Source organism: Cupriavidus sp. Agwp_2 (assembly GCF_040784895.1).
In the GTDB taxonomy this organism is placed as follows: Bacteria; Pseudomonadota; Gammaproteobacteria; order Burkholderiales; family Burkholderiaceae; genus Cupriavidus.
In genome coordinates this window covers 573,053-630,505 of sequence record NZ_CP088085.1, presented here as the reverse complement: position 1 = coordinate 630,505, position 57,453 = coordinate 573,053, and the positions used below count along the sequence as shown (strand labels likewise).

At 61.8% G+C, this 57,453-nt stretch carries 47 protein-coding genes, 1 tRNA gene and 1 pseudogene (2 of these 49 only partly in view); 21 read left to right on the top strand and 28 right to left on the bottom strand.

Features of this window, described 5'->3' with window-relative positions; all coding sequences use genetic code 11:
• Both LPA45_RS33155 and LPA45_RS33150 read left to right on the top strand, forming a co-directional pair.
• On the top strand, positions 1-200 hold the 3' portion of the coding sequence (locus tag LPA45_RS33155; protein WP_367395146.1) for a non-canonical purine NTP pyrophosphatase. 361 nt of this gene lie to the left of the window's left edge; only the last 200 of its 561 coding nucleotides appear in the window; the start codon falls outside the window, past its left edge; it ends in the stop codon at positions 198-200.
• Positions 197-991 (top strand): SIR2 family protein, encoded by a 795-nt coding sequence (locus tag LPA45_RS33150; protein ID WP_367395145.1) that lies wholly within the window; start codon positions 197-199, stop codon positions 989-991. The genes LPA45_RS33155 and LPA45_RS33150 overlap by 4 nt, the downstream gene beginning before the upstream one ends.
• A gap of 687 nt (positions 992-1,678) precedes the next feature.
• Here LPA45_RS33150 and LPA45_RS33145 read toward each other — a convergent pair.
• Positions 1,679-2,668 carry an HNH endonuclease gene (locus LPA45_RS33145; RefSeq protein WP_367395144.1) on the bottom strand — a complete coding sequence of 330 codons (990 nt, stop codon included), beginning with the start codon at positions 2,666-2,668 and terminating at the stop codon, positions 1,679-1,681.
• 574 nt (positions 2,669-3,242) lie between these two features.
• Complete coding sequence (locus LPA45_RS33140; protein WP_367395143.1) at positions 3,243-4,826, bottom strand: competence protein CoiA family protein; 1,584 nt, start codon at positions 4,824-4,826, stop codon at positions 3,243-3,245.
• Positions 4,827-5,044: 218 nt separating this feature from the next.
• Here LPA45_RS33140 and LPA45_RS33135 point away from each other — a divergent pair.
• Positions 5,045-5,134: pseudogene (locus LPA45_RS33135) on the top strand (IS4 family transposase); the annotation flags it as partial.
• A 1,020-nt stretch (positions 5,135-6,154) separates the two neighbouring features.
• Here the strand turns inward: LPA45_RS33135 and LPA45_RS33130 are convergent.
• The 3 genes from LPA45_RS33130 to LPA45_RS33120 all read right to left on the bottom strand — a co-directional run bounded on the left by LPA45_RS33130 (position 6,155) and on the right by LPA45_RS33120 (position 8,212).
• A complete protein-coding gene (locus LPA45_RS33130; protein ID WP_367395142.1) occupies positions 6,155-6,547 on the bottom strand; it encodes a hypothetical protein in 393 nt (130 codons plus the stop codon).
• Between the two features lie 41 nt (positions 6,548-6,588).
• Positions 6,589-7,713 (bottom strand): amidohydrolase family protein, encoded by a 1,125-nt coding sequence (locus tag LPA45_RS33125; protein WP_367395141.1) that lies wholly within the window; start codon positions 7,711-7,713, stop codon positions 6,589-6,591.
• 124 nt (positions 7,714-7,837) lie between these two features.
• Complete coding sequence (locus LPA45_RS33120; protein WP_367395140.1) at positions 7,838-8,212, bottom strand: DUF4124 domain-containing protein; 375 nt, start codon at positions 8,210-8,212, stop codon at positions 7,838-7,840.
• A 919-nt stretch (positions 8,213-9,131) separates the two neighbouring features.
• Between LPA45_RS33120 and LPA45_RS33115 the strand changes: the two genes are divergently transcribed.
• The 4 genes from LPA45_RS33115 to LPA45_RS33100 all read left to right on the top strand — a co-directional run bounded on the left by LPA45_RS33115 (position 9,132) and on the right by LPA45_RS33100 (position 12,987).
• Positions 9,132-9,208, top strand: a tRNA-Ile gene (locus LPA45_RS33115).
• Positions 9,209-9,382: 174 nt separating this feature from the next.
• Entirely contained in the window at positions 9,383-11,161 is a 1,779-nt protein-coding gene (locus LPA45_RS33110) for a reverse transcriptase domain-containing protein (protein WP_367395139.1), read from the top strand.
• A gap of 1,141 nt (positions 11,162-12,302) precedes the next feature.
• Positions 12,303-12,614 carry an H-NS family nucleoid-associated regulatory protein gene (locus tag LPA45_RS33105; RefSeq protein WP_367395138.1) on the top strand — a complete coding sequence of 104 codons (312 nt, stop codon included), beginning with the start codon at positions 12,303-12,305 and terminating at the stop codon, positions 12,612-12,614.
• 79 nt (positions 12,615-12,693) lie between these two features.
• Positions 12,694-12,987: a hypothetical protein gene (locus LPA45_RS33100; protein WP_367395137.1), complete on the top strand. Its 294-nt coding sequence runs from the start codon at positions 12,694-12,696 to the stop codon at positions 12,985-12,987.
• Positions 12,988-13,304: 317 nt separating this feature from the next.
• Here LPA45_RS33100 and LPA45_RS33095 read toward each other — a convergent pair whose 3' ends face one another.
• Positions 13,305-13,505 carry a hypothetical protein gene (locus LPA45_RS33095; protein WP_195432088.1) on the bottom strand — a complete coding sequence of 67 codons (201 nt, stop codon included), beginning with the start codon at positions 13,503-13,505 and terminating at the stop codon, positions 13,305-13,307.
• Positions 13,506-13,834: 329 nt separating this feature from the next.
• Between LPA45_RS33095 and LPA45_RS33090 the strand changes: the two genes are divergently transcribed.
• Entirely contained in the window at positions 13,835-14,293 is a 459-nt protein-coding gene (locus tag LPA45_RS33090) for a fumarate hydratase (RefSeq protein ID WP_367395136.1), read from the top strand.
• A gap of 578 nt (positions 14,294-14,871) precedes the next feature.
• On the opposite strand, the gene LPA45_RS33085 is transcribed toward LPA45_RS33090, so the two are convergent.
• Both LPA45_RS33085 and LPA45_RS33080 read right to left on the bottom strand, forming a co-directional pair.
• A complete protein-coding gene (locus LPA45_RS33085; protein WP_367395135.1) occupies positions 14,872-15,750 on the bottom strand; it encodes a hypothetical protein in 879 nt (292 codons plus the stop codon).
• Between the two features lie 226 nt (positions 15,751-15,976).
• Positions 15,977-16,351: a PHA-granule associated protein 4 gene (locus LPA45_RS33080; protein ID WP_367395134.1), complete on the bottom strand. Its 375-nt coding sequence runs from the start codon at positions 16,349-16,351 to the stop codon at positions 15,977-15,979.
• A gap of 420 nt (positions 16,352-16,771) precedes the next feature.
• Here LPA45_RS33080 and LPA45_RS33075 point away from each other — a divergent pair, with 420 nt between their 5' ends.
• Both LPA45_RS33075 and LPA45_RS33070 read left to right on the top strand, forming a co-directional pair.
• Positions 16,772-17,452, top strand: a complete 681-nt coding sequence (locus LPA45_RS33075; RefSeq protein WP_367395133.1) for a metallophosphoesterase — start codon at positions 16,772-16,774, stop codon at positions 17,450-17,452.
• Positions 17,453-18,332: 880 nt separating this feature from the next.
• The gene (locus LPA45_RS33070; protein WP_367395132.1) at positions 18,333-20,318 is read left to right on the top strand and encodes a GSU2403 family nucleotidyltransferase fold protein; all 1,986 of its coding nucleotides are present in this window, start codon (positions 18,333-18,335) and stop codon (positions 20,316-20,318) included.
• A 231-nt stretch (positions 20,319-20,549) separates the two neighbouring features.
• On the opposite strand, the gene LPA45_RS33065 is transcribed toward LPA45_RS33070, so the two are convergent.
• Positions 20,550-20,834, bottom strand: a complete 285-nt coding sequence (locus LPA45_RS33065; protein ID WP_195430972.1) for a type II toxin-antitoxin system RelE/ParE family toxin — start codon at positions 20,832-20,834, stop codon at positions 20,550-20,552.
• Positions 20,821-21,117 (bottom strand): type II toxin-antitoxin system RelB/DinJ family antitoxin, encoded by a 297-nt coding sequence (locus tag LPA45_RS33060; protein ID WP_022540171.1) that lies wholly within the window; start codon positions 21,115-21,117, stop codon positions 20,821-20,823. Before LPA45_RS33060 ends, LPA45_RS33065 begins: the two co-directional genes overlap by 14 nt.
• A gap of 390 nt (positions 21,118-21,507) precedes the next feature.
• Here LPA45_RS33060 and LPA45_RS33055 point away from each other — a divergent pair, with 390 nt between their 5' ends.
• Both LPA45_RS33055 and LPA45_RS33050 read left to right on the top strand, forming a co-directional pair.
• On the top strand, positions 21,508-21,741 hold the full coding sequence (locus LPA45_RS33055; RefSeq protein WP_367395131.1) for a hypothetical protein: 234 nt from the start codon (positions 21,508-21,510) through the stop codon (positions 21,739-21,741).
• Entirely contained in the window at positions 21,738-22,973 is a 1,236-nt protein-coding gene (locus tag LPA45_RS33050) for a type II toxin-antitoxin system HipA family toxin (protein ID WP_367395130.1), read from the top strand. Before LPA45_RS33055 ends, LPA45_RS33050 begins: the two co-directional genes overlap by 4 nt.
• A 947-nt stretch (positions 22,974-23,920) precedes the next feature.
• On the opposite strand, the gene LPA45_RS33045 is transcribed toward LPA45_RS33050, so the two are convergent.
• Positions 23,921-26,848 carry a Tn3 family transposase gene (locus tag LPA45_RS33045; RefSeq protein ID WP_367395129.1) on the bottom strand — a complete coding sequence of 976 codons (2,928 nt, stop codon included), beginning with the start codon at positions 26,846-26,848 and terminating at the stop codon, positions 23,921-23,923.
• A gap of 152 nt (positions 26,849-27,000) precedes the next feature.
• The gene (locus tag LPA45_RS33040; RefSeq protein WP_367395128.1) at positions 27,001-27,618 is read right to left on the bottom strand and encodes a class I SAM-dependent methyltransferase; all 618 of its coding nucleotides are present in this window, start codon (positions 27,616-27,618) and stop codon (positions 27,001-27,003) included.
• Positions 27,619-28,311: 693 nt separating this feature from the next.
• On the opposite strand from LPA45_RS33040, the gene LPA45_RS33035 reads away from it, so the two are divergent.
• Positions 28,312-29,370, top strand: coding sequence for a YhcG family protein (locus tag LPA45_RS33035; protein WP_317923334.1), 1,059 nt, complete (start codon positions 28,312-28,314; stop codon positions 29,368-29,370).
• Between the two features lie 140 nt (positions 29,371-29,510).
• Here LPA45_RS33035 and LPA45_RS33030 read toward each other — a convergent pair whose 3' ends face one another.
• Positions 29,511-30,059 (bottom strand): cold shock and DUF1294 domain-containing protein, encoded by a 549-nt coding sequence (locus LPA45_RS33030; protein WP_317923332.1) that lies wholly within the window; start codon positions 30,057-30,059, stop codon positions 29,511-29,513.
• A gap of 288 nt (positions 30,060-30,347) precedes the next feature.
• Between LPA45_RS33030 and LPA45_RS33025 the strand changes: the two genes are divergently transcribed.
• Both LPA45_RS33025 and LPA45_RS33020 read left to right on the top strand, forming a co-directional pair.
• Positions 30,348-31,106: a restriction endonuclease gene (locus tag LPA45_RS33025; RefSeq protein ID WP_317923341.1), complete on the top strand. Its 759-nt coding sequence runs from the start codon at positions 30,348-30,350 to the stop codon at positions 31,104-31,106.
• A 56-nt stretch (positions 31,107-31,162) separates the two neighbouring features.
• On the top strand, positions 31,163-31,249 hold the full coding sequence (locus LPA45_RS33020) for a topoisomerase DNA-binding C4 zinc finger domain-containing protein (RefSeq protein WP_367395349.1): 87 nt from the start codon (positions 31,163-31,165) through the stop codon (positions 31,247-31,249).
• A gap of 908 nt (positions 31,250-32,157) precedes the next feature.
• Here LPA45_RS33020 and LPA45_RS33015 read toward each other — a convergent pair.
• The 6 genes from LPA45_RS33015 to LPA45_RS32990 are packed head-to-tail and all read right to left on the bottom strand — an operon-like array spanning position 32,158 to position 39,346.
• Positions 32,158-33,813 (bottom strand): acyl-CoA synthetase, encoded by a 1,656-nt coding sequence (locus LPA45_RS33015; protein ID WP_317923331.1) that lies wholly within the window; start codon positions 33,811-33,813, stop codon positions 32,158-32,160.
• Between the two features lie 28 nt (positions 33,814-33,841).
• Positions 33,842-34,984: an acyl-CoA dehydrogenase family protein gene (locus LPA45_RS33010; RefSeq protein WP_317923330.1), complete on the bottom strand. Its 1,143-nt coding sequence runs from the start codon at positions 34,982-34,984 to the stop codon at positions 33,842-33,844.
• Positions 34,985-34,995: 11 nt separating this feature from the next.
• Positions 34,996-36,126 carry an iron-containing alcohol dehydrogenase gene (locus tag LPA45_RS33005; protein ID WP_116322993.1) on the bottom strand — a complete coding sequence of 377 codons (1,131 nt, stop codon included), beginning with the start codon at positions 36,124-36,126 and terminating at the stop codon, positions 34,996-34,998.
• A gap of 26 nt (positions 36,127-36,152) precedes the next feature.
• Positions 36,153-37,721, bottom strand: a complete 1,569-nt coding sequence (locus LPA45_RS33000) for an acyl CoA:acetate/3-ketoacid CoA transferase (RefSeq protein ID WP_317923328.1) — start codon at positions 37,719-37,721, stop codon at positions 36,153-36,155.
• A 35-nt stretch (positions 37,722-37,756) separates the two neighbouring features.
• Entirely contained in the window at positions 37,757-38,197 is a 441-nt protein-coding gene (locus tag LPA45_RS32995) for a MaoC/PaaZ C-terminal domain-containing protein (RefSeq protein ID WP_317923327.1), read from the bottom strand.
• A 27-nt stretch (positions 38,198-38,224) separates the two neighbouring features.
• Positions 38,225-39,346 carry a glycosyl hydrolase gene (locus LPA45_RS32990; protein WP_317923325.1) on the bottom strand — a complete coding sequence of 374 codons (1,122 nt, stop codon included), beginning with the start codon at positions 39,344-39,346 and terminating at the stop codon, positions 38,225-38,227.
• A gap of 159 nt (positions 39,347-39,505) precedes the next feature.
• On the opposite strand from LPA45_RS32990, the gene LPA45_RS32985 reads away from it, so the two are divergent.
• Positions 39,506-40,384, top strand: a complete 879-nt coding sequence (locus LPA45_RS32985) for a LysR family transcriptional regulator (RefSeq protein ID WP_317923323.1) — start codon at positions 39,506-39,508, stop codon at positions 40,382-40,384.
• A gap of 62 nt (positions 40,385-40,446) precedes the next feature.
• On the opposite strand, the gene LPA45_RS32980 is transcribed toward LPA45_RS32985, so the two are convergent.
• The 7 genes from LPA45_RS32980 to LPA45_RS32950 form a co-directional block, all read right to left on the bottom strand.
• Positions 40,447-40,680 carry a hypothetical protein gene (locus LPA45_RS32980; RefSeq protein WP_317923321.1) on the bottom strand — a complete coding sequence of 78 codons (234 nt, stop codon included), beginning with the start codon at positions 40,678-40,680 and terminating at the stop codon, positions 40,447-40,449.
• Positions 40,677-41,897, bottom strand: coding sequence for an ABC transporter substrate-binding protein (locus LPA45_RS32975; RefSeq protein WP_317923320.1), 1,221 nt, complete (start codon positions 41,895-41,897; stop codon positions 40,677-40,679). The genes LPA45_RS32980 and LPA45_RS32975 overlap by 4 nt, the downstream gene beginning before the upstream one ends.
• A gap of 56 nt (positions 41,898-41,953) precedes the next feature.
• On the bottom strand, positions 41,954-42,982 hold the full coding sequence (locus LPA45_RS32970; RefSeq protein WP_317923339.1) for a branched-chain amino acid ABC transporter permease: 1,029 nt from the start codon (positions 42,980-42,982) through the stop codon (positions 41,954-41,956).
• A gap of 14 nt (positions 42,983-42,996) precedes the next feature.
• Positions 42,997-43,884 carry a branched-chain amino acid ABC transporter permease gene (locus tag LPA45_RS32965; protein ID WP_317923319.1) on the bottom strand — a complete coding sequence of 296 codons (888 nt, stop codon included), beginning with the start codon at positions 43,882-43,884 and terminating at the stop codon, positions 42,997-42,999.
• A gap of 21 nt (positions 43,885-43,905) precedes the next feature.
• Complete coding sequence (locus LPA45_RS32960) at positions 43,906-44,610, bottom strand: ABC transporter ATP-binding protein (RefSeq protein WP_029043246.1); 705 nt, start codon at positions 44,608-44,610, stop codon at positions 43,906-43,908.
• Positions 44,611-44,612: 2 nt separating this feature from the next.
• Positions 44,613-45,392: an ABC transporter ATP-binding protein gene (locus LPA45_RS32955; RefSeq protein WP_376790698.1), complete on the bottom strand. Its 780-nt coding sequence runs from the start codon at positions 45,390-45,392 to the stop codon at positions 44,613-44,615.
• 788 nt (positions 45,393-46,180) lie between these two features.
• A complete protein-coding gene (locus LPA45_RS32950; protein WP_317923314.1) occupies positions 46,181-47,353 on the bottom strand; it encodes a porin in 1,173 nt (390 codons plus the stop codon).
• 517 nt (positions 47,354-47,870) lie between these two features.
• Here LPA45_RS32950 and LPA45_RS32945 point away from each other — a divergent pair.
• Positions 47,871-48,959 carry an MBL fold metallo-hydrolase gene (locus LPA45_RS32945; RefSeq protein ID WP_317923312.1) on the top strand — a complete coding sequence of 363 codons (1,089 nt, stop codon included), beginning with the start codon at positions 47,871-47,873 and terminating at the stop codon, positions 48,957-48,959.
• Positions 48,960-49,200: 241 nt separating this feature from the next.
• Entirely contained in the window at positions 49,201-50,346 is a 1,146-nt protein-coding gene (locus LPA45_RS32940) for an acyl-CoA dehydrogenase family protein (RefSeq protein WP_317923311.1), read from the top strand.
• Between the two features lie 280 nt (positions 50,347-50,626).
• Here LPA45_RS32940 and LPA45_RS32935 read toward each other — a convergent pair whose 3' ends face one another.
• A complete protein-coding gene (locus LPA45_RS32935) occupies positions 50,627-52,204 on the bottom strand; it encodes an AMP-binding protein (RefSeq protein WP_317923310.1) in 1,578 nt (525 codons plus the stop codon).
• 294 nt (positions 52,205-52,498) lie between these two features.
• On the opposite strand from LPA45_RS32935, the gene LPA45_RS32930 reads away from it, so the two are divergent.
• From LPA45_RS32930 to LPA45_RS32920, 3 genes are read left to right on the top strand one after another with little or no spacing between them, the layout of a single operon-like run.
• Positions 52,499-53,647, top strand: a complete 1,149-nt coding sequence (locus LPA45_RS32930) for an acyl-CoA dehydrogenase family protein (protein ID WP_317923309.1) — start codon at positions 52,499-52,501, stop codon at positions 53,645-53,647.
• A 41-nt stretch (positions 53,648-53,688) separates the two neighbouring features.
• A complete protein-coding gene (locus tag LPA45_RS32925) occupies positions 53,689-54,144 on the top strand; it encodes a MaoC family dehydratase (protein ID WP_317923308.1) in 456 nt (151 codons plus the stop codon).
• A gap of 34 nt (positions 54,145-54,178) precedes the next feature.
• The gene (locus tag LPA45_RS32920; protein ID WP_367395127.1) at positions 54,179-55,333 is read left to right on the top strand and encodes an acyl-CoA dehydrogenase family protein; all 1,155 of its coding nucleotides are present in this window, start codon (positions 54,179-54,181) and stop codon (positions 55,331-55,333) included.
• 58 nt (positions 55,334-55,391) lie between these two features.
• On the opposite strand, the gene LPA45_RS32915 is transcribed toward LPA45_RS32920, so the two are convergent.
• Positions 55,392-57,453 carry the 3' portion of a LuxR C-terminal-related transcriptional regulator gene (locus LPA45_RS32915; RefSeq protein WP_317923306.1) on the bottom strand. It continues 659 nt past the right edge of the window, so 2,062 of the gene's 2,721 nt are visible here — the last part of the coding sequence; the start codon falls outside the window, past its right edge; its stop codon occupies positions 55,392-55,394.

Sequence of the window (57,453 nt, the reverse complement as noted above, 5' to 3'; positions counted from 1 at the left end):
TGTTCGAGGGGGCCATCGAGGGAACAGTGCCGCGCGTACCGGCCGGTCCAGTGGATTTTCAGTGGGATTGCGTCTTCGTTCCCAACGGCCACACCGAAACCTTCGCAGAGATGGGAACCAGGAAGGACGACATTTCGATGCGCCGCAAAGCCCTTGATCAGTTTGCGGCGTACCTCCAATCCGTCAGGGGCAATCGATGAACATGGAACTGTTAAATGCACACCAGGCCGGCAAGCTGATGCTTTTCGCCGGAGCTGGAGTGTCTGCGAACCTCGGCTTGCCGACTTGGAGTGAATTGACGGCGCAGATGGCTTTGGAACTGGGCTTTGATCCCAAAATCTTTTCAACCTATGGATCGCCGCTGGCGCTGGCGGAGTACTACAAGAAGAAGAAAGGCAACCTTGGACCGTTGCGCAGTTGGATGGACCGCGAATGGCACAAGCCCAGCACGGACGTTACCACGTCCGAGGTCCACCGCCTGATCACTCTCGGAAAATTCTCGCGGATCTACACGACAAATTACGACCGGTGGCTGGAAATCGCTCACGACAAGTTCGGCGTTCCGTACGACAAGATCGCAAGTGTAGCTGACCTCGTGTCGGTCACCGAAGGTCGTCGTCAGATCGTCAAGCTTCACGGCGACTTCGCCGACGATGAATCGCTCGTTCTCGACGAGACCAGCTATTTTCAGAGATTGAATTTCGATACCCCGCTGGGCATCAAGCTTAGAAACGACGTACTGGGCAATTCGGTGCTGTTCATCGGATACAGCCTAAGCGACATCAACATTCGGCTCTTGTTCTACAGGCTGACGGAAATGTGGGGCCGCGCGGTCCTGTCATCCGCCAGGCCCAAATCATACCTCTTTATGAGCCGTCCGAATCCAGTAGCGCAGGAGGTGCTCCGCCATTGGGGTATTGAGATGATCGTCTCGGAGGAAGATGATCCCAAGCAAGCACTCACCAACTTCTTGAGGGAATTGGTGAGCTGAAGTTGGGATGTCGTGCCTGATGGCCTGGCTATAATCAGGCGCTGACGTCAGCTTTGGAGCTCACAGCCTCGGACCTATTGCGCAATGCAATGAAGGATCGTGGTGCTGGACTGAACCGCTCGGGGATTTGTGTAGGCTTGTCGGGCTAGTCAGCGACTGCCGCTTCGGCTAGGTACTGTGAGGCGCTTACAGGAGCTGCCGCTAACTCGCTTGGAACCGCTGGCCATTCTCTTTGCCTGTGAGGGCGCTGCTCAATGGCAGGTTTTGGAGGTGCGGCTGCCGTTTGGTCCAAGAACATGCGAAAGACCGGTGCTTGCCGCAGCGGTCTTTGAGCCACCAAAACGGAGCGGCTGCAGCCTGAAACGGTCAGCCGGGAAAAAAAATCAAGAGGCGGCTCTTGGCCGGTCTCGGCCGTCCGCCTATCCGCGAACGGGCTTCCTGGCGCCAACGACAAATACCGGTCCTTCTCGGTTAATCGAAGCTGCGTGAGGTCGAACGGCCCCATCGGTCAGAGAATCGAATGCTAAAACCAATATCCCTATGTCGCGGGCAGGCCTTCAGTGGTCGTACCAACGGGCCATTCCTTCTCACCATCTCACAACCACCTGCATTGAAGTGCTGGCCCTCGGCGTGATCGGATGCGTCGAGCCCAACAGGTGAAAGTCTGTGATGCCCTTGATGGGGTGTCTACGTTTGCGATCGCAGCGTCAGCTGCCTTACCGCTCGCAGTTCGCTGGCAATCTGCGCGTGACACTCCAGATGCTCGGGATGCGGTCGCGATGCGGTATCTGTCGGCAAACGCAGCCCCTTCCCACGCAGCTTTCCATACTCGGTCCGCCGCAATGCATTCGCGACTTCGACCTTCATGTCTCGGTTGACCCACAAGAGACCCAGATCGAAGAGAGTGTGAATATCTGCGCGCAACAATAGTCCGTTGTCGCACCGGTTCGTGTCGTCGCCCTTATACGGGATAATGTGGGCCGCCTCAAGTACATCTTCCATGGCGCAGCCCGTGACGGCACACCGCTTTTCATAGGCCTTGAGCAAGGCCTTTCTGAAAGCCCCTTGCCCGCGACGCAGAAATACCGCGCGCAGTTCGCGCTCGCGAGCATCGCTCTCGAATGTGATCGGCTCGGCAAGCTCATGGGCAGCCGCCTCTTGGGCGCGGTCGATTGCCTCTTGGGTTGTACGATTGCCTAAGCTCATGGGTGCTTTGTGCGGCCTGCGCCCGGCGGGGCCGCGTGACGCGGCTGCAGTCATGTCTCGCGAAAAGGTTGCCGTAGTGCGCAAAAATGTTTCCAATTCATCAAGAGTAGTGTCTGCCGCCACTAAGAAATCCAGCGCGGAATAGGCGTTTCCATGTGCGTCTTTTAGCGTTTTGCTGATTCCAGGGCCTTTTCTCGTGCGCTTCGCGAACCCAGTGAAGCGAACAACGACGTGTTTTTGTCGGGCGAAGAGCAGGACATGCTGGAAGTGATGTTCCTCCTCGATCGGATCAAACCGGTACTCCACGAAGTTTGTGTCCCGGTTGATATAGCCTTGGTAGCTGCCTTCATAGCGGCCATCCATGAATTTGATGATTCGCCTGAGGTTGCGGGCCGCATCCTGGTGCTTTCGCAACCATCGGTCGGCGTTCGGGCAGGCCTTCACGTTTTTGTTTCTTTTTGGTTTCGCCATTGCTTTTCCGCGATGCTCCATCTGCCGTCCGGCGGCTCGATACCGTCGCCGTCAATCCGGCCCTTAGGTGACGCACGACCTAGGCCGCCCCAATGTTGTATATAGACTGTTGCTGCGACGTCGATTCTCGGCATCGAGTTATCGCATGCGAAGTGGAGCAGCCATTTTAATATGTCCGAGCGCCATCCAATGAAGGTCTCTTCATGGCCGGCTTTCGCTTCCGCCGTCTGTGACGAGTCCAAGAGTAGCCGCGGCGCGCCAGTCAGTGAGGCGCTGACATTTCTGGGACGCGGCAATAAGGCACGATAACGGGACCTTATCGCGTAGTCCCCACGCGAGCAGGCTTGGTGATCGGGGTATTCGTACTTTGCGTGCGAAATTTGGTGGTCAAGCTGCAAAATCTGTTCTGAATCAAGTGGTTGGAAAGCTGCTGACTCAAAGTATCCTTCATGTTAGAAAAGCCTTACTGCAAGCCGAATCTGGAGCGGCCACCGCCAGATTACGCACGCAAAGTACGATGACCCCAGATGGCGCGCGTTGGCCCGAGAGGACTGATTTGTCGATGCGCCCTTTTTCAGGGCACATCAAACCCGAGCCGCCGCAGGACGTCGCCTGTCTTCACGTTCCCCGGATGGAAGAGTCGGCAGATATGATTGGCCGTTGCTGGGCGCAGGGCGGACGCTACCGCAAAGAAGCTCGCCTCGACAGGAGGGAACTCGAGTTGGCGATTGCGGTCGTTGTACTGGCCGCGAAACCGTTTAAATACCTCAGTGATACGATTTTGAAGTTCGTCGTTGGGATGGGGGGGTACCACGCGCAGGGTTAGGGACATGTTGTCCAGCGCAATCGTTGCGAATTGATCGCCGTAGCGATAGATTACGCAGTACGGAGCTACAGCGGAGCGCCGTGCAGGATGCGGACCGATATTTGACCCCGTATGGGAGGGTGCCAAAAGGAATCCGATCGCTTGCGCCGAGGCACGAGCATCCATGCCTTCCGGCAGACTGAACCTCTCTACGAGCGCGCCTTCCGCCTTCACCGCTCCTACAATTTGGAAGAATACGGACTCGCCGGGCGGAAACTCCCAAAAGCCCCCCTTGTATTGTCGTCCCGAGAAGGCCTGGCCAATTTTCCATACCCCCAGAGTGCCACTACTGGTCGGCGGGTCAGACGAAAGATTTACGGTCGACTGGTTCCAGCGTACGTAGAAGCTGTCGCGCTCGCGGCGCAAAACCACCTCAGCGAGCAGGCCGTAGATTGCCTCCTGGAGAGCTTCCTCCCGGAGCACGGCCTTCTGCTTCCTGACTTCAGCGGCTTGTTGCCTAGCGCGCATCTCCTCTTGCTGCTGCGCACGCATCCTTTCAGCTTCGCGCTGCCGGCGCTCCTCATCCCTTCGGCGACGCTCCGCATCCCTTTGGCGACGCTCAACTCTCGCTGCCTGGCGCGCTTGGTAGTCGGCCTCCGCCCTTTGTTCCGCCAGTGGATTGAATCGCCAGAACTTGCCGTCGGGGGAGTGCAATATCTTCCGAAGCGCTTCCCAGTCAGGATCAATTGACGGTGGTAATACGATCTCGAGAGTGGGTACTGCCAGGTCCCGGATTTTGGCTAGCTTCTCATTGTCAATGAAGTGAGTAACGGCGACTTCAAGGTTAATTCGGCGTTCACCGACAATCCCAACCAGGTCCGGCCGGATGCTGCCGTGGGCGCGCTCCACCTCCACCCGGTCGAACCGAACCATCTTGCCCGGCAGCTCGGCGATCCCTCGATGATGGACGGACGCGAGATCGCGCGCCCATACCTGTTCACTCTCGCCAGTCACATATTCAAAAACGCCTGACCAGGTCGAATCCTTACTTCCTCGCGTCCGAGATCCCTCGGTCTCGTGCCGTACGACAAAGCAGGTGGGAAGCGCGATCTGCGGGTCAGCCTCGAGGAGAGCCTTGACTGCCAGGTGCAAGGCCGACTCGTAACCCGCCTGGCAGTTCTCAGCGCGATAGTGGGAGAAGTGCCATACCTGCTCGGAGCCTTGCTTGGCGATAAGCCGAGCGCCACAGCCCGGGCAGGTGCAATTGCACGCGAGTCCATTGGGCACGTCCTGTACGGACACGATTTTCCCACTGGGGTCGAGTGCGTAGGGTAGCTTGGCGGATTTGATCATCACAGCGCTAGTGCACAAGGCGCACGGTGCCGGGTTTGGTCGGTTCACTTCTATGCTATGGCAGCACAGTATGCTACGCGAGCTGACCGAGACGGGATTCATTGGGATACGCGATCCGGCCGGCGTGGTGCCAAAGAGGGCGGACTGCTGCTGCGCGTCGCTGGGGCGGACCCTGCTTTCATGGGAGTTCCCGAAACTGAGCTCACTTGTGTGGTGCGCCGCCCGAGACGCCGCCAAGCCTCTATGAAGTGGTTCGTCTGGTTGCCAGGCTCGGCGGCTTCCTCGCTCGCAACGGCGATGGCGAACCACGTAGCGCCAGCTACCAACCGCGCTCGCCGGGGCTCAGCCTCGGGTCAATCTAACTCTCTCCGGTCGCGCACGAACAGGCTGCGCGTTCGGCAAACACCCGAGTTGGCTCGCGGCCCGGCGTGCGAGAATACGCCGCGACCGGAAGCTGACTTGCTGCGGTCGCCAAAACACAACGCGGAGACGATATTGGCCAAGAATCTGCTGTACGGCCTGGTAACGATGGTACTTGCAACATCGGCGTTTGCCGGCGAGCGCTACATAGAAGTATGGAACCCGCCGGAGGCGCGCAGTTCCGCCACGAAACACCTGAAGCCATCGGCACGCAAACCGAAGAATAGTCGTGTGGGTCCTCCTGCAACAAGCAGCCGGACGCGTCGAGTGGCGAAAATATCACCGTTACGGCCGGCTACAAAGGCAAGGCCGGGCAGGCTGACATACAACGACATTCCGCGGCAGGTTACGCCAGAGGGTAACGTGCTTCGGGTGGTAGGCGGCCAGTCTCGGGCTGACGTTGAGCGCTGATGCAGTCCGAGCGCTACAAGGGGGATCGTACCTTTCATCTGAAATCTGGCGGTCTGGCCCCCAAAGTCATTACGAATCAAGGGGTTGCAATATCGCTGCTCGTGCGAAAGGCGGGAAGGAGCAAAGCCATGCTGCAGGCGGCTCTCCGGCTGATTACCGCCACTTTTTGCACAAAAGGTACGATGACCCCTACAGGGAGGGGAGTAAGGTCAGACTGGTCGTAGTGAACACAAGCGAAACCCAACACGTCCAGGATGGTCGAGACGCCAGTAAGATCCAAAAGAGTTTCAACCCTCGGGAAGATCTAGTTGGCGTGGTTGCGGAAATCGATGGCGATCGGTACCGTCCGCCTGCAACCACGGGCGGCCGAATTACCGGATCGGGCAGGGATGCGTTAAGTACTTTAGGCTTGGCCAGAGTCCTGTCCGCATCCGCCCGACTTCAGGCTACCCTCGAGGGTAGGCGCTGGGAAGCGTGGAATGGGGCTTGTCTAAGGTTCAGGCCATGAACGCCTTCTTTGCGTAGTCAGGCATGTTCACACTGGCTCGCATTGCGCTCAGGAAGTCTGGATCGTCAACTGCCGCCATCGGAGCAAGCCGCATGGACTGAGCTGGTAGGGTATCGCCCCGCAACAGGATTGACGACATGCTTTCCTGGGCCATTTCGTCTTCCAGGCTTAGTTCGTTGTCATCAGTGACGCCGTTTGCTAGCAAAAGAGTCTTCTGACCGTCCTCGAAGGCTGGCAGGTGCTCAAGGCCGTATCGAAGCTTTTCCAAAGCCTCTGCCAAGGTCATGCCTCCGAGTCCATCGTCTCCCTCCTCGACCAGATCCAGCACATAGGCTTTACCTCCGATGGAAACCGGCTCGCTTGAGAGCGGGTCCGCAATCACGAGACCGTTGTCCTCGCCGAGCCGAACTCGCCCGTCGATGACTACCGCGCGGACTGATGTCTCCTTGGCCTCAACCAATCGCGCGTAGTGGTCGCCTCCAGTACCTGCCAGCACGAGAAGGTGGCCCACTTGCCAGGTTCAAGACTGCCGAGGAACTTGTCCCAGCCCACCATCGCCGCGGGGACAATAGTTACTGCAGCCACCAGTTCAGCGTCGGTTAAGACGCCGCCCTTGTACCGGCTGACCTCCCGTGCGACCTTGAGTTCACCGAGCAAGTTCTTGCAACCGCTTGGGGCCCAGTCCGCCCCAATAGCAATAGGGATCCCGCGGCTTTTCGCCTCTTCGATCTTGCAAGTCTCTCCATATAGCAGCAGGTTACTAGTCGGCGACCACACGATGCCCGGCACAACCCTAAGCGCCTCCCACCCATCCGTAGGGATGCCAACACAGTGAATGCAGATCAAGTGGGGATTCAACCCGTCCGGAACCTGCTGAAGTTCCCGAAATACACGTTCACCATAGGCACCGACGCCTTCACTGAGGTGGTAGATGTATGGCTGCCCTTGCTTTGTCCATTCAAGCATTTCGGCAAGCTTTTCCGGATTGAAGTCAGGTGTATTCGACTTGACAGTGGGAAGCTCGGGAGCTAGCGGCTGTTCGATGTTACGCATCAGGCCTGAGTACATGGCACCACTCTTCAATGGCATACCGTGTCCAGTGGTTACACCTCCAAACAACCCTCGACATTCGGCATGTCGGACTATCGCCCGAGGGTAGGATTTGTCTTTGTTCTGGTTGAGCAACGTGAACGGCGCCGTCACCGCTGGGTAATACTCTTTGACGGTCTGCCACTCGCGACGGTTATCAAACCTACGGTCGACCTCCCACAAAGGAATCATGTTGTATGGCAGATGATTGTGGAGATCGAACAGCCCCGGATAGATGGTGCCACCTGTTTCGACGACCGGCGCATTTGCGAAAGCGGTTGGCAACGTCTCGTCAGCACGAACCACCTCGACGATATGACGGCCCTCCAAACACAATCGGCCACCGACCAAGACGTCGCGATTCTTGTTCATTGTCACAATGTCGCCGACTACCACGACGCGCTTGTCAACGAGCTGCGCCATGGTCTTGCTACTGCCGACTGCTGAAAATTGAATCATGCTGTTCTCTCCCGATTGTAAGTATTCAAATCAGCAACCGAGATCGGTTGCCACGGCGGCCAGAAAAGGGGGTGGCGAATCTACACGTCGCTACTTACCGTGCATTGGCAACCCGAAGGCCTGGCTATTCACAGCGATATTTCGATATTTGGACGCCGATGGCACGTACGGCTTCTGATGCTCGCTGTACTTCAGCAACGTCCTTTCGCAGCATGGCACGCTCCGACCATGCCAAATTGTTGTGATACTGCTGCCGCAACGAAGGGCAAACGATCCCACTAGCAAGTCGCTCGGCCGACTTTGGATCTCCAATGACAATTGGCTGAGCCCGATATTCCGCGTTCAGTTGACCGATGGTCTTCCGAGACGATTCCGTCTTTGTGCCGTCGGGACACGGCTGATCCTGGAGCGTCACTCTACCGTCCATCCCGCGACATTGGTATACGGTCTGCCCCACTGCACTCGTTGTGAAAAGCCCCAGTAGCAGAATTCTCAACATGGTTTCCTCCCCAGCGAATTTTCCTTGAGGAATCGAGCTGGGTACTCCCCACAGTTGGGGGGCTGTGTCGATGGATATCTACCTCTGCAGCATCGACACATCGACATGGCGGATCGGCTATCGCCCAAAGCCAGAATCTGCTGGCGCCGGATCCATGATCGGAAGTCAGCCGGCAAACTAGCCCTCCGCAGTAACCACTGAGCTACGTGAGGCAGAGTATTAAGTTCGTCGTCCGATGACCCAAGCCTGCTATCATTCGCGCGTCGCGGGGAATCGAGACGTAAGCTCCTTCCCTTTCAGACTTATCGGGACCAGTTGTGGTACCTGTGTAGTGAAACAGTGGGCCTGTAGCTCAGGGGTCAGTAGCAGAGAACTCATAAGTGCGCCATGGATAGGGCGCACTCTCGTTGTGGTAGTAGTCTACCCCACTGAAGCATCGTGGGTAAAACAGCGGCTTACCGCGGTGGAAACACCGCGGGATACCTAAGGGGGAAACCTCGAGGGGACAGCAGCATGCCGCGAAAAGGCAGGTGAGAGCTAATATGCAAGCTCGATAGGTCTGTCAGTTAGGCCAGTCATGGTGAAGGCTGTATTGCCAGAAGCCAAATCCGATCGGAGTACCATGCTCAACTGGTGGACACGCATGTTTTACGTCCACTTCGGCGAATGAGGGGTAGCGATTATGAATACTCCTCAAGCTTCTTCGGCCGACCGACGCCCAAGTAGGGACGAAAAGGATGAGTTGGACACCTAAAACTGGAGCGCGAGAGTGTGTTAACCATGGGATTGCCTAAGGGGAGCAATCCCTAGAAGCGTGGGTTGAGACATGCAACCTACGCAGGAATGACGAAGCTGTGGCAACATGGTGAACCATTCCGGCAACGGACTATTCGGTAGTACCCGTTGTGGCAGAAATGTTGGGCCTTTAGCTCAGTCGGTAAGAGCAGAGAACTCATAATTCTTTGGTCGCAGGTTCGAGCCCTGCAAGGCCCACCAAAAATATGCCCTATACAGCCTCGGTAACGCGGGACAAGGGGAAGCGAAGATGCAAGGACGTGCTTTAGAAGTAAAAGGTTTACTCGGATGAGTAGTTCTGACCTAGAACGACTAGAGACACTACGTAGATTAAACGCTAAACCTGGTTGGGTCAACGGTGACCTCTATAGGCTAATGTACAAACGCGACCTTTTTGTCGTGGCGTACGAAAAGCTGAAAAGCGTTCCCGGAAACATGACACCAGGGGCCGACGGAACCACGCTAGATGAGTTCTCCTTGAGGACCATTGAGAAGATCGTCGCACAAATGAGGGACGAATCGTTCCAATTTTCCCGCGCACGACGTGTCCACATCCCGAAGGCCAACGGAAAAACTCGTCCCCTAGGAATCGCTCCACCACGAGACAAAATCGTACAAGAGGTCATGAGAATGATCCTCGAAGCAATTTACGACAGCCCTCATGGAAGCAGTTTCAGTGACGACAGTCATGGCTTCAGGCCCAATCGCGGCTGCCACACAGCGCTAAAGTCTATCCGCAACACTTGGAGCGGAGTAACGTGGATCATAGAAGGCGACGTCAAAGCCGCTTTCGATTGTATTGACCATGACATTCTGATCAGCATCCTCCGTCGTCGCATCAAGGACGAGAGATTTCTTAATTTGATCAGAAAAGCACTGACGGCCGGCTACTACGAGTTCAAAAGACCCGTGGAAAGCTACGTCGGTACACCTCAGGGGTCCATAGTCTCCCCTATCCTGTGCAATATCTTCTTGCATGAACTCGATGAGTTTGTCGCAGGTTTGACTGCAATACACGAAAAGGGAGATAAGAAGCGGACCACGACCGAGTACAACTACCGTCGGAAGCAAATTGTGAAGGTGCGTTCGAAACTAAATGCTCCGACATATAATGCCGAAGAGCGGAAGAAATTGCTCAGTGAATTGAAGGCGCTACTCATTGCTCAGAAGCGGTCAAGCCAAACACGGGATGACGGCTCGTTTATTCGAGTAAAGTATGTGCGGTACGCCGACGATTGGTGTGTGGGAATCAATGGTCCTAAACATCTCGCCGTGCAAATTCGTGATGAGGTTAAATCCTTCATGACGAAAGAGCTCGAGCTAACTCTTAGTATGGAGAAAACCCACATCAGGCATGCCAAGGATGAAGAAGCATTTTTCTTGGGAACCCGATTTAAAGTGGGAGCTGATTCTCAGAAAGTAGTTCGCATAACCGACAAGAACGGCCGCTACTACCAAAAGAGAGTCACCGGATGGTTACCCCAGATGTTTGCCCCATGCGACACGCTGGTGGCGAGACTAAACTCCAGAGGATTCTGCGACAAGAACGGTAGCCCAATCGCCAAAAGCGCATGGATTTCCCTCGACGACGACCAAATCGTCGCAATGGCAGGAGCGGTGCTGAGAGGACTGGTTAATTACTACAGTTTCGTGGACAACTACTCTGATCTGCGCAGGATTCAGTACATCCTGAAATACTCGGCAGCGAAGACCCTGGCTGGGAAGCATAGGACTTCGATTAGACGAATCTTCCTCAAGCATGGGGATCAGTTGGCGATCGAGAAAACTCACTATGGGAAGACGGCATTCTTAGCCTTCCCTACCGTCTTCGATTGGACTCGCAACCCCACCAGATTCAAGGTGGGCGAGCTGCCCACGCCGGATCACGTGTTTCAACGAAATCAAAGACTGAGAACCCGTAGCAAGCTTGGGGTGAACTGCGTTATTTGTGGTTCCGACGAGAATGTGGTAATGCACCACATTCGCCATGTTCGGAAAATGGGTGAGAAAGTTTGGGGCTTCAGCCGGCTCATGGCAACTCTGAACAGAAAACAGATTCCAGCATGCACTCCCTGTCACATAAAGGTTCATAAGGGAGTCTATGATGGCCTTAAGTTATCAGATCTGTATGATCCCATCACAGCGGCGAGGTAGCTTGAGATACGTAGGGCGCGCAAGCGCACCTTGCTGGAGAGCGTAATGCTTGGAAACTTGCACGTTGCGTTCGGAGGAAGGTAGTTGGTTTCCTGCAAAGAGCGGTTTTGCCTTCCCACCGCTCTTTGAAAGGGACTGGCTACCGATCCTACTTCTTTGGTCGCAGGTTCAAATCCTGCCAGGCCCACCAAGTACCTACATGCGACCTCGGTAATGCGGGGTGAAAGGGAAGCATTCCGACGACCGGACTGGCCGGTGTCTGCCTTGCGCTCCCGCCACGATTCGACGGCGACGGTGAGTTGCAGCGTGCGAGGCCAGGGCGAGCGCCAGAGTTGCCGCGGCACAGCGACAAAGCGCGATGGCGAAGCGTAGCCGGAAGCCAGAACTGCAGCCGATGATAGTGAGCCGCGGTGGCGACGGCTAAGGTGCAATGAGTTGGGCCGCAAAAGGCGACTTGCGTCGATAATGGGTCGTCGATGCCAGCCTGCAAGCTCCCTCTGCTGAAGTCACAAGGTCTTTTGGGGGCCAAAATTACGTCTTGCGGCCCAATCTGTTACACCATCAGGTCATTCCTACAAAGCTGGCTTGCCTTGCCGCATGATGGGAGGTCCAATCGTCTCTCCAGCGCCTGGCTGGTGGCCAGGTTCCGGCTCAGTTCTGTGATCTCCAGAAAGCTAAGCGAGTCATGGGCTCAGCCGAGCTGTCCTCGCCTTGTTCCAGGATGATCGAAGTGCGGAGATGGCGAAACAAGTCCGGCCGGCGACCCCGAGGCTGCGCTTGCGGACCTGTCCGGCGAGCGTGGGGAGAGGCATGCGGGGACGTCGGCGGACGCGGCACGACGGTCTTAGCGTCCGTGTCGAGCACCACGTGGAGAGCTGATCCGGCCAGCGAGCTAGCCAAGGCTGCGTTTGGCTTCCGCCATAGTGGATCTCTTGATGACCCGAACACGCCGGCGCAGTAACCTAGCATGTTCTGTCGGTCGTTGTCCCACATTGACTCCTGGCCCTATTTTCATTGAATTCAGATGGCATTACCCCAGTGTTTTTCCACACACATAATCACAGAGTGAAAGTGTTTTGCGCTAAAGCTTGGTTAGCCTTAAACTATCTTCTCTCATCCCTCGACTGGAAAGGAAAATCGAATGGCATCCTATAAGGAACTCATGTCCCAGAAGCAGGCCCTCGAAGCCCAACTGGAAGAGGTACGCGCTAATGAAGTAGCGGGCGTCATCGAGAAGATTCAGAACCTGATGGCGGAGTATGGCTTGACGGTCGAAGACATTGCCAAACGCCGTCGCGGCCGTCCAGCAGGCAGCCGTACAAGCAAGCCGAAGTCGGAACTGCCCCCTAAGTACCGCGACCCCAAGACCGGGAACACTTGGTCCGGCCGTGGTCGCCAACCGGCCTGGCTCGGTAAGAACCCGAAGAGATTCCTGATTGCAGAAGAAGCCTAAAAACCTCCGCTACTGCACCCCAGAATAAAATTTGCCCCTGCCCGCAAAGCAGGGGTTTCGTTTTTTTGAGAGCAGCACCATGTCCTTTGAAGCGATTCACGCCGAGATCATGCTTGCCCGGCCATACCTGATTTCTCGCGAACGCACGGACAAAGGGATAAGGAATGGGTACTCGTATTGGCTGCAGGTTCCGCCCAGCAAAGAACTGAGAGTCATCCGTCTTTCGGAGGAGGGTGGTACCTATGAGCTCGTGCGTTCGGCCAGCGAGCGCAAGGCACGAGAGAAAGTACGGCAGCGTTTCACCGGTTCAGTAGCCGATCTCCTGGTCATCATCGACGAGCAGGTGGAAATCATCCGGAAAGACGAACGCTAGACACTTTCCCCGCCTGATCCAAAACGGTCAGGGACTGGATGCAATGATTCGCATCAAGCCGCCGGCCGTCGAACCCATGTACATGTGTGCCAGTACTGCGGGGATACTGAGGCGTTGGGTAGTAAGTCTTTGGCTCAATCTCAACGCGCAGTCGGCGATAACCGACATGGCCAAGAAGGCAGTCTTTTCCACCGACTCGTCACTGTAGCGGTATGGCTTTGACTTTGCCCGATGCAATCGGATCAGCGGCATTCGTCGCCAAGGACTCTTCGCGACAAACAGAGCAAAACGTGAAGGGCGCTCAATATCGGGCGGCGTTACGCAATACGGCGCACGGCTTCAAGCATGGAATACCCTTGACTCGTCAAGCGAGGGTGGGCATTTGGGCTGCCGTGGCCATGCTCCATCGTCACCAGTTTGTGGACCAGCAAGCCGTCTAACTGTTCCGGTTCGAGATCGTCGATGTCTTGCGCATCGCCAAGCAGTAGCAGCGCGGCAATTTCATGCGGACTGAGCATGTCAGGCTCCTTTGTCGGGGGAACGGAAAAGGAACTACGACTGCTGGTCCGTGGACGGAGTTCCACGGAGGATCACAGGAACAACACTGAGTGAACTCGGTGCGAGGACGCGCTGAGTATGCGCACACCGAGCATTGACACTAAACGCTCTTGTCCCCGGAATCAAGCGCTAAGTGTGCTGCAATGCAGCGGAGCGAAGCTGAAACACATCGGATCGTTGGTTGATATTTCACCCGTTTGGCAACCCCATGCTGAGCCCACGGATCACTGTAGATCGCGACAAGGTTATACTCCGCGCTCCAACGAATAACTGATAACGGATAATCAACATGGTCGCAGCAACCAAAGCAACGACGCCGTCGAGCGCGGTTACCAAAAGGAAGCCTGTCGCAAAGAAGTTGACGGCACCGACGAAGAAGGCGAGCGTGCTCGCACGTGAAGCCCAGGCAGCGAAAAAGCGCTTGCTGAAACTGCGCGCCGACACGAAGAAGGCCATTGAAGCTGCAAAGCGTGAGGTCGTGAAAGCCACTGAAGCCGCAAAGTCCGCAGCGCGTTTTGAGAAACAAGCCGCAAAGGACAAGCTCGCGGCGAAGAAAGCGAAGGCTGTAGGCGTCAAGAAGGCTCCCGGCAAAGCTGCCGCCACGAAGGTCGCCTCGAAAAAGGCTGCTGGTAGCAAAGCCGCCGCGACTGTTGTGCCGAAGAAGGCTGCGGTGAAGTCCGCAACGAAGAAGCGAGCCCCGGCGAAAAAGGTGGCACAGACCGTCGTGACACCCGAAGCTTCGGCGTGATCTTTCGCCTCAACTGAGTTGGCCTTCGGCAACCGGTCGATTGAGGCAGGATGGGCGCTAACCGGCGCCCCGTTTTGATCGCCCCGGCCAGGCCGCATAGAGCGCGCCGTGGCAAGCAGCAACGTGCCGCGCCATGAGGTCAACTCCGCATGCCGAGCGCTAGACCCATGCCCATGACATCGGTCTGCGACTGTGCGTACCCATTTCTGCGAACAGTGAAGAGGGGCGTCTCCTGATGTGGGCCTTCGTGCCGCTGCGCGACGCGTGGAGCAGGCCATGCATCAGTTCAGAGATTCTCTATTCCTTTTTGCGTTGCGAGGCTTGGCAAGCGACCCAAGCACTGTCTCGTTGAGCAAGAATGACCGACCGGTCGGTTGGCGCGCCAACATGATTACTGGTGGCGGGAGCAACATCAGCGTAATCATGTGACAACACGTGTGGGCTGCGCAGGCGCTTGAAATTGCCGATCACCGCCGCCCCCAGGACACGGATGTCAACGCCGCGCGCGCTCTCTTCCGCGAGGTGGAGAGCATTTTTTGTGCCCTGCGAGTGCGTGCAAACGCGAAAAGCCCGAGACGTTACCGCGTACGGATGTAGGCCTCGAAGAGGCCCGCGTGCAGGCCGCGTAAGTCCTTTCGCCGTTCCAGCAAGTCATGCTGGCGACCCTGGCGCTCAAGGGTCAACAGATCCAGCATGATCCGCAATCCCTTTTCGGGTAATGTGCCCGTCGAGGGTTCGGACGCGCGTAAGAGGGCAGCAAGTCCGGGTTTTTCCGCCAAGGACCAGGCGGGAAACCAGCAAAGATCCTCGGTCGTGCCGTCCCCGTCGAAATTCGCATCGAACCGCCGGCGCAGCGCCAGCAATGACGAATCCCCGAGCGTTTGTATGAGCGCGCCGAGCTTCTTCGGGGATAGCCAGGCAAGCTCGGCCAAGAGTGGCCATGCCGGGTCTAGCCCCTGGAGCCGGTAGACCGTCTCGGCCATCCAGGCGAGGGGAGTTGGAATTCGTCGCCATGACCCGATTCGCTTGATGCTGTCGCATGCCGCAGTCCATTCCGCAGCGCGCATCCATAGGGGTGCCGAATGCCATTCTGGCATCTCCCGTTGAAACGGCAATTGAGAGGCGGCCCGGGCGACGGCACGCCACAGCGGTAGGCACCAAGCCATGCCCGGTGCGTCGCCGAACGCTCGGCGCGCTGCCAGCATGCTCGGCAAACACCACGCTTCGCAGGTGTCGCGCCGTGCCGTGTGAGTCGCGAAGTGTTCGTGGACAGGAGCCTCCAGCACACAGACAAGTGTCTCCAGGGTCGGCACAAGCGCGTCGTCTGGATATTCCACGACCAGGCGCTGCAGTGCTTCACGCCCGGCGGCGGCATTGCGTTGTTCAAGCGCCGTGAGCACGTCGTTGCGAAGCATGACATCGCGGCTATCTTCAAAAAGATCGAGCTGATTCGTCACGGCGTTCCCGTTGGTAGTCAGATTGCGCCCCTGCAGTACCGGCCCGACATCGCCGGGCACAACAAGTCTTCAGGGATGGTAGCGGCTGCCACGACGACGGGCAATCCGCAACCGGCCAACCAGATCTCTGCGAGATAAGCGCTACCCGAGCGCGGCCAAGCAAATCAAGGCGCGACGCGCGGCGCTGATTCTGTTTTGGACTTCAGGATGGCTGCATGGCAATGCGTTATTCCGTCCATACAGCATCGACATCCCTCGTGAGATGTCCAGCGAGGATGTAGTCTCCGAGCTTCTCCGCTTTTCCCTCCAGGCGCTCCAAGTCAGCCACTGGTAGCATGCCGAGCTCAAATTGGCAGTAAAGATTGCGCTGACGGAACGTCAACTTTGGACGATTCAGTCCGGCAACGAGTGCAGCGGGCGAGATGACGGCAATACTCACATGGCCGCGATACTGGACACGTATGCCAAGCTTTTCGCCCAGCCTGGCCAGCTCAATCGCATCCTGCCATCCTGATTCGTAGTCCAAATCCACGACCGTGACGCCCTCTGTTTCCAGGAGCTTTAGTGCTTCGCCTTTGGTCGCAGCCAGAGCTGTCGCCATTGCCGCCTCCCCTGCTCGTAGGACCTGTGGCGATTCGCGCGCTTCTACGGCCCAATTCATATTGCATAGCAACATTGTAAGCGGGGAACGGTCTACTTCGTTAGGTCCTGTCGTCCCGCGTACCGCTTTGACTTAAGAACCCGTACTGGTGGATGAAGTAGCCTTGCGCGGGCGCAGTCGCGGTTACGCATTCGACAGACTGGTGATCAGGTAGATTGGTGATCATTCAGAGATAATCGGGTGACAGCGGACTGCCACTTTGCAAACGGAGCGCGCCCGATAGGCCATGCACAGGTGCACGAGGTCATACGGGGCGCGTTTACCCAGACCGTGGCCGAGACGCATGGCGGGCCTACACCCGCCGGCCGTTCAGGTTCACCGCCGTCGATTCCATCGAACCAAGTCACCTATCCGAGACCGATGTCTGAAGGCCACGTATTCATTTGCGGCGACCCCCATGGCGAGTTCGCCCCGCTGATTGAAAGCGTCCACCGTCACCGCCCCGAGGCAGTGGTGCTCGCGGGCGACATCCAGGCCAGGCGCCCACTGGATGAAGAGCTCGCCAGCATCCTTCCCCTGACGCAAGTTTGGTGGATTCCTGGCAATCACGACACCGACAGCGATGCCGACTACGACAACCTGTTCGGCTCGGGCCTGGCCGACCGGAACCTGGATGGGCGGGTGGTCACGATTGCAGGCCTTCGGATTGCCGGGTTGGGAGGGATTTTTCGCGGCCAGGTCTGGATGCCGCCCGAACCATCGCGCGTAGAGAGCGCCACTGACTATCTGGCCAAATGTGGGAAGGGGAATTACTGGCGGGGTGGTCTGCCGCGGCGCCATCGCAGCACGATCTTCCCGCAGACGTACAACGCGCTACTAAGTCAGCATGCGGATGTCCTGGTCAGCCACGAGGCTCCGGCTTGCCACCTACACGGGTTCGAGGCGATTGACACGCTCATCGAAGCGATGGGCGTGCAACGCGCTTTCCACGGCCATCACCACGAGTCCACGGCTTATCCGAACACAGGACCGTGCCGCATCTTCGGTCTCGGTGCGTGCGCGGTAGCCACGATCGAGGGAGAGTTCTTGCCAGCGTCCTAACTTGTCCGGATCAAGACGAAGGAGGACCGGGGGTAGCAATTCACTGGCAATTCTATTAAGCGCCAGCGGGCAGGGCAAACGACTGGTGATCTTTCGGATTGTGCAACCAGGTCAGACCGCCCGCAGGTCGACATGACACCGCCAGGTCCGGTGCTCGACCGCGCAGCGGCGGCTGCCGTCGGCAAGTTGGACGCGCCGCTTGCCAAATAGTGAGCGCGACCAAAAAAACAGCCCTCGCTCCGATGGAGGAGAGCCGCAGAACGTCCAAGAAGAAATCGGGTAACACCTTGCGGCGCCACCAGCGTTGAGTATCCGCCAGGTTGCCATTGACGGCAACCCAGCCTGCGCCGCGCAGTCCAGCTGTTCGCGAAAAAAGAACCCGCGCTCATCAGGGGACGGGCGCGGGTGGTAGCAGGACCTACCGGAGCAGGATACGGCGATATAAACATCGCGCAACACAGGATTAGGAGCCATTTTTCCCGGCAGTTCTTTTGCCAGCGAAAAAATTGTCATGCAGCGAGCAGACAATTGAACGAGGGATGGAGCCGCCTCGACCTTGCAGGGCCGCCGCGCTTCGAGGCTGTTTGAGTGCTCGGCGCTGCGCCTTGAGTCGGATGCACTGCCTCGCCGGGGAATTCGCAAGCGCAGCGGTTGTTGAACGCGAGGGTAGGGCGTTGAAAGCGGGTCGCAAGAGGCGAACTAATCATGCACATCCGCGTAGTTGAACCTCGATCCGTTATGTGGCGCAATCGCTACATAACTACTTGTGCGTCCGCCCTGATGGATCGGTAGTAGTATCTTTTTGCTATTTCCGCCGTCTGATTGCCGATGCGCAGTCCCGGCCCTCAGACCATGGGTGAGGTGAATCTGAATAGCCGAGATGATTAACTATTACAACACTCTCGGCGTTTCGCCTGGTGCAACCGAGGCGGAGATCCGAGCCGCCTACAGACGGCTCGCGATGAAATTTCATCCCGACCGACAGCATGGCAAGTCTGAACGGGAAAAGAAGCAAGCCGAGGAGAAATTCAAGGAAATTGAGGAGGCTAACCGCATCCTTGGCGACGCCCAGAAGCGCGCGCAGTACGACCCTAACCAGAGCAATGGCTCGACTCGCAGCGGGAACCCCTGGTGGTCCGGGGCGGACGAAGACGACTCTAACTTCGAAGACTTCTTTCGCCAGCAATTTCACCAGAGCCGCCATCGGCGCCGCCAATCCAAGCCGGCGCCTGTAAGAGGCGAGGACATCCGCTGCAAGGCGACAATCGACGCTGACACGGCGCTCCGTGGTGGCAAGGCAACCGTCGAGGTCAAAGTTGAAGACACGTGCCCGTCTTGCCGGGGCTCCGGTGAAGCGTACGCTCCCGAAGCGTGTGAGAAATGCGACGGCGACGGGTGGCATCCTTCAGCGGATGGTTGGCGGCGGCGTACTTGTAGCAAATGCAAGGGGTCGGGGGTCGATTGGCGCTGCAGAGCGTGCAAAGGGAAGGGTGCATTCAAACAGACCAAGCGCTTCAATATCCAAGTGCCGGCGAATACCCCGGCCGGTCGCGTGCTTCGTGCAGTCGGTGGCGGCATGCCAGGGGAGTTCGGTGGCGCGGCCGGGGACCTACTCTGCGAAATCCGGGTGGCGAAGTCCGGGTCTACGTACCTGAAGGGTCTCGACGTCCACTGCGAGGTCAAGATCGATTGCATCACGGCGTGGCTCGGAGGCAAGACCACCATCGAGATCGTGGGGCGAACCTTCGAGGTAGAGGTCCCGCCGAATACGGGCAGCGGCAAGTCTTTGCGTTTTGCCGGCAAAGGCCTACGTGACGCCAAGACTGGCCAGGTGGGAGACGCCATCGCGAAAGTGATCTTGACCTTGCCGAAGGGGCCGTTCGCGGAAGAGCAACTCGACCACCTACGCCGGTTTGCCGGACGCGAACCAGCAATCAAGCCGCGGCCGGCCGCGCCTGCAAAGCAGGCGGCAACACAAGAGCGTCCTGCGGAGCCCGATCGCTCACCTGAACGGACCCGCGAAGCGGCTCACGACTTTGCGAGTGCGAAGAAGGCCCCAGAGCCAGCGACCTCCGCATATGGGCCTAGCAAGTTCCAATGCGGCGGCTTCGAAGTTCGCCATCTGGAAAGCCTGGAGTTGGAGCAGTATGGCGTTGCACGTAAGCGCTTTGCAGAATGGGAGGCCGCCTGCCGCGCTGCGGCGTCGGGGGAAACCCGCCCAGGCAGCGTCGCGGCCAAGCGGTTGGCTTCCGTATCCGCGCCGGGGAATGCCCCACAGATGCTGGTTCAGTTGTTGGAGGCGTTTCGCGGCGCGGGCTTCGCGGAGACGATCTCGGTCATCGGGAACTATGCGATCCTTGCCTATGCGTCAGCCGCGGGCTGCAGCATCGAGGATGCCGTCAGACTCGGGCTCTACAACAAGCGCGTGCAGTTCGTCACGGCGAAGCCCATCGGAGAGGAGGGCATCCTGCGCGCCCTCCAGGCCGTGGATCCGACCTTCATACTCGCCCCCAGGATGGGTGCCTGCGTGCGAGGGCGAAACGAAGTCGGATTCGTGGTCGACATCATCGGTGCAGTGAAAGCGAGCACGTCGGAAGCGACGCTGTCGACCACGATTGCGGATGACAGCGGGGCGGCCATGTCCTATGGGATAGCCAAGCTACTGCGTGGCGATCGGGTAAGCACGATCATTTCCACCAAAACGAGCGTCATGGAGCGTCTCACCGCGATTTCCCCAGAGTCGTTCTGCGCGTTCAAGGGATGGATTGCCGCCCAGCCAGGGGGGCCAGAGGAAAAGCGGAAGTTCTGCCAGAACTTGTCGACTTTGGCGGCCAAGCTCGGCGACGGCCTCGGGCTTATCCCCTGAGTTCGGCAGTCACATATAACGCGCGGCAACAATCTCAAAAAGGCAGCCGACGAGCTGCCGCGACGACCAGCGTCGAAGCCGGCGCGTCGTGTTTGCGCGTCCAGGACGACGACGCCAGGCAGCGCTAGTGCTTGGAGGTCTCAGGCGGTCTGTCACGCAAGGCTGGTGTGATCGCCGAAGGCGCGTCGCGGCAGGGCGGCGCACCCATTTTTTGGTCAGTCCTCGCCGGACTCAACCGGGCGACGGCCATTGCTGCGCGGCATGGAGTACCCGCAGGATCCGGATGGTGGTGGCATCCACGGCGTACACGACCAGGTAGTTGGCCGCCACGACCATCTCGCGCGTGCCCGCGACGCGGCCGGATCGGTAGAGCTCGGGGTGTTCCGGCAGCCGTGCCGCTTTCGCTTCGAGGTCGTCCTTCAGGCTCTGGGCCGCATCCGGATTCTCATCCGAGATGTAGTCAACGATGGCGAGAAGATCGGCCCTGGCCCACCGCGTCCATTCAACCGCGCGCACGGCGTTTCCGGTCGATCAGCGCCTGAACGTCGTCCATGACCTGGTCATGTGGGAGCGGCGGGGCCGGGTCGGTCAGCGCTTGCTGGACCTTGGCGCGGAACCAAGCATCATAGGTCTCGGGATCCGTCGTCAGACCGGGCGGCAGCCCGCCCTCCTTGGCGATCCGTGTCAACAGGATGCGAACTGCGTCGGACACGGTTAGCCCGACGCTGGCGAGGTTTTGCGTGGCCCGGGCTTTAAGGTCGTCGTCCACGCGGATGTGCAGCATTGAAGTATGCGCCATGGAAATCTCCTATGCTTTGACCTACATTATGCATCTCAATTGAGATACAACCAAGGGGGTAAGCGCAGGACCGTGGTACCCGCATGCGCCACTCCACGTTCAGCGAGTCGTTGTCCGGGTCGCCAACGGGTAGTCGACGTACAATGCCTGAATGTGACTTACACTTAACATAATGCTTATTATGCGAAAGTGGCGTATGCGCCTCTAAATGCAGTTTGCATCCTGCGAAAAAGCAAATAATACGTTCTGTTTTTTTCTGTTTGGGCTATTATTATTTGTATCATGCCTAGGAAAGTCAGCGCAGTTTCAACCCTACCTGGTCCGGTCAGCCGGTCGCTGATCCAGCTCGGTCTCAATCTGCAAGTTGCCCGAAAGCGGCGCAAAGAGACAATGGCGGCCTTCGCCGAGCGGATGCAGGTTTCAGTTCCGACGCTCCGGAAGATGGAGCAAGGCGATCCGACGGTGTCAGTAGCCGTCTATGCAATGGCGCTCTGGCTTGTTGGGCGCCTCAAATGGCTTCCAGAGATTGCGAATCCTGCCGCGGATGAGGTCGCGCTGGATCTGGAGATCTCCCGCATTCAACGGCCTGCCGCCAAGTCGCAGTCCCAGTGGAAGAAACCATGAACGATCACCTGTACGTTTGGTTTTACCGTCCTCACAGCCATGAACCTGTGCTCTGCGGCCGCCTGGATCTAATCGGTGGTCGGCAGTGCCTGTTCTCTTACGTGCCTGATTATCTGCAGCGTAAGGACTCCATCGCTCTCTCCCCAGACTTGCCGCTCCGTGATGGCAAGTATTCAGCGCCGTCCGGCCTAGAGCTACACCCTGTCTTCGAAGACGCTGGACCGGACCGCTGGGGCCGGCGCGTTATCGATCGGGCCTTCAATCCACGCAGGCGCGCGGCTATTGACTACCTGGCCTTGGCGGGCGAGGACCGGATCGGCGCGCTCGGCTTCGCTGGGGTGGCGGATCGGTATGAGGTCAATCATCCTCCCGTGTTCCATCGCGGGGACCTGCCAGGATTGCTCGAGGCCGCGCGCGCCGTCGAACTGCAGCTGCCAATCGACGATCGTCTTCGCCAGTTGCTGCGACCGGGCGGCACCGCCGGCGGCGCCCGTCCCAAGGCGATTGTCGATGATGAAGGAAGCTCCTGGATCGCCAAGTTCCCAGCAGAGGGCGACGAGGTGGATTTCTGCGCGATCGAGCATGCCTCACTCGTGCTGGCGCAAGGGTGCGGCATCGAGGCGCCCGAGTCCAGGCTCGTCCAGTTGGGCAGGAAAAACACGCTACTGGTCAAGCGGTTTGACCGGGAACCTGGCGGCGACCGCATCCACTTCGCGAGCGCTCGCACGCTACTGCTTGCCGATGGCATCCCTGAGGAACAAATGTCCTATGCGGACATCGCGGAGGTGGCTCGCCGCTACTCACCCTCGCCTCTCGACAACTGTCTCCAAATGTTCCGACGCATGGTCCTGAACATCCTCATCGAAAACACGGACGACCATGCCAAGAATCACGCCTTCCTGCATCAAGGTGGCGAAAATTGGCGGCTATCGCCGGTCTATGACGTCCAGCCGCAATTGCAAGGCATTCCCTACCAGCAACTGATTGTCGGCGATCACGGCACGGACCCTACGCTGGAAAACGCCCTGTCCCAGGCCACCCGCTTCATGCTAACGCCCGCGGAGGCACATGCTGAAGTCGAGCAGATTCTGGACATCGTTTCTGGATGGAGGAACACCTTTGCGGAAGCCGGAGTTTCTGAGCACGACATCGAGGCCTGCGCACGCTACATGATGCGTGACCCCAACCTACCCCCGTTGCCAACGCGCCGTCGCACCGAGAGGAAGGCCTAGGCGCTTCGCGCCCGAAGGCGAATGCGCGACGCCGCCGGCGAGGGTTGCCACGCCTGCGCGACATGCTGCCCCCTGCCGCACCTGGTTATGCCCCCCTAGGGTATTTGTCCAAGGAGACCCGCCGGTGATCTCGAGAGCTGAGGAATGTGAGCTACTGCAAAGGTGCACGGCCGCGGCCCGTGGGCGACTGGCCGAGGCCGGCAATCAGCGGGAGGCAAACGTCTTCCGGCTCGCCGCGATGGTTCTGAGTCCGAATCTGCCGGTCGAATCTCGCCGCCTCATGGCCGCGAGCGAGCGCTACTCGCGGAGCACCCGGATCACCTGGTTCCGTCCGTGGATGTCGTGCGCAATGGCTGGATCATCGGCTTGCCGCGCCTGCGGGACATGCTGACGGCGCGGCTCCGTCCTCAGGACCCGGTCCCAGTCAAGCTGCAGCGCAGGCCGAAGCAGTCATGACCGATCACCCCATAGGCCCCGGCGCGTAGCATTGAGGGTTTGTGCCAGGCGCCGCAGGTTTTTCCAGATGTCGGTAGGTTCGCGGTGCCGTTTGGCGGCAACTTCAGCCACCACCTTGGGGTGATCGTACCTTTCGTGTGAGAAGTGGCGGTGATCAATGGGGTAGTCGTCCTTTTCGTGCAAAATCTTACGGTTTTCTTCAAATTTTCGTTTTGAATCAATGGGTTGAGAATCCGCCGTTTTCGCAAGTGCCGTCCTTTTCGTGCAAAACCTTACGCATTCAAGCTGCCGGACCAGCCACGCCGAGCTGTGTCCGCTAGTCCGCCAGCGATTGCTGCTGGGCGTCGAACCGTCCGGTGACCTCGGCTAGCTCGTCCACTTGCTGCTGTATCGCGGAGCGTAGGGCATCGCGCTCGGCATCCGCGCGGGCTTGATCGACGCGGGCTTGGTTCAGCCCGGCACCCGCATATCGGGGAAGATCTCGATTCTTGCTACACCGCACGGCGCTTCGGTGCCACCTCGAGCACGCTGTCTTGATACAGGTCGATCGGAAAGCTCATGATGCCCCGGAAATTCACATGCGCGAAATGCGCGGGCCCCATGCGGCGCAGCCAGTCATCTTCAATCCGTTGCCCTTTGCGGCGCCAAGCATCGGCCGTCGTTTGCATACGCTGGGTGTTCCAGGCAATCACCAGGTTCGTCAGCAGCGTCAGCGATCCGGATATCGCGATCATTTCCTCCTGACGGCGCCCGCGATTATGGTGTACCTTGCTCGAGTAAATGGCACGCTGAAGCTGGTGCACCGACTCCCCTCGGTTGAGTAGCGTGCGCAGCTCCCGACGAAACTCGGTGTTGCTGAAAAAATCGCACAAGAAGAGTGTGCGCAGCATCTTGCCCAGATGATCAGCTGCCCGATGGATAGGGTCGCCTTGGGCGGCGCTGCCGAACCGCTGCAGCGCGACGATTGCACTCACCCGGCCCGAGTGAATGGAGGCGATCAGGCGCAGCAAGCCATCCCAGCCGTCGCGAATTGCCTTGAGCGAGATCTCATGCGAAACGGCGGCCAACAGTCCATCCGTTACCTGCAGGCCCCGCGGCAAATACAGCTTGCGCTCCGACAGATTTCGCAGCCATGGGCATAGGTCAAAGCCGAGCAATTTGGACACGGCCATCCCAACGTTCGTATATCCGTGGGTATCGACTGCGAGCCGGAGCAGCCCGCCGTCGCTGCGGGTCTCTTTGTGGCGCATGACCCCTTCAATGGCCACGCCGGCCTGGCGTTCGTTGAGCACGATGGGGTGGTTATAGACGATTCCGTGCTGGTCCAGCACGTGCGTATACATCCCGACGGCATGAGTGCGACGTCGAGGATCGGCGCGGGCATAGAACAAGTGTCGCGAGGTGTCCAGGCTCATCGAATCGCTGGACGCCTGTTGACCGGTCCCCCATAACTCGGTGATCTGGTGCGTGCGCTGGAATTCCACTACCCGTTCGTTCGCGCGGCGCAGCCGCCCGGGCATCTCAAGCGCGCGCATTGCGGTGGAGACGTGCGCCGGATCGAGCTGCGGAATCATGGCGGCGACACCCTTGGCGTCGAGTTCGGTGCCAAGTGCGAGCAGCGCGGCGTAGAGCGCGATCAGTTCGTGCGCGTCTCCGGCCTTGCGCGCCAGCAGTACTTCGCTGAAATTGGCACGGGCATCCATCTCGAGGATCATGTCGGCAAACTGCGCGTTGCCGATGTCCTTGAATAGCAGATCACGGGTGCGCGTGGGTACGCCATCGCTTTCCGCCGCTTCGAGTGGTGATAGATGCAGCACGCCGTTCGTGTCAATGGTAACGTGGCCTGCCGCACGGGCCTCGTCCAGTGCCGCGAGGCCTGCCTTCAAATGATCCATGAGGGGACTGAGGTAGGTGTCCGCCTGGTTCGGTAAGCCAAGTGTGGACAGATACCGGTCCCGCTCAGAATCCCACTGCGCCGGCGGGATCAGCAGTTGATCGCGTTCCCGAAACGACAGGCTATGGCTGATCCACACGGTACCTCGGCGCAGCCCCTTACGCAGCCCCGTGATCGCGCAGGCTTCCATCGCACGCAACGCGCGCTGACGGTCTTCGCCGTCAACCAAGTCACGCCAGCTCGCGCCCACCGCCACATTGCAATCGGGCGGCAACTCCGTCGCGCCTTGGTCGTACAGATTTCCGATGAACTCAAGCTGCCGCAGGGCCGGATCGACGCCGTTGCTGGCAAATTCCAACTCCCGCAAGGGAGTCAGGAGGTTTCGGATACGGTGGTGGTCTTCCGTGAGTGTTTCGCGCACGCTGGCGGCGTGGCTTGCCGGGGGCTTGGCAGATAGGCCCTCGAGCAGCTTGCCGATGTCCGCCAACCGTTCTTCGGCCGAGCGGCGGGTATCGTCAATCAGAGCCTTGATCTTGATCAATTGCTGCCGGTATTCGATCGCCGAGCGCGCTTGCTTCGTCGTGGTCCTGCTGTAGGCCTGCCGAACTAGATCGGAGACGCGCCGCCCGGTTTGGTAGAGCATCGCGTCCGTCAGCTCCAGCAAGGTCACACGCAGGAAAAACACCAGCTCAATCGTACGCGTGGAGGTCTTCAGTTCGCGGACTTTGGCAGGACGGCGAGCCTGGATACGCTGGCCATAGGCGCGCTGCTTCTCGATCGGAATGACATCAAACACCCAAGTATGCGCGCCGAGGCCCTTCAGGAAGCGGATCTTAGCCAGCGTCTCGTTTATGGTTGAGGGGCTGTGCCGTGCTGGCGGGGTCTTGAGCCATTCCAGCACGGTCGTTCCCGATGTCGCATGTTGGGCGAACACGGCAGCTTCCGCCGCTGCTCTCTGCGCCAGGGGGACGACGGCCTCAATCGTCACCAGCAAATCTCGCTCGATGCCCGCCCAAACTGAACGAGCCAGGCTCAGCAGCGCTCGTGTGGAAGGAATCAGAATCCGTCGCTCATACAGCCAGCAGTGGGCGTGCTGGATCAACTCCTCAAGGGATAGCGACTCGGCGGCATCTTGCCGCATCCAAGCTCCGAGGTCTCTCCAGTGATCGTCATCGATTCGTGTCAAGCCGAGGTATTGGCAGGCCCAGACCTGGTGTTCATACAGCGTCGGATATCGCTGATAGATGGTGCGCAGCGAGGCGATCGTAGGCGTTGGTAACCCCAGCTTTTCGCCCACGTAGCGCAAGAGCTGACGGGGGAGTGTGTTCAGTTGGTCAAGGGTACGTCCACTTGCCCGCAGAAATGCCAGCTGAACGGCGGCTCCGGCACGGCCAGCACGCCGAAATTTCTGGTTGATTGCGGCAATGTCGCTGCCAGTCAGCGCGAAATAGTATTCGACATCGAATTCCGACAATCGAGAAGGCAAGCTGTCTTTTCCCACATAGCGAAATCCAAAGCCCGGCATCTTCCGCCCCCATCCAGGTGACACGATCCGAAATCGCGGGCGGACATAGTACTCTGGAAGTCACTTGAGGGCAGCAGGCAGTTGTCTGCTTTGTCCCGGAGCGCCAGAAAGGCTTTGCGGGGAAACCGTAAGATTCTGCACAAAAAGGACGACTACCCCAGACCGCTGTCGTTCATCAGGCGTTCCATCACGCCATCGCCTCCCAGTGCGAAGATTCCAGGTTGTCCGGGCGCAGGAGGAGACTTCCCCGCGTGGCGTAGAAGGATCGCCATCGGCTGAGCCATAAAGGGATTGTTGGCCGGCGTCGTGAAAACCAGCGCCGCGAAACGCGCGCCAGGCTTGAGTGCGCTTCGGACAGCTTTCATTGCTTCTTCAGGTGACGGAAAAAGCATCAATCCCAATCGGCACATCGCCGCGTCGAACGGGGCCAATGTCCCGTCCAATTCATCTGCTGCGCATTCCAGCGTTTGGATATTCTGAAGACCGGCGCGAGCGGCATTTTGGCGAACATGCTCCAGCATGGTGCCCGATATATCACTGGCGACCACCTCGCCGCTCGCACCCACTCGTATCGCTGCCTGGATGCTTTGGCTGCCGGCACCGCAAGCCAGATCGAGAACGCGCATGCCCGGCCGGATACCGGCCATATCGATGAGCGTGTCCGTGGCGCCCGCAAGATTGGTGGCGAACACATGCTCCCACTTCGCCCAGCCGGGTGCTGCCGACTCCCAGGTATTGCGAAGATTGGATTTCGCTCTCTTGTCGGTCATCTGGAGACTCACTCAGGCCCACCGCCGCTTGTACAGGAGCATTGTATTGCGCAAGTGATCGTGTGGGCCACGTCATGCAACGCCCCGGAGTTTGCGGCTTCCGCGCAGAAGGCTTACTTTCTGCGCACAATTGGAGACTGCACGAGTGAGTGACCGCCTTCCCTCATATCCAACGGTTAAGCGGCCATTTGATCGGGTCCGGCCTATGACCAAAGCTGCGGCCGGAGCCGACGTCTGAACGTCCGACCGATGGTACGAGTGAATGACGCTTCATGGCCGGCTACTGCCGTTGCGCTTCCGTCATCCCAGGCGAATCACTGTTAGCCGCAGCGCGGGGAGCCAGGAGGAGCGTGAGGGCCGATTGCCGGGGGCGATAGGGCACGATAACGTTGTGCTTATCACGAACCATCAGAAGCCGAGAGAACCTGGGCAGCTTCGGGGATGAATGTAACGCTGCGCTGCACCGTCCTAGTCCTTGGAAGGTTGGGGGAAGGGATGCGCCATCTCTTGGCGAAAAAGTGCTTTTTGATTCAATATTGAGGTATTTATCAGCTACGCCAGGTGAATTGATCAGCGTCCAACGGGGACGGGGCCGATCGCGCGCAGAAGATCCTGTGTGCGCCATGTGACACATTGCTTATGGCGACGGCCACGGCGATAATGGTCGGCCGACCTCGTTAGTCAGTCCGTCAGATGGCCAATCCCGTTTCGCATCCCTCCGATTACGCTCTCTGGCTCGCTGAACTGAAGCGCCGCGTGGAACTGGCGCGCCAGCGCGCACTGCACTCGGCGAACCGGGAATTGATTCATCTCTACTGGCAGATCGGGCGCGACATTCGAGAGCGCCAACAGCATCAGGGTTGGGGGGCTCAGGTGATTGACCGGCTCGCTCGCGATCTCCGAGCCAGCTTTCCCGATATGAAGGGATTCTCGCCGCGCAACCTCAAATACATGCGAGCCCTCGCTGAAACATGGCCGGACGTCGAATTTGTGCAGCAGCCTGCTGCACAATTGCCGTGGTTTCACCTTTGCACCTTGCTAGACAAGGTGAAGAATACGCCGCTTCGCGAATGGTATGCGGCTCAAGCCCTCGCTCACGGTTGGTCCCGCAACGTGTTGGTGATGCAGATAGAGACCCGATTGCATGAGCGCCAAGGTCAGGCCGTAAGCAATTTCGCTGAGCGCCTGCCGCCGGTACATTCCGACCTGGCGCGCGATGCCCTGAAGGACCCCTACATCTTCGACTTTCTGGGCCTATCCGCTGATGCGCAGGAACGCGAGATCGAACGGGCCCTCACTCAGCATATCACTCGGTTCCTCCTTGAACTTGGCGCCGGCTTTGCGTTCGTCGGCCGGCAATACCGGCTGGAGGTAGGCGGCGACGAATTCTTCATCGACCTGCTGTTCTATCATTTGAAGCTGCGCTGTTACGTCGTGGTCGAACTGAAAACGACGCCGTTTCGTCCTGAATATGCAGGGCAGCTGAACTTCTATTTGTCGGCAATCGATTCCCAAGTGAAGGCAGAGGGCGACGGTCCGTCGATCGGCCTGCTGCTGTGTAAGGAAAACAACCGTCTAGTTGCGGAATACGCGCTGCGAGGCATGGCAAAGCCGATGGGGGTGGCGGAATACCAGCTCATGCGAGAAGTTCCCCCGCCCCTGACACCTGCACTCCCCACGATCGCAGAGATCGAAGCTGTGCTGGGAGACGATGCGACCGAAGCTCAAGCAGACGAATCGCGGCCTGATTGATCGCATGAGGGACGCGCTCTCATTAAGAGCGACGTGGCATGACGCAAAGTCCCCAAGCCAGATTCTTCATATGCAATTTTTGAACATAACGCCCGATCTAGGTCACTTCTGTGTGGCCGCCGTGGTCAGCTTTCCCTTCCTCAGGCTGCCATGACGGATCGCCAAAACACCATGGCGCCAACGTTAACGGCGACCGTGCCCCAAAACGTTACCTGAAACGCCAGTTTCCGGTTCTTGTGCCGAATCTGGTGCTGGGCGGCGAGCGCGCCCGGCCAACCGCCGCAGAGCGCCAATAGGTGCAGGGTGGTCTCAGGCGTTCGCCAGGCGTTGCGGCTGGCGCGCTTTTTGTCGGCGTCATACGCGAAGAACGTGATGAGGCTGGCCAGGAGGCTGACTATGCCGGCCTGGTGCGGGAAATAACCGAGCAGGGCACCGCCGGCGATGAGCCCCAAGGCCGCGAGACCCCCGAATACCGGCGAGGGGCTTGCGTCGGACCGCGCCTTCGGTGCACCGACGATGGCGACGTTCAGGGCTTGTATCCGGCCGTCCCGGCCTTTGCCGAGCTCAAAGCTCACGCGGTCGCCAGGCGTCGGCGTCACGGCGCGCGTTTGCAGCGCGGTGATGTGAAAGAAGACATCTTTCGTGTCCGCGTGGACGTCGATGAAGCCAAAGCCCTTTTCTGGATGCAAGTCTTGACCCGACCTGCTTTTCTCATGGTTTTCGTCTGGTGTTGCGCGAAGGGTCCACTTTAAGGGATGCCGTCAAGCGAAACGATGGGGAAATCCGTGAAGTCACCAGGGTAGAGGGCCGGCTGCTCGGCCACCCGTAGTCGGTGGGTGTTGGCCTGTTGCAACCCGCCGTGTATATCAGATCAGGTAGATTCGCCGAAGGCGGGATGCCTCCGCATGAGATGAAGAACAACAAGAGGTAGAGAAATGGGTCGCAGGAGAAAGGAGCACTCCCTTAGCGAGGTGTTGATGGATGCGCCGTGGTGGGTATCCGCTGCGCTGGCCGTGGGTGCCTACATTGTGTTTCGCGCGGTCGTGCCAGCGATATTCGCGTCGAGCCCATTGTTGACGGGCATTTCCGTGTTAAGCCAGTCGTTGGCCTGGGTTCCCGCCGCCATGTTCAGCTTCCTGGGTGTTCTGTCATACATCCGTGCGCGAGGTAGGGCAGGGACCAGCAAGCAAGAAGTCCCGATCAAGGCTCGGCGCTTCCGCACGAGCCGACCCTCCTCGCCGCCCAAGTCACCCCGGTCCTCCAGTGAATCCGCCAAGTCAAAGGAGGCCGTTGGCCCGCCAGCGCGGACAGTACGCGTACCGGAGAAGCCAGAAATAAATAGCTGGACGCTGGATGCCCTCAAGCAATTAGAGTGGAAGCGATTTGAGCTGCTTTGTGTTGGGTACTACGAGGCGATGGGGTTCACGGTCAAGACTGTGCCCCATGGACCCGATGGCGGCATCGACGCAACCTTGTACAAGGCTGGTTTGGAGGTTCCTGTGGCCGTGGTCCAATGCAAGGCATGGAGTAACCCGGTGAAGGTGGAACAGGTCCGCGCGCTTGCCGGTGTCATGTACGAACACAAGGTGCGTCGGGGTGTTTTTGGTCGTTGTCTGGCTATGTCGGGCGGCCGGTGCAGGAGTCTGCAGAGCGGGCCGGCATTCAATTACTTGATGGTGCCAGAATCGTCGAACGGATTCGCGCACTCGATCAGTATAAGCAATCGACGTTACTGAAGCAGGCGTTTCGGGGCGACTACCTGACGCCGACGTGCGCTGCCTGCGGCATCAAGATGGTGGAGAGGAAAGGGCCCGCCGGCCCATTCTGGGGTTGCCAAAACTATCCCCGTTGCAAGGTTAGACTCGCCCGCAACGTCTAGGAACCGGCTCGATCCGCCTCGCTTTCTGGCAGCAAGGTTGCTCTCGGGAAAGGCTGGTTCTTCGGCAGGCTCAAGCGCCGATTTTCTGCTTTGATACTAGATCGCCAGGTATGTCTCATGAACGGTCTGCGGAATCGCCAAAGCTAGTCTGCATCACTGGAAGCCAGAGCGGCGTGGACGCCGGCAAAGATCTGCCACCCGTATCCGGTCGGCTCTTCCCGACCCTTCTGCGCCATTCGAATCTTCCTCAACACGATGACGGCTATCCGAGTCCAACGGTCATCCGCCCTAATGCTGCTTCGGTAGACGGTCGCCATTTCAGTCGTTCGGCAATCAGCGCGTCAACGGCAGAAAAGGATCGGAGCAACTTCACAGGTTGCCATGACTACGGCCGCCTACCACCGCGGATTCAGCCGACCACTATCCGAAATTACCCTGTACTCATACTTGTCCGGCGCCATCACCCGGCCACTGCCTCCATTTCCGCCCTGCGCCCCTCCGTAAGGCCGCCCAATACATGACCCGAAGTTCCGAAGACAACTCCGCCTCTTCGATCCTGCATCCAGGTGGGAAGCCGCTCAAGTCAATGCCAAGTTCCACCGCCGCAGCTAGACAGATCACCATGCGCCTCGGGCACGCTGAACGCATCTCCGCGCGATAGAGGAAGAGCAGCGCGGCCTGGTAGCCGATACCGTGACGCCTGGACAGGTGCCGTGCCTGCCGTGCTGTAGCACCGCGCCAGTCATGCATCTCGCGCAAGATGTCGCCAAGGCGGTCGATCAACCGGTCTTCGCTCCCAATGCGATGCCGGACACGAGTCTTCTGCTCCGCCACGACCGGGCGCTCTCGGATATCCCGAATGTGGAGAGCAGGCTCGGCCGGCCACCGAAACACATTCACGGGGGAACTCACGCCTGTACGTGGCCGGGCCAGGGAGCGCCGGAGCTTGCTCGTTGCCTGAGGAGGAACTTCTGGATCTTGCCGGTCGACGTCCTGGGAAGGTGGCCGATGACTACTTTCTTCGGCGCCTTGAAGTGCGCCAAATGGGCGCGGCAATGTTCGATCAGTTCGCGCTCGCCGACCCTAGCGCCATCGACGACTTCGACAAAGGCGCATGGCGTCTCCCCCCAACGCTCGTCCGGCTGGGCGACGACGGCTGCCACGCGCACCGCAGGGTGCCGGTAGAGCACCTCTTCAACCTCCAGTGAGTTGATATTCTCTCCGCCCGAAATGATGACGTCCTTGGAACGGTCCCGGATCTGTACATAGCCATCCGGGCAGACGACTGCGAGGTCACCCGAGTGGAACCAGCCGCCGGCAAAAGCTTCCGCCGTGGCCTCGGGGTTCTTCAGGTAGCCCTTCATCGTCATGTTGCCGCGGAACATGACTTCGCCGATGGTCTTCCCGTCCCACGGCACCGGCACAAGGGTTTCGGGATGCAGCACGGCCATGCCTTCCTGTGCGGTGTAGCGGACGCCTTGCCGTCCTTTTCGTTCCGCCAGCGCACCGATGCCGAGTTCCTCCCATTCGGGCTGCTCCACGCAAACCGCCGCGGGGCCGTAGACCTCGGTCAGCCCGTAGATCTGGGTGATCCTGATCCCCATGCGCATCAGGCCTTCGATCACCGGGATCGGCGGGGGGGCGCCGCCGATGAGTCCGTGGACCGGATGGTCGATGCCCGCCTTCCACGCTTCGGGTGCGTGGGCAAGCATCGCATGCACGATCGGCGCCCCGCAGTAATGTGTGACCTGGTGCTCGCGAATCGCATCGAGCACGGCGGCAGCATCCACCCGCCGCAGGCAGACGCTGGTACCGGCGTTGGCCGCCAGCGTCCAGGCGAAGCACCAGCCATTGCAGTGGAACAGCGGTAGCGTCCACAGGAAGACGGCGTGCCGGGGCATGCCCCAGTCGAGCATGTTCGACAGCGCAGCCAGATAGGCGCCGCGATGGTGGTAGATCACGCCCTTTGGGTTGCCCGTGGTGCCGGAGGTGTAGTTGAGGGCGATGGCCTGCCATTCGTCGGCGGGCTCGCCGCCCTCCCAATGCGGATCGCCCCCGGCCAGGAAGCCCTCGTATTCGATCTCCGCCAGCCTGCGGCCCCCTTCGACGGCAGGATCGACGATATCGATCATCAGCGGCTTGTAGTCGAGCAGCGCCAGTGCGGCTTCAACTACGTCCGCGTACTCCGTGTCGGTGACCAGCACCTTCGCATCCGCGTGCATGAGCATGAAGGCGATGGCGGCCGCGTCCAGGCGCACGTTAAGCGTGTTCAGCATGGCGCCGCTCATGGGCACGCCGAAATGCATCTCCAGCATCTCCGGCGTGTTGGCGGCCATCACTGCCACCGTATCGCCAGTCCTGACGCCGGCGGCCACCAGCGCCGACGCGAGGCGGCGGCTGCGGTCCAGCATTGCCCGCCAGCTCGTGCGGCGCTCGCCGTAGACGATGGCTGTACGCTCAGGGTAGACCTCGGCCGTCCTGCGCAGGAAGGAGATCGGTGTCAGGGGCACGAAGTTGACCGGGCTGCGCTCCAGCCCATCCCCGCTGTGTACGACGTGTTCCATGGATTGCCTCACTGGCTGGAGCTGTGCGTCAGCGCGTTACGTCGCGGGAGATGATCATCCGCTGGATCTCGGAGGTCCCCTCAACGATCTCGAGCACCTTGGCATCCCCGAACGCGCGGGATACCGCGTACTCCGTCATGATCCCGTTGCCGCCGTGGATCTGCACGGCCTGGTGGGCCGCCTCCATGGCCTTCTCGGTTGCGAAGAGCTTTGCCATCGAGGCCTGCCGATCGTAGGGCCGCCCCTCGTCCTTGGCCACCGCAGAGTCGTAGAGCATCAGGCGGGCAGCGTGCGCGTGGGTCGCCATGTCGGCCAGCTTGAACTGCAGCGACTGGAACTGGTCGAGGGTCTTGCCGAACGCTGTGCGCTCGCTCATGTAGCGGACAGAGCGTTCCAGCGAGCCCTGCAGGATGCCCAGGCCCAGCGTTCCGATGAGGATGCGGCCGGTGCTCACCTGTGACAAGGTCTGCCGGAGACCGGCCCCGACCTCGCCGAGCAGGTGGTTGGCAGGAATGGCGCAGTCCTCGAAGAACAGCTCGAATGTGGTCGATCCGCGCCAGCCGATCTTGTGCAGCTTCTTGCCATGGCTGAAGCCGGGCGTACCGTTCGGCACGATGAAGTTCGAAATCTCCTTGCGGCCGTTGGGGCGGATTCCCGTTACCGCCGCAATGACGATCGGACCGGTGATCTCGGAACCCGAGTTGCTGATGAAGGTCTTGGCGCCATTGATGACCCAGCAGCCATCCTTCAGCACGGCGCGGGTCTGGATATTGGCGGCGTCGGAGCCGGCGTTCGGCTCCGTCAGGCCGATGCAGCCGACCTGCGTGCCCGTCAGGATCGGCCGCAGGAACCGCGCCTTCTGGCCGTCGGTGCCGTAGTTGTTGAGCAGGCTGGCCGCCGTCGAGTTGGCCATGATGGCCACCGCCACGGCGCAATCGACGCGGGCGATCTCTTCCAGCGCAATGGCGAAGCCAAGCCAGTCGCCGCCGCTGCCTCCCCAGGCTTCGGGGTACGGCAGCCCGATATAGCCCAGTTCGCCGGCCCGGCGCCAGATCTCGTAGGGAAAACTCTCCTCTTCCCACAACCGGTGGGCGACCGGTGCGATCTCTTCCTCGGCGAAGCGGCGCACCGCCTCGCGGATCATCTCGTGATGTTCTGCGATGTATGACATCGTCTTTCTCCTCAATACGATTCCTGCAGCATCGCCAAGTAGTCGTCGACCGTGGCAGTGCGGGGATTGGTGGCGTGGCAGTGGTCCTTCGTGGCGGCGACCGCGATGTCCTTCAACACGTCACGCGGCACGCCCATGGCGCCGAGACCAGCCGGCAAGCCGAGACGGGCGTTGAGTGCGCTGATGGCCTGAGCCGGGTCCCCGCCGGCGGGCAGGCCCATGGCCTGCACCAGTGCGGCCTGCTTGGCTTGGGTCGCCGGCTTGTTAAAGCGCAGCACGGCCGGCAGCAGCACGGCGTTCAGCGTGCCGTGGTGCAACGAGACGCCTGGCACCGCGCCCAGCGGGTGCGACAGAGCATGCACCGCGCCCAGCCCCTTCTGGAAGGCCAGCGCGCCTTCCATGGCGGCCATCATCATGTTCCAGCGCGCGTCGCGGTCGCAGCCGTCGGCGGTAGCCTTGCTGATATTGGCTATGCCGCGGCGCAGGCCGTCCAGGGCGATCGCTTCGGCGGGCGGGTTGATGGCAGGCGCGAGGAAGGTCTCGATGCAGTGGGCGATAGCGTCCATGCCGGTCGCGGCGGTCAGGGCCGGCGGCAGGCCCAGCGTCAGTTCGGGGTCGCAGATGGCGAGCTTCGGCAGCAGGAACGGACTAAGCAGGCCGAGCTTGCGGCCGGACTCCATGACAATGACCGCGCCCCGACCCACTTCGCTGCCGGTACCCGCAGTTGTCGGGATGGCCACAAGCGGGGCGACTCGGCTGGTGATCCGGCTCGCGCCACCCTCCACGGCCGCGTAGGTCTGCAGCGGTGCCGGGTGAGTCGCCAGCAGCGCAGTGGCCTTGCCCAGGTCGATGGGCGACCCGCCGCCCACGGCCACGATGCCGTCGCAGCCGTTGCCGAGATAAAGGCCGGTCGCCGCGGACACGGCGGCTTCCGTCGGGTTGGGTGGGGTGTCCTCGAAGACGGTGGGAGTGCAATCCGGGCCCAAGGCGTCGAGCACCTTGTCGGCGATACCGGCGGCGCGGATGCCGCGGTCGGTAACGATCAGCGGTCGCTGGATGCCCAGGCGCTGCAGCTCGGCCCCCAGCATCCGGATGGCGCCGAAGTCGATGTGGACGGTAGTCAGGTAGTTGATGACAGCCATGTTTTCCTCATAGATATGTCGATGCGTCAGGCGCGGAACAGCGTCGGGTCCATGCACGGAAGCGGCTCCGCCACGCGCACCGGCGGGAAGGCCATCAGGTCCAGCACCTGCGACCTAACGTCGATGCCGGGCGCAACCTCCTCCAGCACCAGTCCGTCTGGCGCCACCGAGAAGACTGCGCGCTCGGTGATGACCTTGGCCTCCTGGCCGCGCTCGGCCACGTTGCGCCCGAGCGGATACGTGATCTCGTCCACGCGCTCGACGAACTTGTGCACGCTCCCCTCACGCCCGACCGAGAGGAAGCCGTCGGTAGCGTCGGCGGCGAGGCCGCCCGTGGTGAAGGTGCCGGTGAACAGCAGCTTGCGCGCGTTGTAGGCGATGTCGATGAAGCCGCCCGGCCCCGGATTGGCCGCGCCAAAGCGGCTGACGTTGATGTTCCCGGCCCGGTCGAACTGTGCAAAAGCCAGCGCCGCCATCGGGCAGTTGCCGCCGTCGATGAAGTCGAACTGCGACGGGCCGTCGATCAAGGCCTCCGGATACTTGTTGGCGGAGAATTGCCAGCCGCTCATCACGACGCCGCCGAAGGGGCCGTGCTCGGTGGTAAAGCTGTAGCGACGCAGGCCGCCGTCGGCGAACAGGCCGTCTTCCATCATCACCGTGGGCACGTCGGACGAAGCACCGAAGCCGAAGATGCTGACCTCGCCGGGCCTGACCTCCCGGGCAGCCCGCCGGGCGATCACCTTGTCGGCGCCGGGCGGCAGGCGGTCCGAGGCGCGGCCGTCGAAAAGCTGGCCGCCGAGATAGGCATCGTCGTACCGGATGTCGGTGGTCATCATGGCGTCGGGCTCTACTACGACGCGATCCACCAGCACGCCGGGAATCCGCACCGAGTGCACCGGCCGGGCGTGGCGCGGCACCAGCTTGCGCACCTGTGCGATCACGGTGCCGCCTGACGCCTTCACCGCCAGCGCCATGGCCAGCGCGCACGACGTGATCGGCTCGTCCTCGAAGCTCAGGTTGCCGTCCTCGTCGGCACTGGTGGCACGCAGGAACCCCACGTCGAGCGGCCAGCTCGGATAGAACAGGTATTCCTTGCCGTCCAGCTCCTGCATCCGCACCAGGTCGTCGGTGGCGCGCGCCGTATACTTGCCGCCCTGCTGGCGCGGGTCGATGTAGGAGCCGAGGCCGATGCGGGTCAGGTAGCCTGGGCTGCGCCGGGCGACTTCGCGCAGCCAGTGCATGGTGGCGCCGATCGGCCAGCAGTAGGCTTCCACCCGGTTCTCGCGGATCAGGCGCATGAACTCCGGGCGCTTGCCGGTGGCCGGATTCACCGCATTGGTAAAGTTGCCCGACACGATCCGCTTCATCAGCCCTTCGACGGCCACATGATCCATGCCGCGGATGCCCATGCCGTCGCCGACACTGACCGGAAAGAAGAACGTCAGGTCACGGGGCGATCCCGTCTCGTGGAAGCGTTGCGCCAGCGCCTGGAACAACGCGTCGGGCGTCAGCCAGCCGATCACGCCGACGCTACCCACGCTCTGACCGGGCCGGATATCCAAAACGGCCTGCGCCGCAGTACAGATCTTGCTCATGCGATCTCTCACCTTCTCGCCGCTCGAGCCCGGGCTCAGGCCTGGAAATGGATGATGTGGGTGCCGACGCAGACCGTCTCGCCCCGCTGGTTGAGTAGCGTCGCCTCGGCCCACAGACGCTTCTTCTCGTCGTCGGCGCGGGCGATACGGTAGTTCACTGTGAGGGTGTCACCGATGCGCACGGGCTTGGTGAAGCGGACGTTGTCGTAGCCGTAGGAGACCGCCGGGCGCTGGATCATGTCGAGATACTTGGTCACGGCGCCGGCGATGAAACCGACCATCATGGCGCCCTGCGCGATGCGGCCGCCGAAGCCCATGCGCTTGCAGTACTCGTCGTCCATGTGGTTGGGGTGGTTGTCACCGCTGATGCCGGCGAAGGCATAGATGTCGTACTCGCCGAGGGTGCGGGTGTAGCTGGTGTGCGTGCCAATAAGGGTGGATACGTTGCCTTCGTGCGGGATCTTGACGTCGGACATGTGGGTTCTCCGGAAGTGGGTTGGAGTTCAGACCTGGGTGGCGTCGATCCTGCTCGCGAGGATGAGCAGGGATTCGAGGAGAAAGTAGTCGCCCCAAACCAGTTCGTTGTCTGTGGCGACGTTATTGCGCTTGTTGAAGCAGCCGCCGGTGAGGATGCCAGGCTGCCGTTCATCGCCTGGGCCGACCGGGATCAGGAAGCGGGTCACGAGTTGCTCGATGCTGTCGACGGCGGCCTGGCGGTAGACCGCCGCGCGCTCCGGGACAAGCGCGGCAAGTTTGAGCAGGCTGGCGGCGGCGATGGCGGTGGCCGAGGTGTCGCGGTTAGTGTGCGGGATGGCGGGATCGTCGAAATCCCAGAAGGCCACGCGGTCGGCGGGCAGGTGCGCGACCCACCAATCTGCCACGCGGATCGCGTCGGATTCGAACGCCTGCTCGCCGCACGACAGCGCCTGCGCGAGTCCGAGCATGCCCCACGCCTGGGCACGGGCCCAGGTGCTGCTGTCATGGATGCCCTTGTGCGTGTAGCGCTTCACGAGCGAGCCATCGGCGGCGTTGAATGTGGCGGACTGGCAAACCGAGCCATCCTCCCGCACGCACAGAGCAATGTGCTGGCGCAAGTGCTGGCGGCCGATCTCGCCCGTGCCGAGGGCGGCGTCGTGCCGCAACAGCAGCGCCACGGTGCCCGGAGTCGCATCGATGTTGGCCTCGCTCGTCCCCACGCTGGAGGCCTCCTCGGCCTCGGTGCCAAGCGGGATCAGGCGGGCCGCTTCGCTGTACATCTCCGCCAGGCCACGCGTGCCGTCGAGGGCGAGACCCGCGGCCTGCGGATCGGCCAGCAGCGAGCCGCCGAGTTGCGCGCCGTACCAGAAGAGGAATCCTTTGAACACCGACTTCGACGCAACCCGCGGTGACAGCCGCGCGGACCACATGCGGGCGCTGTCGCGGTACTTCTGCTCGCCAGTGCGCACGGCAGCCAGCCACAGCATCCCGACCCAGAAGCCCCCGGTCCAGTCGCCGGCCGGGGAGCGTGTCCAGGTGCCGTCTGCCGGATTGCCATAGTGCGGAAAGCCCGCCTCGTCCTGCGCGATCGTTGCATCAATGCGTTGCAGGATGCGATCTAGCGCATCATCGATCAGTCTGGAATCCATATGTTTGTCTCCATGGGTACATTGGCTTGTCCGGTCTCCGGTGCCCGCCTTGCAGACCGGAAGGGTGCGCGGAGCGGGGTATGCATGGAATCGTAAGGATTGCGCAAACTAGTGTCCAATATATAATTGATTGCTCTTTTATACTTACAGGATATAGCGATGGACCTTCGCCACCTTCGGTACTTCATCGCCGTCGCCGAGGAACTCAACTTCACGCGGGCGGCAGAGCGCCTGCACATCGCCCAGCCGCCGCTGAGCCTGCAGATCCGCCAACTCGAGGAGGAGATGGATGTGACACTGCTGAACCGCTCGCGTCGGCACGTGGAGCTGACCGAGGCGGGGCGGATTTTCCTGGAGCAGGCGAGGCAGATCCTGCGCGCTACCGAGAGTGCGGTCATCCAGACGCAGCGCGCGCATCGCGGTGAGACTGGCCGGCTGACGATCGGCTTCTTCGAGCACACGTCCTATACGCTGCTGCCGCCCATCCTGCGCGCCTATCGGGAGCGTTTTCCCTCCGTGGAAATCCTGCTGCGCTGGTTTCCGGTCGTAGAGCAGGCAGAAGCGCTGCGGCGGGGTGACGCGGATATCTCCTTCATGCGGCCCGTGCCCGACCTTGAGGACGTGACGTGGGAAACCATCCTCGAAGAGCCGTTCGTGCTGGCCGTGCCGGCAAGGCACCCATTCGCGAACGCGGAGTCGATCTCGCTGAAGGATTGCGCGCAGGAGCCCTTCATCATGTACATGCCCGAGGCGGCGCCGGACTTCCACGCCATGAACATGCGCATGTGCGCGTCGGCGGGTTTTGTGCCGAAGGTCGTGTCTGAAGTGGGGCAGGTCTACACGCTGGTCGGGTTGGTCAGCTCCGGTGCGGGCATTGGCTTCGTGCCGGCATCGGTCCGGCAGATGAAGTTCGACCACGTCGTCTACAAGCCGATCAAAGGCCGGCAACCAACCGTCGAGATCATGCTCGGCTATAGCCAGCGCACTCCAACGCCGTTGATGACGGCTTTCATCGAGACGGCGAAAAGCATACTGTGAAGGTTCCCCCGGGCCTCGCCCGCTGTAATGTTGGCGAGGGCCGGAGAATGGCGCGCGGATGTTCAGTCGCGCCGGGATGCCGGCAATAGGCAGCAGCCGTACGTGGCGGTCGAACGCCAGCGAGTTGCCGTCGGCCAGGGCGGCCCGCAACAGGCGTGAGAAGAAGATCTGATAACAGGGCGGTCTCGGCCATGGCGCTCGGTGAGGGTGTCGCCCAGCCCTTCGATGCCGAGGTCGATGGCCTCCAGGAAGCTGACGCTCGCATCGGGCGTCGTCTCGCGACAGGTGATCTTCATGACGTCTTCTTCCCAACCAGCGGGCAGCCACCATCTTCCATCGGCCGGAACGCCTCGTTGGCGGGAATGGAGGCGATGAGCTTGTAGAAGTCGCCGGCATACTTCGATTCCGACGGCTTCTTCACCTCGAACAGATAGAGCGGGTGGATCTTCCGGCCGTCTTCGCGAATGCTGCCCTTGCCGAACAGCTTGTCGTCGGTGGGCATCGCCTTCATCTTCGCTACCACGGCGCCGCCGTCGCCATCCGCCTTCATCGCCGTCACTGCCTTCAGGTAGTGAATCACAGCCGAGTACGTGCCCGCCTGCGCCATGGTCGGGAACTTGCCGTTGTTGGCAGCGGCGAATTCCTTGCCAAACTTGCGGTTCTCGTCGGTCATATCCCAATACCAGGTCTCGCTCAGCAACAGGCCCTGTGCAGCCTTGAGGCCGAGCGCCTGGACGTCGCTGCTGAAGACGAGCAGGCCTGCCAGCTTCTGACCGCCGGCGGTCACGCCGAATTCGGCGGCCTGCTTGACCGCGCCGATGGTGTCGCCCCCGGCGTTGGCCAGGCCCACCACCTGCGCCTTCGAGGCCTGAGCCTGCAACAGGTAGGAGGAGAAATCGTTGCCCGGGAAAGGATGCCGGACCTTGCCGAGGACTTTGCCACCGTTCTTGACGACAACGGCTTCGGTGTCGCGTTCGAGCGAGTGGCCGAAGGCGTAGTCAGCAGTCACGAAAAACCAACTCTTGCCACCCGCCTTGACAACCGCCTTACCCGTCCCATTCGCCAGTGCCCACGTGTCGTAGGCCCAGTGGATCGCATTGGGCGTGCAGGCCTTGCCGGTGAGGTCGGAGGTGCCGCCGCCGGTGACAATCATCACCTTGTTCTTCTCCTTGACCACCTGGTTGACCGCCAGGATGACCGACGAGGTCGGCACGTCGACAATAGCGTCCAATTTGTCCACGTCGAACCAGCGGCGGGCGATGCTCGCCCCGACGTCCGGCTTATTCTGGTGGTCGGCGGCCACGATCTCCACCTTCAGACCATGCTTCTCGGGCGCAAAGTCCTGGACCGCCTTCTTCGCGGCCCAGACCGAACCGGGACCGGCCAGCCCGGCATAAACGCCGGTCTGATCGTTGAGCACGCCGATCCGGACCACGCCGTTCGTGATCTCGGCCTGCGCCGTCGAGGCCGCCAGCAGCGCGGCGAGCGAAAGCAGCTTGATGTGATTGTTCATCCTGTGTCTCCTCTACTGTGGGGATATATATGGGGTGTTCCGTTCAGCGCTCGATTTCATGCCTTTCCTTCCACGCGCCGGGCATGCACGCCTGCTCCGGCGGGCGTTTCGTCATGACTTGGTGCCGGCACGGCAGCGTGGCGCGGTGCGGGCCGGCCGCGGCGGTTGCCCACGATGCTCTGGCACAACGCATTCAATTCGCCGACGATGCCACGACGGAACGCAAGCACGCACACGACGAAGATGCTCCCCATGATCACGGTGATCATGGAACCGACCTTGTCCGCCAAGGCGTTCTGGATGGCGACCACGATGCTCGCGCCCACCACCGGGCCGAAGGCAGTGCCAAGGCCGCCCAACAGCGTCATCAGCACGACTTCGCCGGAGGTGTGCCAGTGCGCGTCGGTCAGTGTGGCAAACTGAAAGACAAGGGTCTTGGTGGCCCCGGCAAGGCCGGCCAGGCCCGCCGAGAGGACGAAGGCCAGCAGCTTGTAGCGCGCGACGTCGTAGCCCAGCGAAGTGGTGCGCGCCTCGTTCTCGCGGATCGCCTTCAGAATCTGGCCGAAAGGCGAATGGATGATGCGGTGGATCAGCCAGAAGGTGAACAGGAAGATCGCCAGCACGAAGTAGTACATGCGCAGGTCCGACGCCAGGTCGAGCAGGCCGAACAGCCTGCCTCGCGGAATGGCCTGCATGCCATCCTCGCCGCCTGTGAACGGCGCCTGCAGGAACAAGAAGTACAACATCTGGGCCAAAGCAAGCGTGATCATCGCGAAGTAGATGCCCTGCCGGCGAATTGCGAGCGCCCCGACGACAAAGCCCGCGGCAGCCGAGACGGCTGTGCCGAGCAGAAGGCCGAGTTCCGGGGTGAGCCCCCAGGTCTTCATGCCGTAGCCCGATATATAGGCCGCCGTGCCGAGGAACGCCGCATGGCCGAATGAGAGCAGGCCGGTATAGCCGAGCAACAGGTTGAAGGCGCAGGCGAACAAGGCGAAGCACAGCACCTTCATCAGCATCACCGGATAGAGCACGGCCGGGGCCGCCAGCGCGCCCAGCAGCAGGACACCGTAGCCAAGATTTCTCATTTTCATACGCGACCTCACTTTTCCTTACCAAACAGGCCTGCCGGCCGAACCATCAGCACGATGACCATGATCACGAAAACCACCGTGGCCGACGCCTCTGGATAAAACACCTTGGTCAGTCCTTCCACCACGCCCAGCCCCAGCCCGGCGACGATCGCGCCAAGGATGGAACCCATGCCGCCGATCACCACCACCGCGAACACGACGATGATCAGGTTCGACCCCATCAGCGGACTTAGTTGCCCCGTCGGTGCTGCCAACACGCCGGCCAGCCCGGCCAGGCCCACGCCGAAGGCATAGGTCAGCATCACCATCACCGGCACGTTGATGCCGAAAGCTTGGGTAATGCTTGGGTTCTCGGTGGCGGCGCGCAGGTAGGCGCCGAGGCGGGTCTTCTCGATCGTGAACCAGGTCAGCAGGCACACTGTGAGCGAGGCGCCGATGACCCACGCGCGGTATTTCGGCAGGATCATGAAGCCGAGGTTGAAGGCGCCGGCCACCTCGTCGGGAATCGAATACGGCTGCCCCGAGACGCCGAATTGGAAGCGGAACAGGCCTTCGATAATGAGCGCCAGCCCGAAGGTGAGCAGCAGCCCGTACAGGTGGTCGAGCTTGTACAGCCACCGCAGCAGGCCGCGCTCGATGGCGATACCCGCCAGCCCTACCAGCACCGGCGCCGCCAGCAGCGACCACCAGTAGCTGATGCCGAGATACTCCAGGCCCGCCCAGGCGACAAATGCGCCCACCATGAACATCGCGCCGTGGGCAAAATTTATGATGTTGAGCATGCCGAAGATCACGGCAAGCCCGAGGCTGAGAATCGCGTAGAACGAGCCGTTTACCAGCCCGAGCACGAGTTGCCCCAACAGCCCCTGTAGCGGAACTCCCAGAATCGTTGTCATGTTGTCTCCTCCGCAGCGGTCTCAGACACCCAGGAGTTCCTGGAGCAGGTGCTGCTTCTCGTGAATCTCGTGCTGATGGATCTCCGCGGCGATTTGGCCGTGCTCCACCACGTACATGCGGTCGGCCAGCGGCGCGGCGAACCGGAAGTTCTGCTCCACCAGCACGATCGTGTAGCCCTTCGCCTTGAGGTCGCGGATGACTTGGGCGAGCTTCTGCACAATCACCGGCGCCAGTCCCTCGGAGATTTCGTCCAGCAGCAGCAACCGCGCTCCAGTGCGCAGGATGCGCGCCATCGCCAGCATCTGTTGCTCGCCGCCCGATAGCCGCGTGCCCTGGCTATGCCGCCGCTCGTGGAGGTTGGGGAACATCGCGTAGATCTCGTCGAGGCTCATCCCGCCGCCCCCCACCTGCGGCGGGAGCAGGAGGTTCTCCTCGCACGAGAGACTGGAATAAATCGCCCGCTCCTCCGGGCAGAAGCCGACGCCGAGACGCGCGATGCGATGGGCCGGCATGCCGATTGCCTCGCGGCCGTCGATCATGACCGAGCCGGCGCGACGCCCCGTTAGGCCCATGATGGCGCGCAGGGTAGTGGTACGGCCTGCCCCGTTGCGGCCGAGCAGGGTCACGCACTCTCCCTCGTTCACCAGCAAGTCGATGCCGTGGAGGATGTGCGATTCGCCGTAGAAGGCATGGAGGTCGGTGACCCGCAGGTATTCCGTCGCCATGATCAATGCCCTCCCGGCGCAGCGAGCGCGGCATCAGCGCTGCCCATATAGGCCTCGATGACCTGCGGGTTGGCAGAGACTTCCGCGTATGTGCCCTCGGCCAGCACGCTGCCGCGCGCCAGCACCGTGATGGCGTCGCAGATGCCGGACACCACTTTCATGTTGTGCTCCACCATCAGGATGCTGCGATTGACCGAGACCTTCTTGATGAGCTGCATGACGCGGTCAACGTCTTCGTGGCCCATGCCCTGCGTAGGCTCGTCGAGCAGCATCAGCTCGGGATCGAGGGCCAGCGTGGTGGCGATTTCCAGCGCGCGCTTGCGACCGTAGGGCATCTCGGCGGTCGTCATGTCGGCGAAGTCCTCCAGTCCGACGTCGGCGAGCAATGCCATGGCCCTGTCATCGAGCGATGCGAGGACTTTCGGCGAGCGCCAAAACTGGAAGGAAATCCCGAGCCTGCGCTGCAGCGGGATACGTACGTTCTCGAGCACGGTCAGGTGCGGAAACACCGCCGAGATCTGGAAGGAGCGCACCACACCCCTGCGTGCGATCTGCGCCGGCTTTTCGCCGGTGATCTCGTAACCGTTGAATCGTATGGTGCCGCGCGTGGGATCGAGGAACTTAGTAAGGAGGTTGAAGCAGGTGGTCTTGCCTGCACCGTTCGGACCAATCAGCGCGTGGATGTGCCCACGCCTGATCTTGAGACTGACGTCGTTTACGGCGACGAATCCCTTGAATTCCTTCCGCAGTCCGACGGTTTCAAGAATGAGATTGCTTGCCATGATAATTTCCGCGCCCGTTATTGGGGGTCTGCTGGAGAATATGGCCGTAACTAGATCACGTCCAATATATTATTGGTACGTCATTGACACTTTTTGTGTATATATGTCGGAGGCGGCGCAGTTCGCGCTCCTCGCGGGTCGCGGACGTCAGGACACCAAGGCGTGTCGAAGCGCCACAGAGGCGACAGAAGCGATTGCGAACAAGGGTCTGTTGCTTGAGCGAAGCGGACGTACAAACGTCCACGCGTCGGTGAAGGCGCATGACCCTTTATGGCCGGCTACTGCCGTTGCGCTTCCGTCATCCCTGGCGAATAGCGGTTAGCCGCAGCGCGGGGAGCCAGGAGGAGCGTGAGGGCCGATTGCCGGGGGCGATAGGGCACGATAACGTTGTGCTTATCGCGTTGTCACCACGGAAAGGGGATGCAGGCGGCGTTGGTATTTCTGTATCCGCGAAGGCCGCGTGCAGAAGGGAAGGACACGGAGCCCATAACTGGAACTGCTGAAAGCTCAGTGCGTCGCAGTAGCGGTGGCGCGCGAGCATCTCAGTCGGCCGTCGACGCGCAGGCGCTCGGAGCGGGAGCAAAGTCGAATTTGGCGGCGGCATATACCACATTGCACGCCCATACCTCTTCGCCGCCCTTGCAGAAGGCGGACCATTTGCCGTCGCTTACGCCCGCCAGCGCCGTGATGCGCGAGCTAGTGCCATGGGCCGCCGCGATGCAATTTTTTCTCGCCCAGGAGGGCAACACGCGGCGGCGTATTACTTCAGTTCATTTCTCGAATGGCGCTCAGAAGATATGGCGGATGCCGATCAGCGCCCCGATCATGTTCTTCTGCCCCGGCGCGTGCGCATAGTTGAACAGGTAACCCGTGAAAGGCCCATCATTTGCCAGGCTGCCGTTATGCGCCCACGCGGTGGTCAGGTAGACGTCGGTCCGCTTGGAGAAGGCGTAGTCGGCCACGAAGCTGACCTGCTGCGGATTGGCCGGATTGATCGGCGCGGCGCTGTTGCTCAGCGCAAGCTGCTTGATGTTCGAGTAGAAGTAGGCGAGTTGAAAGTCGAGAGCCGCATTGACGCGGTAGCTCACGCCGGCGAACCAGTAGTCGTCGCGCATGGCGGTGCGGCCATTGGCGTAGGTCTGGTCGCCCCAGCGGTAACCGCCTATCAGCTTCGTCGGGCCAATACTGTAGCTGCCCGCGATGCCGGCCTTGCGGACCTTGCCAGGGTTGCCGACGGTAGAGGCGGGGTTCCACTGGTCATAGCCCACGCCCAGCCCGAACCCGTTATTCAGATAGGACACCGAAGCGCCCCACGCCGTGTTGTCGCGCGGGGCGCCCGGGGTTTCGCCGGTGCCGCCGTTGTAGAGCACGCCGCTCGGGCTCAGCGAGGTCAGGCCGACGCCGGCACCGAATGAATAGTGGGCCGTCGCGGACACCGCGCCGAAGTTGCCCGTATACTTGACGGTGTTGGCAGGGCGGTAGTTGATGCCGAGCCACCAGACGCCCGGCTCATAGGCGGGCGCAGCGCGGGTGGGCGAGAAGTTCAGCATTCCTTCGGCAAGGCTCGAATACTGTTTGCCGAAGGTCAGCTTGCCATACTGGTTGCCCAGGCCGACATAGGCCTGGCGGTTGAACAAACCGGTGTTGCCGGCCAGCGCGCCCGTATCGGGATTGAACTGGCTTTCCAGTACGAAGTAGGCCTTCAGGCCGCCACCAAGGTCTTCCACGCCGCGCAACCCCCAGCGTGACGCGGACAAGCCGCCGTTGCTGGGCAGGCCAAAGCGCTTGCCGACGGGCGCGACACCGGCCAGGCTCGGCTGCAGTGTCGTTGGCGCAGTGGCCACGCGGTTGACGTATTCGATGCCAATGTCAATTACCCCATAGAGCGTAACGCTCGACTGGGCGTTCGCCGCGCCTGCCATGGCGCTGAGCGCTGCCAGGGCGATAAGCGATCTTTTCATGCTCGGAAGCCTCCTCTTGTCATTATCAATGTGTCTTCTCGACCCATACGTGCGCCAGTCCGCGCTCCGTTATCCGGTCTGCCCGGCAGCGGTCTGGCCCGCGCGCCTTGACAGTAGAGACGGCGCCTGGACTGCTCGCCTATCAAAAAGGGAGGGGGGAGGGGCAGGGCCAGGACGGCAGGGTGAGCTGGGCCGCCCGCAGGCGGCATCCCGTCGCGGGATGGGGCCTGGCAAGGCGTCCGATCGGGCACACATCAGGGAATTCACCAGTGCGCTGTCCCGGTGTTTGCGGGACGCAACACCGGCAGCCCGCATCTGGCAGATGCCAGGCGCCGGTCGCTGCGACCCATCCCGTCCCGAAGGGGAGGGGCGCTGCCCGCGGGGCGCGGCTACCTTTCACACATAGCCTGGCCGGATGATTGTCGCCGCCTCTCGTGGCACGCCGGCACCGATTTACCCTGGAACCCGTTTGGCCCGCAAGCCGGCTGCCAGTGGTTCGACCGCGGGAGTTACCCCCATGTATCGTCCAGATTCCGAGTACCTCGCTCGACCGGCTGCGAGGCCGCATTATCTGTGTGGCGAGGCACCCGCGCCGGGGCAAGCATTCGAGATCGCCCCCGGCGTACTGTGGATGCGGCTGCCGTTGCCAAACGTGCTGGACCACATCAATGTCTGGGCCATCGAGGATGGCGCGGGCTGGGCGATCGTCGATACCGGCGTGTTCGCGCCGCAATGCGTGGAAACCTGGGAAGCGCTGCTGGCCGGTCCGCTGGGCGGCAGGCCGGTGACGCGCGTCATCGTCACGCACCAGCACCCCGACCATGTCGGCATGGCGGGCTGGCTGGTGGACCGGTTCGGGTGCCGGCTCTGGATGACGCGGCTGGAGTACCTGTACACCCTCGCCACCGTCGCCGAGGCCGGCCAGGAAGTGCCGCCCGAAGGCCTTGCCTTCTACCGGCGCGCGGGCTGGGACGAAGCGGCCCTGGACGGCTACCGCAACCGCTTTGGCCGCGCGGGTAGGATGATCTCGCGCCTGCCGCGCAGCTACCGCCGCATTGAGGACGGGGCGGTGGTGCGCATCGGTTCGCACGACTGGCATGTCATCATCGGGCAGGGGCATACGCCCGAGCACGCTTGCCTGGTCTCACCCGACCTGCTCGTGATGATCGCCGGCGACCAGGTGCTGCCCCGTATCTCGCCCAATATCTCGGTGCATCCGATGGAGCCCGATGCGAACCCGCTGGCCGGCTGGCAGGGGTCGCTGTCGCGTCTTCGTCGGATGGTGCCGGACGAGGTGCTGGTGCTGCCGGCCCACAACGATCCGTTTGAGGGGCTGCATGCGCGCATCGACCGGTTCGAGCAATCGCTCTGGCGCAACCTGGCACGGCTGCGCGAAGCGCTGCGCGAACCGCGGCGGGTCGTCGAACTGTTCGCCGTGCTGTTTGCGACGCCGGTGACCGGCGGCGATGCGCTGCACTACGCGCTCGCCACCGGCGAAACCATGGCGTACCTGAACTACCTGTCCGCGCTCAATGAACTCGATGTGCGCATCGACGACGCCGGTGTGGCGTGGTACTGCGTCCGGCAGTCCGGTACGGCCGCCTGAGCCATGCACAGCGACCGCGAGTGCCGGGAGGGCATCGGCATGACGCTGCGACAGTGGCACGACACGCTGCTCCGGCGGCTGGAGCGCCCGCCGCTGGGAGCGTCCATCCACGACCGGCACGGCTTGCTGCTGGAGCTCGCCCGTTGTGCCCTCGACCTGCGCGAGTCCGGGACCGCCTGGTGCGCGGCAACCTTCCGGGATTCTTCTTCTTTTCTACGACAAGACCTCAGGCAACCACGCCATGGCAGACATTAATACCGCACTGCTCACCGAGCAACAGATCCTGGTCAACGACTCCGCCCGCCGTCTTGCGGCAGAGGTGATCGCGCCCACCGCGGCGTCACGCGACCGCGCCTCGGCCTGGCCGCGCGACGAACTGAAGATGCTCGGCGAGCTGGGATTCATGGGGATGCTAGTTCCAGAAGCCTATGGCGGCACCGGCGCGGGCCTGCTGGAATTCTGCCTGGCGCAGCACCAGTTCGCCTCGGTCGATGCCGGGCTGGCGACGATCGTGCATGTCCACAACTTCGTTGCCGCCACCATCGCCGCCAACGGCACCGAGGAACAGAAGCAGCGCTACCTTCCGGCGATGGCTAGTGGCGAATCGATCGGCGCGTTTCTGCTGACCGAACCGCATGCCGGCTCCGACACCGCGGCACTGCGTGCCACGGGCGTGCGCGACGGCGATCATTTCGTGCTAAACGGCACCAAGCAGTTCATTTCAAATGGTAGCGAGGCCGGGGTCGGCATTGCCTTCGTACTGACCGACAAGGCTGCGGGCAAGGAGGGCGCCAGCACCATCCTTGTCGACCCGAAGCAGCCCGGCTATGTGGTGACCCGGATCGAAGAGAAACTCGGCCAGCACACAGCCCACACCGCCCAGATCGCGCTGGAAGACTACCGCGCGCCGGCAGGCGACCTGCTGGGTGCCGCAGGGCAGGGCTATCGCACGGTGATGTGCTCACTGTCGGACGGCCGCATCGGCATTGCGTTCATTGCCGCCGGCGCGGCGCGTGGTGCGCTGGAAGCAGCGACCACTTATGCCGGCGAGCGCGAGGCCTACGGCGCGCCGATCAACCGGCTGCAAGGCGTGGCATTCGACCTCGCGGATATGGCGACCCGCGTCGAGACCGCATTCCAGTACTGCCTGCACGCCGCGCGCCTGGCCGAGGCCGGCGTCGACTGCGCGCGCGAGGCGGCCATGGCCAAGATGTACGCGAGCGACATCGCCGAGGCGGTCTGCTCCGATGCGCTGCAGATCCACGGCGGCTATGGCTACTTGACGGACTTCCCGGTGGCGCGCTACCTGCGCGATGTCAAGGTGACCCGCATCTACGAAGGCACCAGTCATATCCAGAAGCTGATCATCTCGCGCAGCCTCGGCTGACTAACCCGTGCGGAACGCTGCATCTTGAACGGATTCCGCTTCCAGACCGTACCGACCCTTCAGTGGGCGCGGAATCGTGCGTGGCTTGGGCGGCGGCTCGTCGAGGCCTGTCGCCAGGCCCGCACTTCGCGCAGTCCGGCTCCCACGGTCTCCGGAAAAAAAACTCCGGCACGAAGCCGGAGTGCCAAGACATCGCGGAGACCAGTGCGATGCCCAATCTGTCCGGTGTGCCGCGCCAGGCAATGCCTCGGCTTGCAGCACCGGACACAAACGATACTTGTCAGGACACGCGCCGCGGCTGGTCCGCCCAGTACTTTTCGCGCACGCTGCGGCGCAAGACCTTGCCGACCGCGCTGACGGGCAGCGCTTCGACCAGCGCAACCGACTTGGGCGCCTTGAAGCGGCCGAGCCGATCCTTGACATGCTCGATCAGGGCGTCCGCGTCCACTGCCGCGCCGGGTCTCAGCACGACTTCGGCGTGCACGGCCTCGCCCCACTTCTCATGCGGAATGCCGACCACGGCCGACATGGAGACGGCGGGATGGGCATTGAGCGAGGCTTCCACCTCGACGGCATACACGTTAAAGCCGCCGCTGATGATCATGTCCTTCTTGCGGTCGACGATGAACACATAGCCTGCCTCATCGACGTAGCCTAGGTCGCCGGACTTCCAGAAGCCTTCGGCGAACTCCGATGCCGTCCCTTCCGGGTTGCCGTAGTAGCCGCCGATGGTGCCGCGCCCGCGCAGCCAGATCTCGCCAGTGGCGCCGCGCGGTACGTCATGTCCCGCCTCGTCGACGATGCGCATCTCGATCCCGATGGTCGGACGGCCGGCGGAGGCGAGCCGTCCGGTCTCGATGGCGGTGAGGTGATCGGCCTGCGTCAGCGTGCAGACCGCCTGCGCGCATTCGGTCGCGCCGTAGAGCTGGAAGAAGATGTTTCCGAAGCGCTGCTGCGCTTGCTTCAGCTTGGCGGGGCTCATCGGTGCGGCGCCGTAGTAGAGGGTGCGCAGGCTGGTGAGGTCGTGTGCCGTGGCGTCCGGAAGCTCCAGCAGCAGGTTGACCAGCGTCGGCACCATCAGCGTGGTGCTCACCTTCTCCGCTTCGACATTGCGGCACCAGGCCTTGAGGTCGGCCGCATTCTGCGTCAGCGTGCAACCGCCCCGGAACAGGGTGGGCAGGAACGACAGGCCGGAGCCATGGCTGACCGGCGCGATGTGCAGGTAGCGCGTGCGGTGGTTCAGAGCCACGCTCTGTTCGGGGTCGGCGTACATGGTGTCGCGCGCGGCGAGCCAGTTGTCGATGGTGTACTGCGCGCATTTGCTGCGGCCGGTTGTGCCGCCGGTGAAGCGATAGATCAGGACGTCCGATCGCGTATCGGACTGGACGCCGGGCGCTGCGTCGCCGACCCCCTCCAGCAGGTCCCAGAAGTGGTACACGCCTTCGCGCTGCGCGGGCGGCGGGTCCATGCACACCACTGTCACGCCGCGCTCGCGCAGCATGTCGCCGTGGCGCTCCAGGAGCGAGGTCTCGATGAAGGCGACCTTCGGCCGGATGAATTCGACCTGCCAGCGGTGCTCGTCGAAGGCGTCGCGGATATTGGTGTGGGCCACGGCGGCCTCTCCCTTGAAGGCCGTCCACGCATGCAGCAGCGAGAGATTGTCGTTCTCCAGGATGCACAGGGCGACATCGCCGCGGCGCAGGCCCAGGCGGGTGCGCATCATGTTGACGATGCGGTTGGTCAGCCGGTGCAACTCGCCGAAGGTATAGCGCCGGCCCCGCTCGATATTGACGAGGGCCTCCTGCTCGGCGAACTGCACGGCCACCTGCCCCATGACGCGGGCGAAGTCCATGTTCATTGCTGTCTCCGTGGCGTTGTGATGTGTGTCTGCCGGAGCAGTGTAGGAGTGGGGATGCCGCTGTTCCCCTCTCTTTGGGGGAGGGGTGGGCGGGCGCTGGCCGGCCGCAAGGTTGAGCGGATGCGCCGCCCCTGCAAAAAGGGGAGGGGAGGACAGCGGGCCGCGTCCCTAAGATGAACCTCGCCAAGCCAGAACGCACCGGTGTCCGTAGGAACCCTGCGCGCGACGGCGCAGCAAATCTAGAGCCCGGCAGGATGGCGCCGCGGGCGCCGGATCCTCCGCAAAGGACAAAGCATGGACTTCGATCTGACTTCGGAACAACAACTGCTGCAGGACAGCGTGCGCCGCTTCATCGACAGGGCGTATTCCTTCGAGGCGCGCACGGCGCTGGTGAAGGCAGGGCAAGGCGGCAGCGCCGGCAACTGGAGCCTATTCGCGGAGAACGGGTGGCTGATGGCAGCGCTGCCCGAGGCCTATGGCGGCCTGGGCGGCACGGCACTCGACACTGCGATCATTGCCCAGGAATTGGGGCGTGGGCTGGTGGTCGAACCCTACCTCGGCTGCGCGGTGCTGGCGGCCCAGACGCTGGTGGCCGGTGGCACTGCGGCGCAGAAGGAACAACTGCTGCCGCTGCTCGCGGCGGGCTCGCGGCGCATTGCGCTGGCCTATAGCGAACCGGCGTCGCGCAGCATGCCGGCGCCGGTGTCCGTTCGCGCCGAGCGCGACGGCGGCCAGTATGTGCTGCACGGCACCAAGTCGCTTGTGCTCGGCGCTGTCGGTGCGCATGCGTTCATTGTTTCCGCAGCGGTGCGGGAAACGCCTGGCATCACGCTGCTGATGGTCGAGGGAGATGCGCCGGGCCTGCACCGCCGCGCCTTGCCGCTGCACGACGGCAGCTGGGCCGAGGAACTGACCCTGGACGGAGTGCATGTCGGTTCCCAGGCCGTGCTGGGAGAGCCTGGACAAGGGCTCGCCGCCCTGCGGGCCGGGCTGACGAGCGGCACCGTCGCGCTTTGCGCCGAGCTGATCGGGGTCATGGAAAAGACCATCGAGCTGACCGCTGAATACCTGAAGACGCGCCAGCAGTTCGGCGTGCCGATCGGGTCCTTCCAGGCGCTGCAGCACCGCATGGCCGACATGGCCGCCGAACTGGAAGTGGCGCGTTCGATGCTACACGCGGCGCTGGCATCGCTGGCCAATGACGATGTCGCGACGCAGCAGTTGGTGCTGTCGGCCGCCAAGATGCTGGTCGGCCGGGCGGCAAGGTTCGTGTGCGGCCAGGGCATCCAGCTGCACGGCGGCATCGGCATGACCGAGGAGTACGCGGTCGGCCACTACTACAAGCGCGCTGTGGTGGCCGATCTGCTGCTGGGCAGCAGCGACAGCCACGAGGCTGCCTGTGCCACTGCGCTACAGGCCGGGCTGCGCGCCGAGGCGGCCTGATCGAAGCCGCCCAATCATCCACCCACTAAGAGCGAGACAACATGAAGACATATGAAACCGTGGCCCAATTGCAATCCCTGGTGGGAGAGGTTGTCGGCACCAGCGACTGGACCCTGATCAACCAGCAGCGAATCAACACCTTCGCCGATGCGACGGGGAACCATCAATGGATCCACGTCGATCCGGAGCGCGCGGCCAGTGGCCCGTTTGGCGCACCCATCGCGCATGGCTTCCTGACGCTGAGCCTGCTGCCGACCTTCTTCCAGCAGGCGCTTGTCATCGGGAACGTCAAGATGGGCGTGAACTATGGGCTCAACAAGGTCCGGTTCCTGAAGCCGGTGCCGGTCAACAGTCGCCTGCGCGCCAGCTTCAGGCTCGCGGGCTTCGAAGCACTCGACAACAACGGCACCCAGCTCACCTACGAAATGACGGTCGGGATGGAAGGGTCCGACAAGCCCGTGTGCGTGGCCGACACAATCATGCGCATATTCGCCTGAGCCGCAAGAGACAGACAGAAGAGAGAGTCAAGACATGAGCGATACCTCAACCGTGCTCCTGAGCGAGCAGGAAACCATGATCCGCGACGCCGCCCGCAAGGTGGCACAGGAAGTCGTCGCCGCGACGGCCGCCGAACGCGACCGTAGCGGTGCTTGGCCTCGCAACGAGCTAAGGGCCGTGGCCGAACTCGGCTTCCTTGGCATGCATGTGCCGGAAGAATACGGCGGCTCGGCCGCGACCTTCCCGGAGTACTGCCTGGCCATCGAGGAATTCGCCGCTGCCGATGCTGGCTTTGCCACCATCCTGCACGTCCACAACGGCCTGGCCGGCGTCGTGGCCCACGCTGGCACCGAGGCGCAGAAGCGCAAGTACCTGCCAGGCATGGCATCCGGCGAGACCATCGTCGCCGGCCTGTTGACGGAGCCGCAGGCCGGATCGGATACCGGGGCGTTCCGCACCACGGCGCGGCGCGATGGCGACTACTATGTGCTGAACGGCAGCAAGCAGTTCATCTCCAACGGCAATGAAGCGGGCGTCGGCATCGCCATTGCTGCCACGACCGAGACCCCGGAAGGAAAGAAGGGGCCCAGCCTGTTTATCGTCGATCCGCGCGCGCCGGGCTACACCGTCACCCGCGTCGAGGAAAAACTCGGCCAGCGTTCGGCCCATGTTGCGGCGATCCAGCTCGATGACCACCGCGTTGCCGCGGAGAACCTGATCGGCGAGGAAGGCGCCGGCTACAAGCGCGTGATGGGCATGCTGTCGGAAGGGCGCATCGGCATTGCCGCCGTCGCCTGCGGCGTGGCGCGAGCGGCGCTGGACGCGGCGGTTCAGTACGCGAAGGAACGCGAAGCGTACGGCGGGCCGATCATCAACCTGCAAGGCGTTGCCTTCGACCTCGCCGACATGGCTACGCAGGTCGACGTGGCGCACCAGTTCATGCTGCATGCGGCCCGCTTGCAGCAGGCCGGCGTGCCATGCGCCAAGGAAGCCTCGATGGCCAAACTGTTTGCCAGCGAGATCGCGGAGAAGGTGTGCTCGGAAGCCATCCAGATCCATGGCGGCTACGGCTATCTGACCGATTTTCCGGTCGAGCGCTACTACCGCGACGCGCGCGTGACGAAAATCTACGAGGGCACCAGCCACATCCAGAAGGTGATCATCTCGCGCAGTCTCGGAGCGCGTTGACGGGGGACCTGGGGGATTCGGGCCAGCCGTCGGCTGGCCCATTCTCATTTCTGCAGGGCTACTTCAACAACCCCCGCTGCCGCGCCAGCGCGATTGCATCATAGCGGCTCGACACGCCAAGCTTGGCCAGGATGTTCTTCACGTTCCATTTCACCGTGCCAAAGGTGATGTTGAGCGTCAGCGCGATCCGCTTGTTCGACATCGCTTCCGCGATCAGGGCGAGGATCTCAAGCTCGCGCGGCGTCAGGGGGCCGCGCTCGGCATCCAGCGCGATGCGCGCGCTGGCGCTTGCGGCGGCGGTCATGGGTGGCGCGTCCGGCCGGGCGGAGCCCGGCGTCATTTTTGCCAGCAGATCGGCGAGGTAGCGTCCCACGGGCGCAGGCAGATCTTCGTCTTGCTGCAGGCGTGTCAACAGTACAACCGTCGGTGACTTCGTGTCCAGCAGCGTGCGCACAAGGCCGAGCTTCGCGGCGAGCGTGACCGCTTCAGTCAAGCAGCGCGTGGCCTCTGCGTCCTGCTGCAGGCCATCATGCGCCGCCGCGGCCAGCAGGTTCGCGCGGACCACCGTCGCGGCGCGTCCGTGCTGCTCGCCGAAACGCCGCACCTCGGCCAGCGCCTCCAGCGCTACGCGAGGGTTCGAGTCGGCCAGCGCCAGTTGCGCACGCACCAGCGCTGCAATCGCGGGAATATGGGCAAAGGCCCCGCCGGCCTGCGCGTGCGCCTTGCGCAGGCCTTCCAGCCGCGCCCCCAGTTCCGCGGCGCGGCGGTGCTCGCCGATGGTCAGCAGGATATCTGCCTGCTGCGCGAGCATGGTCGCCAGGGCCCGGTCCAACCCAAGCAGGTGGAAGTGGGAAGCCTGCGCCTCCAGGAAAGACAGCGCGGTTTCCGGAACGTCCTGCAGGAAATCCAGCCGCGCACGGCAAAGGGACGATTGCATCATGACATCCGGCCATGACGACTGCATCATGCCGGCGCGGTTCGCGAGTACCTCGCGAGCGGCGTCGATGTGGTCCAGTTCGTAACAGGCGGACGCCAGCGTCGCCGCGCACAGGTTGGCCGGCAGCGAGGCTCGGCCATACACCGCTTCGGCCCGCGCCAGGATGCTGGCGCCGAGGCGCTCGGCTTCCCTGACGTCGCCTTCGACGAGGCAGCTCTGCGCGCGCAGACTCTCGAACACCATCGCCATGTCGTTGTTCCGGTCTTCCACGGGAATCGGCTTCTCTTCAAAGAGCCGGCGCGCGTCCTCATGGCGACCGACCGCGAGATACGCGACCACCAGCCCGGCCAGGCACACATAGCGCAGCGATGCGTTTTCCATCGGCGCGTTGCATAGCGGCTCCAGCACCTCGATGACACGACGCATGTCGTCGGCCTGCACGGCGACGGAAGAATCGATGATCGGGAACTTGGACGACAGCGCCGGGATCTTCGCGGCCTCGGTGCGGCGTATCTGCTCGAGCCAGCGTTCGGCCTTGTCAGCCCGGCCGGTGAAGGCGTGGGCCAGGCAGCCGAGGAAGAACAGGCGCGGATGCGAGAACAGCGTCTCCTGCGGCAGCCGGTCAAGCATGTACAGCAGCGGGCCGATGTATGACATGCTCCAGGTGGAGCGGGTAGCCGCCTGTTCCATGGCGTCGGCAGCAAACTCCAGGTCGCCGCCGAGGCTGGCGTGGCGCACTGCTTCGACCAGCAGATCCTGCGCGGCAAACCAGCGGCTGGCGCGGCGATGCACCGTCTCCACGGCGTCCTGGCCCTGCGCCGCCAGGCGCTGGGCCAGGAACTCACCGAACAGCGGATGGAAGCGGTACCACGGTGACGGATCGTCGGTTTCCACGCGGTAGATCAGCAGGTTCTCGTCGCCGGCGCGCTTGATCAATTCCGCGGCTTCCGGATTCTCCGTGACGGCTTCGGCGAGGCCGGCATTGAAGCGCCGGAAGACCGACAGCTTCTCCATGAACCCTGTCAGCGCCGGCGGCAGGTAGGCGACCACGTCTTCGGCCAGATAGGACTGCAGGTCGGCCGATTTCCACAACAGCGAGCGCAGGTTGCTGCGCTTGGCGGGGCGGATGCGCAGCATCGTCGCCACTGGCTGCAGGCTGGCGGGCCAGCCGCTGGTGAGATCA

Bases quoted from the DNA above. Each gene is read 5' to 3' on its own strand.
- LPA45_RS33150 (WP_367395145.1), top strand. From the start codon at position 197: ATGAACATGGAACTGTTAAATGCACACCAGGCCGGCAAGCTGATGCTT.
- LPA45_RS33145 (WP_367395144.1), bottom strand. From the start codon at position 2,668: ATGGCGAAACCAAAAAGAAACAAAAACGTGAAGGCCTGCCCGAACGCC.
- LPA45_RS33140 (WP_367395143.1), bottom strand. From the start codon at position 4,826: ATGATCAAATCCGCCAAGCTACCCTACGCACTCGACCCCAGTGGGAAA.
- LPA45_RS33125 (WP_367395141.1), bottom strand. From the start codon at position 7,713: ATGATTCAATTTTCAGCAGTCGGCAGTAGCAAGACCATGGCGCAGCTC.
- LPA45_RS33120 (WP_367395140.1), bottom strand. From the start codon at position 8,212: ATGTTGAGAATTCTGCTACTGGGGCTTTTCACAACGAGTGCAGTGGGG.
- LPA45_RS33110 (WP_367395139.1), top strand. From the start codon at position 9,383: ATGTACAAACGCGACCTTTTTGTCGTGGCGTACGAAAAGCTGAAAAGC.
- LPA45_RS33105 (WP_367395138.1), top strand. From the start codon at position 12,303: ATGGCATCCTATAAGGAACTCATGTCCCAGAAGCAGGCCCTCGAAGCC.
- LPA45_RS33100 (WP_367395137.1), top strand. From the start codon at position 12,694: ATGTCCTTTGAAGCGATTCACGCCGAGATCATGCTTGCCCGGCCATAC.
- LPA45_RS33095 (WP_195432088.1), bottom strand. From the start codon at position 13,505: ATGCTCAGTCCGCATGAAATTGCCGCGCTGCTACTGCTTGGCGATGCG.
- LPA45_RS33090 (WP_367395136.1), top strand. From the start codon at position 13,835: ATGGTCGCAGCAACCAAAGCAACGACGCCGTCGAGCGCGGTTACCAAA.
- LPA45_RS33080 (WP_367395134.1), bottom strand. From the start codon at position 16,351: ATGGCGACAGCTCTGGCTGCGACCAAAGGCGAAGCACTAAAGCTCCTG.
- LPA45_RS33075 (WP_367395133.1), top strand. From the start codon at position 16,772: ATGTCTGAAGGCCACGTATTCATTTGCGGCGACCCCCATGGCGAGTTC.
- LPA45_RS33070 (WP_367395132.1), top strand. From the start codon at position 18,333: ATGATTAACTATTACAACACTCTCGGCGTTTCGCCTGGTGCAACCGAG.
- LPA45_RS33060 (WP_022540171.1), bottom strand. From the start codon at position 21,117: ATGGCGCATACTTCAATGCTGCACATCCGCGTGGACGACGACCTTAAA.
- LPA45_RS33055 (WP_367395131.1), top strand. From the start codon at position 21,508: ATGGCGGCCTTCGCCGAGCGGATGCAGGTTTCAGTTCCGACGCTCCGG.
- LPA45_RS33050 (WP_367395130.1), top strand. From the start codon at position 21,738: ATGAACGATCACCTGTACGTTTGGTTTTACCGTCCTCACAGCCATGAA.
- LPA45_RS33045 (WP_367395129.1), bottom strand. From the start codon at position 26,848: ATGCCGGGCTTTGGATTTCGCTATGTGGGAAAAGACAGCTTGCCTTCT.
- LPA45_RS33040 (WP_367395128.1), bottom strand. From the start codon at position 27,618: ATGACCGACAAGAGAGCGAAATCCAATCTTCGCAATACCTGGGAGTCG.
- LPA45_RS33035 (WP_317923334.1), top strand. From the start codon at position 28,312: ATGGCCAATCCCGTTTCGCATCCCTCCGATTACGCTCTCTGGCTCGCT.
- LPA45_RS33025 (WP_317923341.1), top strand. From the start codon at position 30,348: ATGGATGCGCCGTGGTGGGTATCCGCTGCGCTGGCCGTGGGTGCCTAC.
- LPA45_RS33020 (WP_367395349.1), top strand. From the start codon at position 31,163: ATGGTGGAGAGGAAAGGGCCCGCCGGCCCATTCTGGGGTTGCCAAAAC.
- LPA45_RS33015 (WP_317923331.1), bottom strand. From the start codon at position 33,813: ATGGAACACGTCGTACACAGCGGGGATGGGCTGGAGCGCAGCCCGGTC.
- LPA45_RS33010 (WP_317923330.1), bottom strand. From the start codon at position 34,984: ATGTCATACATCGCAGAACATCACGAGATGATCCGCGAGGCGGTGCGC.
- LPA45_RS33005 (WP_116322993.1), bottom strand. From the start codon at position 36,126: ATGGCTGTCATCAACTACCTGACTACCGTCCACATCGACTTCGGCGCC.
- LPA45_RS33000 (WP_317923328.1), bottom strand. From the start codon at position 37,721: ATGAGCAAGATCTGTACTGCGGCGCAGGCCGTTTTGGATATCCGGCCC.
- LPA45_RS32995 (WP_317923327.1), bottom strand. From the start codon at position 38,197: ATGTCCGACGTCAAGATCCCGCACGAAGGCAACGTATCCACCCTTATT.
- LPA45_RS32990 (WP_317923325.1), bottom strand. From the start codon at position 39,346: ATGGATTCCAGACTGATCGATGATGCGCTAGATCGCATCCTGCAACGC.
- LPA45_RS32985 (WP_317923323.1), top strand. From the start codon at position 39,506: ATGGACCTTCGCCACCTTCGGTACTTCATCGCCGTCGCCGAGGAACTC.
- LPA45_RS32980 (WP_317923321.1), bottom strand. From the start codon at position 40,680: ATGAAGATCACCTGTCGCGAGACGACGCCCGATGCGAGCGTCAGCTTC.
- LPA45_RS32975 (WP_317923320.1), bottom strand. From the start codon at position 41,897: ATGAACAATCACATCAAGCTGCTTTCGCTCGCCGCGCTGCTGGCGGCC.
- LPA45_RS32970 (WP_317923339.1), bottom strand. From the start codon at position 42,982: ATGAGAAATCTTGGCTACGGTGTCCTGCTGCTGGGCGCGCTGGCGGCC.
- LPA45_RS32965 (WP_317923319.1), bottom strand. From the start codon at position 43,884: ATGACAACGATTCTGGGAGTTCCGCTACAGGGGCTGTTGGGGCAACTC.
- LPA45_RS32960 (WP_029043246.1), bottom strand. From the start codon at position 44,610: ATGGCGACGGAATACCTGCGGGTCACCGACCTCCATGCCTTCTACGGC.
- LPA45_RS32955 (WP_376790698.1), bottom strand. From the start codon at position 45,392: ATGGCAAGCAATCTCATTCTTGAAACCGTCGGACTGCGGAAGGAATTC.
- LPA45_RS32950 (WP_317923314.1), bottom strand. From the start codon at position 47,353: ATGAAAAGATCGCTTATCGCCCTGGCAGCGCTCAGCGCCATGGCAGGC.
- LPA45_RS32945 (WP_317923312.1), top strand. From the start codon at position 47,871: ATGTATCGTCCAGATTCCGAGTACCTCGCTCGACCGGCTGCGAGGCCG.
- LPA45_RS32940 (WP_317923311.1), top strand. From the start codon at position 49,201: ATGGCAGACATTAATACCGCACTGCTCACCGAGCAACAGATCCTGGTC.
- LPA45_RS32935 (WP_317923310.1), bottom strand. From the start codon at position 52,204: ATGAACATGGACTTCGCCCGCGTCATGGGGCAGGTGGCCGTGCAGTTC.
- LPA45_RS32930 (WP_317923309.1), top strand. From the start codon at position 52,499: ATGGACTTCGATCTGACTTCGGAACAACAACTGCTGCAGGACAGCGTG.
- LPA45_RS32925 (WP_317923308.1), top strand. From the start codon at position 53,689: ATGAAGACATATGAAACCGTGGCCCAATTGCAATCCCTGGTGGGAGAG.
- LPA45_RS32920 (WP_367395127.1), top strand. From the start codon at position 54,179: ATGAGCGATACCTCAACCGTGCTCCTGAGCGAGCAGGAAACCATGATC.